We start from the raw sequence: 55794 nt of genomic DNA on the forward strand, positions 1-55794 counted from the left end.
CTTTATCAAAAGGACGTGATGCAGTTGCAGGATCATCATTTCTTGTAGAAAGTGCCTGTAAAGCATTAAAACCACCAATTCCTGCAATTGTGATGGTAGCTTCTGAGCCACCGGCCACCATTACATCAGCATATCCTAAGCGAATGTAATTTAAGGCATCAATAATTGCGTTTGATGAAGATGCACATGCTGATACTGTTGCAAAGTTTGGACCTCTAAATCCATATTTAATAGAAATTTGTCCAGGTGCAATATCAGCAATCATTTTTGGAATAAAGAAAGGGTTAAATCTTGGTGTGCCGTCACCTGAAGCAAAGTTTAAAACTTCAATTTGAAAAGTTTCTAATCCGCCAATTCCTGCACCCCAAATAACTCCAACTCTGTCTTTATCAATTTTTTCTAAATCTAATTGTGAATCGAGAATGGCTTCATCAGTAGCTACCATAGCATACTGTGTGAATTTATCCATTTTACGAGCTTCTTTTCTGTCAATAAAATCAGTGACATTAAAGTTTTTTAATTCACAAGCAAAACGAGTCTTGAACTTAGTGGCATCAAAATATGTAATTGGAGCAGCCCCGCTAACACCGTTAACAAGGCCATTCCAATATTGTTCAATATTATTACCTATTGGCGTTAATGCACCAAGTCCAGTTACTACAACTCGTTTAATTTCCATATATAGATTACTTTTTTGCGTCCTCTATATAGCTAATTGCTTGACCAACAGTACCAATGTTTTCTGCTTGGTCATCTGGAATTTGAATATCAAATTCTTTTTCGAATTCCATAATCAATTCAACAGTATCAAGTGAATCAGCTCCTAAATCATTAGTAAAGCTAGCTTCTATTGTTACTTCATTTTCGTCAACGCCTAATTTATCTACGATAATGGCTTTTACTCTTGATGCAATGTCTGACATAATTTTTTATTATTTTAAATTTAATTACTGCGCAAAAATATAAAACTTTATTGAAATGAAAATCTTTTACGTAATAAAAGATACTTCATCAGTCTTAAAGTTATTAAAAATTTTTCTGTTTAACCAGTAAAAGTTGTTAATTATTTGTTTTATTTGTTGAATAAGAGAACTAAAAATTGACACAAATGAAACGTATTGTAATATTTGCTTCGGGTTCCGGAACTAATGCTGAAAATATTATAAGGTATTTTAAAAATAGCAATTTAATCTCTGTTGTTCAAGTGTATTCTAACAAGAAGGATGCCAAAGTATTGGAAAGAGCAAAACAACTAGAAGTGAGTTGTTTAAGTTTTGATAGAGATGAGTTTTATAACTCAGATAACATATTAAATTTACTTATATCGACTACTGATTATATTATTTTGGCAGGGTTTTTATGGAAAATTCCTACAAGTATTATTGAAGCATTCCCAAATAAAATTATCAATATTCATCCGGCATTATTACCTAAATATGGTGGAAAAGGAATGTATGGAATGCATGTGCATAATGCGGTTGTAAAAAATAATGAAAAAGAATCAGGTATTACCATTCATTATGTAAATGATAATTATGATGAAGGTGCTATTATTTTTCAAAAGAGTTTTGAAGTGTTAGTATGTGATACCGCTGAAGATGTTGCTAAAAAAATTCATATCTTAGAACAAGAAAATTTTCCAAAAGTTATTGAAAAAGTTATTTTAGAAAATGAGTAAAAAAAAGTTTTATGTAATTTGGAAAGGTCACAAAACAGGCGTTTTTACATCTTGGAATGTGTGTAAAAAGCATATAACAGATTTTAAAGGAGCGCAATACAAAGCCTTTGCTTCAAAAGAGAGTGCAGATATTGCTTTTAAAGGGAATTATGAAGATTATGTTGGTAAAGACACTAAAAAAGTTCAGCTTTCTTCCGAAGAATTAAAACTTATTGGGAAACCAAATCTAGAATCTCTTTCAGTAGATGCCGCTTGTAGTGGGAATCCTGGTGAAATGGAATATAAAGGAGTAGATACTAAAACAAAAAAGCAACTATTTATTCAAGGGCCTTTTGAACAAGGAACCAATAATATAGGTGAGTTTTTAGCTTTAGTTCACGGATTGGGATATTTAAAAATAATAAACAGTAAAATTCCTATATATTCTGATTCTAAAATTGCAATAAGTTGGGTAAAAAAAGGTCAGTGTAGAACAAATTTACCTATTAGTAAGGAAAACAAAGTATTATTTGATTTGGTAAAAAGAGCTGAAATCTGGCTCAAAAACAACACGTATTCAACTGCTATTTTAAAATGGGAAACCAAAGCTTGGGGTGAAATTCCTGCAGATTTTGGAAGAAAATAGGTTAATGTATCAAAAATCTACTCTAAATCTAAATCATTAAAAAGAGTTTCAATTAAAGATTTTAATTCTTCTGGTGGATTTCCATGGTCAAAAGTTTGGGATTCATATATTTGGTTACCAATAGTGATGCTTAAAGTAGCATGTAATGCTGCATCAACATTTCTGTCACTTGTTGGGGGATTAAAATTTTCTATTTCGGAAAGGTTTATTTGTTCAACAATAGTTGTAATTTCTTCCCAAAATTTTGAAGTCGTTTTTGTCTCTATAGTGTTCTCAATGTCTTTATAATACAATTTAGAAGAAGTAACTTCATATTTAATTGAACTACCACGTGTGGCGGCATTATAATTAACAATCATAGTTTCTAAATTTGTTTGAGCTTTACAACTATGAAAAATAACAATAAAAAATAAATATTTTAGGATTTTCATCTCATTTAAATTTTGTAATTTAAAGATATAAAAAAAAGGAGCTTTTAAGCTCCCTTTTTTTATCCTTTTCATGTAGTTGTTTTATTGTACAAAGCTTACTCTAGATCCTCCAGAAGCAAAAATTGTTCTCATTCTATCGTTTTGGCCATTACTAAACATATACATACAGTTATCATCTGTATAATCCATATAATTCATAGTCATATCATTTGATTTACAGTTAACTGTAGGGTATGAAGGGCATCCGTAATTTGCGCCATCTGAACTTGGTGTGTCAGCAACAAAATCATCTTGACGACATCTACCATCACCCCAAATGTGGCGTAAGTTTAACCAGTGTCCAACTTCGTGAGTTGCAGTTCTTCCGTGTCCATATTGACCACCAGCTGTATTTTCACCTAAAAAGTCTGAACCAATAACAACACCATCAGTTGCTAATGCTCCACCAGGAAATTGTGCATAACCTAAAATTCCACCACCAATTTCACAAACCCAAAGGTTTAAATTGTGCGCAGGGTCAGTAGCGTCTATTCCACCTTCGCTTGCTAGTTTCATGGCATCGTTTGTTCCCCATTCAGATTTACTTGAAGCTTTTCTGTTTACTGCAGCTAACGTAAAAGTAATTTCAGTGTCAGCAACTAAACTAGCAAATTCTAAAGGAACATTACCAGTATTTGAGTTGTTGTTATTAAAGTCATCATTTAAAATAGCAATTTGAGAAACGATATGTGCTTGTGATACAGGATGGGCAGGATCTTCTAGAATATTTACAACTACAGGAATAGTAATAGTACCTGTATAAGGAGTAGGTATAGGAGTAGGTGTATTACCACCACCATTACCACCGCCTGGGTTTTTTGGTTTTCCTTTAAAATAAATATAAGTACGTGTATGTTTTTCAATATCAAACATACGATTTTCCAATCCTGGATTTTCTTTTAATAGTCTGTTTAATACTTTCATACTTTGACATTTGTTGTTTTTTGCATCACTTGAATGTTTTTCTAAATCACTATCAGTGTACACATAAAAATCACTCATGTCAATTGTTGCAACTTCTTGATTTGGTACAACTTCGTCAGAATTTGGCTGGCAGGCAACTACAGCTAATGCTAATATTGCCAAGGAAAAGATTAGTTTTTTCATCTTAAATTTAGATTATTTTGATTAATAATTTTCTATTTTGGGATGAATATATTAAAGTTACGCTAAAAAATAATAATAGTAAAATAATATCTAAAAAAAATAATTATCAGAAACGATAATATACTGTGGTTTATTGAACATTTAACAAAGCATTGATTTTGCTTTAACTAAGGCGTCATATAAAAGGTCTATTTCTTCAAAAGTATTGTAAAAAGAAAAAGATGCTCTTATGGTTCCAGGTATTTTATAAAAATCCATAATTGGTTGTGCACAGTGATGACCGGTTCTAACAGCAATCCCTAATTTATCAATAATTGTACCTATATCATACGGGTGAATTTCACCAATATTAAATGAAATTACAGCTGTTTTATGTTGAGAAGTTCCATAAATTTTCAGACCTTCAATTTGAAGTAATTTTTTGGTAGCATATTGAAGTAATTCATTTTCATAAGAAGCAATGTTATCAAAACCTAGCTCATTCATATAGTCTATTGCAACTCCAAAAGCTATAACGCCTGCAATATTTGGTGTGCCGGCTTCAAATTTATGAGGCAAATCGGCATACGTAGTTTTTTCAAAAGTAACTTTTTTTATCATTTCACCTCCGCCTTGATAAGGAGGTAATTTATTTAGCCATTCCTCTTTTCCGTATAAAATACCAACACCAGTTGGTCCACAAATTTTATGAGCTGAAGCTACATAAAAATCAACATCCAATGCTTGTAAATCAGGTTTAATATGTGGGCAACTTTGAGCTCCATCAATTAAAACTGCTGCGCCAATATTGTGTGCTTTATCTATAATTTCTTTAATAGGATTTATGGTTCCTAACGCGTTTGAAACATGATTTACAAACACCAATTTTGTTTTTATTGAAAGTAATTTGTCATACTCACTCATTACCAATTCGCCTTCCAAATTCATAGGAATTACCTTTAAAATAGCTCCTGTACGTTCGCATAACATTTGCCAAGGCACTATATTTGAATGATGTTCTAAAGCGGAAACAATAATTTCATCTCCTTCATTTAATAAAGAAGTAAAACCAGTAGCAACTATATTTATACTATGTGTTGTGCCTGCAGTTAATATAATTTCATAGCTTTTTTTAGCATTAAAATGATGTTGCAATTTAATCCGAGCTTCTTCATAGGCATTTGTAGCTAATTGACTTAAAGTATGAACGCCTCTATGAATATTAGCATTAAAAGTGGAGTAATAATTCACAATACTATCAATAACAACTTGTGGTTTTTGGTTGGTTGCTGCATTGTCTAAATAAACGAGTGGTTTTCCATTTACTTTTTGATTTAATATTGGAAAATCAGCTCTTACTTTTTTAATATCTATCATTTTCTTTTTTTAGAATGATTCTAAATACAAAATTACAAAATAGCTTTTATTTTAAAGGATGTAAAATTTAAAATCTTAACGTAAATTTTAAAATATAGCTGTATTATTAGCTAGTTAAACAGTTTTTTCAAAAACAACTTCGTTTAAAGGAAATGCTAAAGTTCTTTTTAAGGATGCGACAAACTACATAACTTACGTACTTCAGCCAAGACCAAAGCTTTTTGCTTCTCCGAAAAACTTAGGTGATTAAGTGACTCAGGCATTTTGGAAAGCTCTTTTACCAAAATAATATCTTTTTCTATGAGTTGAATTTTTTCCTTTTTGGTCAAAGATGTTAGGGTAGTTATGGGATATAAGCCATATTTATCAATATTATTTTTTATTCCGTTATTTTTAGGGTAATCCCAGCTTAGCAAAGTTAAGTCAACACACTTTGCATAATCTATTGCATCTTTTGTGAAACGTGTATTTGTAACCAGCCAACCTTGTTTTAAATGGGTTGTTTTACCTGAATTGTTCCATACTTTTTGAACATCAATAAATCTGGAGTTAATATATAGTGGAATTTTTACATTATTTACATTAGTAGGGTTTTGATGAAATTTACATTCTATGGTATAAGTATTTCCATCTTTTTCAGCCAAAACATCTATCTCATGAGTAATACATTCTCCGTGTAAAATTTCTCCAATTTTAGTTTTATAACCTTTTTGCCTTAAAAGCGCACTAATCAATCTTTCAAAAGGAAAACCAGTAGGACCTAATTCGAAAATTGCTCTTTTTAAACTGTATTTTGAAGCACAAATTCGATTGTATTTTTTTAGGATGCGAAAGGCTTTTTTATAAATTAAGTTTGAAGAAATTCCGTCATAGAGTTCAGGCTTTACAGCATCTACAATTTTTTCAATTTCTTCTTCTGAAGCGCCACTATTTTTAAGAGATCTAGAGAGTTTTTGTATTGAGAAAGGTTCTAAATCTCCAGAAATCTTTTTAACAACTATTATTTTATCGTCCATATTTTTCATAATTACCGAATCAAATTTATGCTAAATATTTTAAGTTGACTCTATTTAAAATCTTAATATTTCGGTCATTAACCCAAAACGAATGGTGTCAATTTGATGATTAAAGTAAATATTATAATAATCCATGCCATGATAAAATTGGACAAACAATCCAATGTCTTCCAAAAATTTTGGATGATAATAAAATGTTAGACCAGCATTTAATCTATTTAAATCAAAAGTGTTCCAGTTGTTTACTGAGTCAAACATCCAAGTTGTTTCCAATTTTAATGAGACACTTGGTCTGCTTTCAGCCTCCAAATTGTTTCTCGGAAGCTTAAAAGCTGAAAATGTATTGTGCCAACGCAATGCGCTATATATACCTTGCATTTCATCCAGCATCCAACTTTTTGGATGAACTTCAAAGGAACTTTTAAAATTTTTTACAGTATTCAAATTTTTACTGTTTGAGGAATTAATTAATCCAAATTCGAGATAATTAGTAGCGAAGTTTCCTGATAGTAAATTAATATTTCCGTTTTCATCATAAAAATCTCCATTTTGACCATTAGAGTGGTGTGCGATTCTACCAAAAAAGGTAATATAATTTTTTGATTTTTTGTCACCAACTAAATAATAGAATGAAATTTGAGGAATATAGCTTGGGGTATATATAGGATAAGAATCTTGGTTATACATTCTAATCATTATCTGAGGTGTTAGCACGCCCATTAATCTTGAATCTTTTCTTTTTCTTATAATAAAACTCGGACTAATATTGGCTTCAAAAATTAAAGGGTCTAAATTCCCAATATCAATAGGAAATGTAACATAACTGTCGCTTTGGTTAGAAAGGGCTATTTTAGTTAGGTCTAAATAAGCTAGGCTATCTTTTTTTTCTTGTGCGTTAGAAACAAGGATAAACAACGTAAGTAGAATCGATAAGTAAATAAATTTTTTCATTTTGCTTATTTTAAACAAAACTATTTACTACATGTAAATAAGCTTTATAGTTTTTTCAAGATTAGAATTCACCTCAAAGCTTGCTTTAGAAAATTTTGGCTTATTTGAGAGACCGATGGATTCATAATTTGAAAAACCAACACCTTCACTTGGTATAGGCAATAGGAATTTCTTGTCTATTTTGCCATTTTTATTTTCATCATGTAAAATATTTACGGCATAGTTTCCTTGGGATAAATTTGTAAAAATAAAATATGCCGAGCCTTCCTTGTTGATTTGTGATATTCCCTTTTTAAAATATTTTTCATATTTCTCATCGGGAATGGAACCGTCTTTGTTGTATAATGCAATTATAACTTCTCCTTTAGAATTTCTACACCCTTCCGCTTTTACTGTTAATGAATAGGTTTCTTCGGGTGATGATTTATTGAAGGATAACAATGTAAATAATGCTATTAATATTGCTATTTTTTTGATTATTTTATTCATTAACTTGTTTTTTTATAACTCCAAACAGCCAAACCATTCATAATAATTGCATACCCCAATGTTTTTAAAAACTGGGGTAAAATATCATTAAAATCAGCACCTTTTAACATCACCATTCGCATCACTTCTACAAAATATTTTATGGGATTAAATTCTGTTAAATTTTGAGCCCATTTTGGCATACTTTCTATAGGGGTAAAAAGACCACTCATTAAAATAAAGATTACCACAAAAAACCAAGCAATAAACATGGCTTGCTGCTGTGTGTCTGTAAAATTAGATATAAACAATCCCATACCTAAAATAACCAAAAGGTAAAAGGCTGTATAAAAATAAACTAAACCAAGATTCCCAATTATAGGTGTATTAAAAATAACTTTAGAAATAATAAGTCCAATGGTTAATAATCCAAATCCAATAATCCAGAAAGGAAATAGTTTGCCAATTATAAATTCATGCTTTCTAATAGGAGTTACATTCATTTGCTCTAAAGTCCCAATTTCTTTTTCACGAACAATATTCATTCCTGATAAGAATAAAGTTATCATTGTTACTAATAAAACCAAAATACCAGGAACCATAAATGTTTTATAATTCAAAGTCTCATTATACCAAAATGATGTAATACTTGAGATGTTTTTTGGCTGATTTATTAAATCTGATGGTTGTATTAATGTTGCCTGTGCATTCTTATTAAAACCTTGTACAATTTGATTGATATAAACGTTTTCTACTCCAGCGGCAGCACCATCAATGGCATTTATAATAACTGATAAATCTGTTTTTTTATCTTTTAAAAGGTCGCGTTCAAAGTAGTGGGGAATTTCTAAAATAACATCAACTTCTCCTTTTAACATTGCTGAACTCGCTATTTTTTCAGAAGGAAAATTAGAAACAACATTAAAATAAGTGGAGGCTTCAAATTTATCAATCAATGCTCTGGAAAAGGAAGTATTGTCATTATCAATATAGGAGAATTTTATATTTTTTATTTCAAATGTTGCGGCATTAGATAAAATAACCAATTGTAATAATGGTAAAATAAAAATAATAGGAAGCATTCCTTTATTTCTAAAAATTTGTTTGAATTCTTTTTGAATGATGTATCCTATGGTTTTCATTATTCTAATCGGATTTTATATTTTTTAATACTCAACACAATAAAAAATAGTGTCATACCAGCTAGAATTAATGTTTCCTTCCATATAAAAGTTAACCCAACGCCTTTCAACATGATTCCTTTTAAAATAATGATAAACCATTTTGCTGGAATAATGTTACTAATTACTTGTAAAGGCAAAGGCATACTGGAAATTGGAAAAATGAATCCAGATAATAATATAGTTGGCAACATTAATCCCATTAAAGAAATCATCATAGCAGTTTGTTGGGTAGCAGATACTGTTGAAATTAAGATTCCTAAGGATAACGATGTTATTATGAATAAAATACTTTCAATTCCTAATAAAAATAAACTGCCTTGAACGGGCATTTTAAAGATAAAAATACTAAGTAAAACAATAACTATGGCGTTAATTACAGATAAGAAAATATAGGGTACAACTTTACCTACAATTACCTGAAAAGGTTTTAAAGGTGATACTAAAAGGATTTCCATTGTGCCTAATTCTTTTTCGCGAGTAATAGAAATAGAAGTCATCATTGCTGAAACTAACATTAAAATAATGGTCATTACACCCGGAACAAACATAAAAACACTTTTTAATTCAGGATTGTAAACCATTCTAGTCTTTGGAATAATTTGATAAGGAATTTTTATGTTTTTATTAATTTCTTGTTGGTATTTTTGAAGAATAGAATTTGTATAGTTACTAATGGTATTTGCGGTATTGGGGTCAGTTGCATCTGTAATTATTTGAATAGTTGCATTATTTTCTTTTGTTAGATTTTTACTAAAATCTTTTTCAAAAATCAATACAGCTTTTACTTTTCCTTTTTTGAAAACAGCTTCAATTTCGGCTTCATTCTGTATTAGTTGTTTAATACTAAAATACTTTGAAGATGCTATTTTATTGATAATTTCTTGCGTAGTTACATCTTTAGAGTGATCAAGAATAGCAATATCTACATTGTTAATTTCATTAGTTATTGCAAACCCAAAAAGCATAATTTGAGCTATTGGCATTCCAAAAAGAATGAATAATGAACGCCTATCTCTAAAGATATGGTAAAACTCTTTTTTTATAAAACCTACAAATCGCTTCATCCTCTTGCTAATTTTAGAAACACATCATTCATTGTATCAGCTTTAAATTGTTCTTTCAATTTAGTTGGAGTATCTAAAGCTTCAATTTTACCGTCAACCATTATTGAAACTCGGTCGCAATATTCTGCTTCATCCATATAATGTGTTGTTACAAAAACAGTGGTGCCATTGTTGGCGGTTTTATAGATCATTTCCCAAAATTGCCGTCTTGTAATTGGATCAACACCACCTGTTGGTTCATCTAAAAAAATAATTTTAGGATTGTGTAATAAAGCTACTGAGAATGAAATTTTTTGTTTCCAACCCAAAGGTAATGAGCCTACTAATTCATTTACAATATCTTGTAAGCCAAGTTCTTCAACTAATAAGCATCTTTTTTCTTCAATTTGTTTACGTGATAAACCATAAATTCCACCAAAAAAAGTAATATTTTCTTTCACCGTTAAATCGTCATATAAAGCAAATTTTTGACTCATATAACCTATATTTTTTTTAATATCTTCAGGGTTTGTAAAAACATCAAAATCAGCAACTTGTGCACTTCCTGAGGTTGGTGTTGAAATGCCAATTAACATTTTCATGGCGGTAGTTTTTCCAGCTCCATTTGCACCTAAAAAACCAAATATTTCTCCTTTTTTCACTTCAAATGATATGGAGTTTACAGCAGTAAAATCACCAAATTTCTTGGTGAGATTTTCAACTTTTATGACGTTTTTATTGTTCATTTTGCTAATTCCATGAAGGTATCTTCAATAGTTGTTTCAGTAGGTTGAATTATAATATTTACAGCATCCATTTCTTCTAAAAACCGATGTAGTTCATTTGGGTTGAAATCATCTCTTTTATCTGTATAATGTACAAATTCACCAAATGGATACACGCTATAATGATGCTCATAAGATTTTAAGCATTCAATAAGTTTGTACATATTATCGGTTTTTACATTGTATATTTTTTTGGGATAATGTTTTACAATTTCTTGAGGTGTATCAATTTCTAAAATTTTACCATCTTGAATTAGCGCAATTCTATCACACAAAGCGGCTTCATCCATATAAGGTGTTGAAACTAAAATGGTAATTCCTTTTTTCTGCAGTCTTTTAAGCATTTCCCAAAATTCCTTTCTTGAAACTGGGTCAACTCCAGTAGTTGGTTCATCTAAAAATAACACTTTAGGTTTATGGATTAATGCGCAACACAAAGCTAGTTTTTGCTTCATACCTCCTGATAATTTTCCGGCTCTACGCGTTTTAAAAGGTTCAATTTGAACGTAAATATCTTTTATTAAATCGTAATTTTTTTCAATAGTTGTTCCAAAAATAGTGGCAAAAAATTCTAAGTTTTCTTCAACTGTTAAATCTTGATACAAAGAAAATTTACCAGGCATATAACCAACATGGTTTCTAATGCTTTTATAATCTTTAATAACATCGTAATTAGCCACAATAGCCTCACCTTTGTCTGCAAACAATAACGTAGTTAAAATTCTAAAGATGGTTGTTTTCCCGGCTCCATCAGGGCCAATTAACCCAAATAATTCACCTTCTTTTACATCAAAAGAAATGTTATTAACGGCGGTTACGTCTTTAAAGGTTTTACTGATATTATGTACTGAAATACTCATTTTTTGATGCTACTTAATTTATTTTATTCAAAATAGTTTGAATAGTCTAACAGATGTTTATTCAATGAATTATAACTCTCTTTACACGTATTTAAGTCTGAAGATTCTAATCCTTTAAAAAGTGATTTCATTGGCATTAAAAAATTGTGTAATTGGTTATGAGACTCACCTTGCATAGAACATTTAGTGATTATTGTTCCAAATTCTTTTTCTAAATTTTGTTGGAGTAAATGATAACTTTCTAAACTTTCTTTCTCAGTAAAGGAATTCATTAAAGAAATCATATTTTTTATTCCTTGGGTAGTTTCAGTATTTGCAGACCATAAATTACCATTGTTTAATTGCAAAACGTCGTCACTTTCGTGTTGTGTTTTTTCTGTTGGAGGAGTCTTAGATTCTTCTTCTTTTTTATCTTTTATTTCACCACAAGAAACAGTAAATATTAGAAGTGTAATTACGAAAATTGACTGAGTTATTTTTTTCATTTTGTTTGATTTTTATAGTTAAAAGTTAGAAGAAATATGACAATCCAAATACTTACTCTAAAGGTCATAGCTTTCATACTTTCAGCGGCAACAATTTCGCTAAAAAAGTATAAGTAGATAAGAATACTACTATGCAAAACTAAAATTGTAGGTATTAATGATTTTGATAATTTATTCTTTTTCCAAATTAAGTAGGACGCTACAATTGAAATAAAACCCAATATCACATTATAAAATACCAACCAGTTGAGTACATTGTATTCTTTTGTATCAATTCCTAAAAGCACTTTTGAACCTGCAAAAACAGACATAGCACCTATTAACAGCGCAAGTATTGAAGCTATTTTATATATGTTCTTCATTTCAGAATTTTTAAATTGTTGCTATTGAGCGTTGTTAATCCACATTTCAGCAGGCATTCCTATTTTAAGGCTTCCATCATTTTTTACATCAATTTTTACAGCGTATACTAGGTTTACACGTTCTTCTTTAGTTTGAATAATTTTAGGAGTAAATTCAGCTTCAGAAGCAATCCATGAAATAGTTCCTGTATAGTTTTTCATTGTTTCATTCGCGTCAATTTTTACGGTAACTTCTTGTCCAATTTTTATACTTGAAAGTTGTGTTTCACTCACATAAACACGTAATTGCATGGTACTTAAATCAGCTATTTTATACAAAGGTTTTCCAAACGAAGTAATTTCATTAGGCTCGGTATATTTCACTAAAACAGTTCCGTTTATAGGGTTTGTAATGATGCTTTTTTGAAGTTGATCTTCAACTTGTTTTAATTGTACGTCAATACTTTTTAATTCATTAACAACCGGAGAATTTTGAATTTCTACACTTCTAATTTGCTGATTTATAACATCAGTTTGTCCGTTAATATCATCCAATTGTTTTTGAGTTGCCGCATTTTCGTTTAATAGATTTTCAATTCTTTTTTTAGAAATCTCAGCAGTTTTTAATTGTGCTTTTAACACACTTATTTGCGATAAAACACCTTTTGATTTTGAAAATATGACACTTTTAGAAACAATTAATTGTTCTTTTTTTAAGGCCAACTGTATAGTGTCAATGTATCCTACATTTTCTCCTTTTTTCAATTTTTTTCCTTCTTCAACAATGAAATGTATTAATTTCCCGTTGCTTTCAGCAGAAATTGTAGTTTCTGTAGCTTCAAAATTTCCATATCCGTCAGCTTTATTATTATTGTTATTGCATGAGATTATTGTGCTTGCAACTACAAATATTCCTGTTAGTATTTTTATGATTTTCATTTCTTTATAATTAGTGGTTTTGAGCCTTTATTCGTTTTTCTATTTTCTCAACTCTAAATTAATTTCCTTTTACTGTTTTATAGTTTGTTTTTACTAAAAGCAATTGTATTTTATGTGTGCTTAAATTACTTTCGGCTTCATATAAATTAGTTAATTCTGTAACATAAGCAGATGAGGTAATAATTCCGTTTTTTAATTGTGAACTAGCCGATTTTAATATCTTTTTTCTTAGTTCTATAATCGTTTTGTCAGATTCAATAAAACTTGATATTTTCTTTATTTCAGCTAATTGTTGGTTTAATTCAATAGTGGTGTTAAGCGTAAAAATTTCTTGTTGATTATCTACAAATTCCTTATTAATTTGTAATGATTTTCGTTCTTTTTTAGTTGCATTCCAATCAAAAATATTCCAGTTTAGTTTTAAACCAGTCATATAATAAGTTTGAAATGAATTATCTAACATATTTAAACCTGGATTTCCATAACCACCAGTTGCAAAACCAACTAGTTTTGGTGAATTTTTCTTTGCAATAAGAAGTTCAGAAGCTTCAATTTGTTTTTTTTGAAGTTGAAACAAATCCAATTCTGGTCGTTTAAGTTCGGTTTCTAAATTGCTAGAAATTATTGGACTCTCTAAATGTATTTCGGTTGAAATGTGTTTTCCTATTAATTCAGAAAGTGTTTCAATTGAACTCAATTTTTTTAGTTCAAGTTCATTAATTTGTTGTGTTATTTTTAGCAATTCAGCTTCTAACACACTATCAGATGTTGGTAATAACATTCCAAATTTAACTCCTGCTTGTACTTCTTTTAAAGTTGTTTCTAATTGATTTTTTTTAGCAAATAATAAAGTGCTGTTTTCTTGTAGCAATAAAAATGAAAAATAGAATTGATTTACTTGTTCTTTTAGTTGATATAAATTGACTTCAACTTGCTTTTGTCGTGTTTTTAAATCCGCTTTTTTCACTTCAGATGAAGCATTTATCAAACCACCATCATAAATTAATTGATTCACTGAAACTGTTGCTTTGTACTGATCTTTGTTTGGAGGTTCAATAGTTGAACCTGGAATTACTATTGGAATTGAAGTAACATCGGATTGATACGTTGCCTGTGCAGAAAAATCTAACTGAGGTAGTTTTTTAGTATTAATAACAGCTAAATCAAGTTCATTTTGTTTAGTTAATAACTGCTGTTGTTTAGCTAAAGGATAGTTTTTATTTACCAAAGTGTAGCATTGCTCTAAACTTAGTGTCTCTTGTGCTGAAACTGTTATGGAAAATAAAAACAGTAAGATTATAATTTGTTGTTTCATCAGTTAATTTTTATGGCGTTAATAATAAAATCAGCAACGGCAGTTTTGCGTTCTTCAATTAATTGGTTGTATTCTTTATCTCCAATATTTATGAAACCTTTTAATAAAGGAGCGCCTACAAATGGAAAAATGTTTAAAGCCATAATGTTAATAAACAATTGCTCAGCTTTTATGTTTCTTATAGTTCCATCTGCAACTTTATCATTCACCTGCTTTTTAAATTTTGATATGTTTGGGAAGTTTTTTTCTTTTACTAAATTTTGAACAAAATCTTGATTTCTATTCAGTTCTTGAAGTATAAAATTGGGTAAATAAGGATGTTTAATTACAAACGAAATATAATTATGGCTAAAATTTTTAATTTTTTCAAAAATTGAAGTCTCAGAATTTATTACTTCATTTAATTGAGGAGCAAGCATGGAGAAGGCTTTCTTAAAAACAGCTTCAAAAAGCAACTGCTTACTTCTAAAATAATAATGAAGCAATGCCTTGTTTATGCCAGCTTCATCAGCAATTTCTTGCATACGAGCACCTACCATGCCTTTTTGCTGAAATATATTTTTTGCAGCATCTAAAATGTTAGATTCAGTAGTTGTATCTTTTGTTTTATTCATTTTTAACTAAATAGTTTAACCAAATGGTTAACAAATGTATATTCTTTTTTTGAACTGACAAAATAAATGTTATTTTTACCACCTATAATAAATGAAATATCATGAAAAAATTATTGAAATACAGTCTGTTACTACTAGTTTTAGCTATAATTTACGTTGTTTATACAAATTACCCAAGGTTAAATATTATTTCAGGATATTCAGCAAAAAACATGAGTTCTTCAGTTTTTTTAGCTGAGAGAACATTGGAAATTACAGATATGCAGGATAATAATTTTTCACCTATAAATATTGCTGAAGACAAAGTTAATATTGAAGAGAAATATGCAACAGCTTCAGTATATGGTTTTATGAAAAGGAGAGCCATTTATAAAGAAGGTTTAGGAAGTATTTTAGTATTAGATGATTTTAATGAGGATACTAAATTTTTAATTCCAAACAGAATAAAATCAACTAGCAACTTGCCATACCCTTATGGAGATGCAGCACAAAAAGACACTATTTTTAATAACGTTGATTATATTAAATTACAAAATGCAATTTCAAATGCGTTTGATGTGAACGATGAATCCATTAAAAAAACCAGAGCAGTTGTAGTACTTTATAAAGATCAAATTATAGCTGAAAAATATGCGGAAAGTTTTGATGAAAATTCAAAATTTTTAGGCTGGTCAATGACAAAAAGTATTACCAGTGCAGTTGTAGGAATTCTAGAAAAACAAGGTAGAATTGATGTAAATCAAACAAATTTATTTCCAGAATGGGAGAATGATGAACGTTCAAAAATTACCTTAAATAACTTATTGCAAATGAATAGTGGTTTGGAATGGAATGAAGATTACAATACAATGTCAGATGTTACTAAAATGTTGTTTTTAGCAAAAGATATGACACGAACTCAAATGGATAAGCCGTTAACTGGAGAGCCAAATAATAGTTGGAACTATTCTTCAGGAACTTCAAATTTAGTGTCTGGGTATGTTAGAAATCAGTTTAAAACACATCAGGAATATTTAGATTTTTGGTATGCAGAGTTAATTGATAAAATTGGAATGAGTTCTATGCTAATAGAAACAGATTTAAGTGGTAATTACGTAGGTTCTTCTTATGGTTGGGCAACACCACGAGATTGGGCAAAGTTTGGTTTATTGTATTTACACAAAGGAAATTGGAATGGAGAACAAATTATTAGTGAATCTTGGGTAAATTATACGGCAACACCAACCAATGATTCCAATGGAGAATACGGAGCTCATTTTTGGTTAAATGCTGGTGGTGTTTACCCGAATGCTCCAAAAGATTTGTTTTCTTGCAATGGATATCAAGGTCAGCGCATTTTTATAATTCCTTCAAAAGATATGGTAATTGTTAGAATGGGTTTGACGGAAGATTCAAATTTTGATTTTGATGTTTTTTTAAAGGAGGTATTGGAAACCGTTGAGTTTAAATAATATTTTACTTAAAAATCACAAAACTTCATCTAATTGAGTTGATTTGAATACCTGAGAGCACCAGATGCTTATAATTTTAAATTATCTGATAGACTTGCCCAATCATCATTAAATTGGATTTTTGATAAAGGTATAGATCCATTTAGAATTATAGGAAAAGGATACGGAGAAACTCAATTAGTGAATAAATGTTCTAATGGTATACGATGTTCAGATTTAGAACATCAATTAAACAGAAGAACTGAATTTGTGATTATAAATCCAGAAGTTTTATAAATATTAAAATAACCTTTCAAAAGCCGCTATTAGCGGCTTTTTTTTGTTTTAAAACTTAGTGATTAAATGTTTTTTAAAAAAAAATCACTAATTTTCATCTTTTAAAAAACTATTTAATTTGAAATCGTTATTATCAATTTTTTATATTTCATTAATAGGATTGCTATTTAATGAAAAGTTGGTAGCTCAAGACTTTCAAATGGTTAATGTAATTGGAATTGTATCAGGTTACGATACAAATAATGCTTTATATAAAGCAAATTCCGGCACAATACGATCACTTAGATATATTAGAGCCCAAAGAATTGATGGGCCTCAAGACGGTAGATTTACACTTAAAGGAGATAATATTAGGTACACAGCAAAATCTACTGTTTCTGGAATTCCAGGGAACCGTAGTAGAATACGTTTTACATTTTTACAATCAGATAGAATAACTCCAATACCATTAAGTAATTTTAGGTTTATAATTAATGATATTGATGGACCTAATAATGAAGCTTTAGCTACAAATTGCGATGCTAATTTAAGATTTTTAGGTACTGCAAACCCAACAAACTTAAATGTGGTTAATTTACCGCCAAATATTCTTGCAATTGGTGTTACTGAAGAAAATGATGGACCTACGAGTAGGGTAATGTTTGAATTTAATAGTGTTGCAGTAATTGAGCTTGATAATTATGCGAATGATGGTTATTTGAAAGATTTTGACATGAATAATGATTATCCAATTTCGAAACCAGTATATATAAAATGCAAATCAGTTAGTGGTAATATTTATACACCTAAGGATTCAATAAATATAAATATATCAAGTGAATTTAAAAGTGAAAAGGAATTATTGATGGTTAAAACACTGCCAATTTATTTTGATAAGGATAAATATAATATTAGAAATGATGCTGTTTTAGAATTAACTAAAGTAGTTAACATACTAAATAAATATCCTAAGTTAATTATTGAAGTAAGAGCACATACAGATTCCAGAGCAGACGATAGTTATAATTTAATATTATCTGACCAAAGGGCAATTTCATCAGTTCAGTGGATACTTAATAAAGGAATTGATCAATCTAGAATTTCAGGTAAAGGATTTGGAGAGACTCAATTAGTAAATAAATGCTCTAATGGTATTATATGTTTAGAAGAGGAGCATCAATTAAATAGAAGAACAGAATTTGTGATAATCAACTCTGAAATATTGAATGAAGAGCAGTAAACAAACAAAAAACGCCGCATATAGCGGCATTTTTTGTTTATGAACAGTAATTTTTACAACTCAAACCCTAAATCAACGCCTAAATTTTTAGCAATTAACTTGGTAATTCTTGTTTTTAACTGTGGTATTTTAATTTTTTCAACTACATCATTTGCAAAGGCATATAATAATAAAGCTTTTGCTTCTTTCTTTGGAATACCTCTAGATTGCATGTAAAATAAAGCACTTTCATCTAATTGACCAATGGTACAACCGTGTGAACATTTTACATCATCAGCAAAAATTTCTAATTGTGGTTTTGCGTTTATTGTTGCGCCATCATCAATTAAAATACTATTATTTTGTTGAAAAGCATTTGTTTTTTGAGCAGCTTGTTGCACAATTACTTTTCCATTAAATACACCAACAGATTTATCAGCATAAATACCTTTATACAATTCATGACTTTCACAATTTGGAAATTTATGATTTACTAAGGTATGGTTATCAACGTGTTGTTTGTCACTTAAAATAGAAATTCCATTTAAGTTAGAATTAATATGTTCTCCTTCTTGATAAAATTCTAAGTTGTTTCTGATTATTTTTCCTCCAAAAGAAAATGTACTAACTGAAGCTACACTTTGTTGTTTTTGTGACACAAAAGTACTGTCAATTAAAGAAGAATCATCAGTGTCATTTTGAATTTTATAGTAATCTATAATGGCTCTTTTGTGAACAAAAATTTCAGTTACAGAATTTGTAAGTGTTGTGTTTTTTGATAAATTTTGATGACGTTCAATAATTTGCACATGTGAATTTTCTCCAACAACCACTAAATTCCTTGGTTGAAGCATCACTTCTTTTTCACTACCAGTAGAAAAATTAATTATTTGAATTGGTTTTGGTACTATGGTGTTTTTTGGAATATTTATAAAAGCACCTTCAACTGCAAATGCAGTATTTAACTCAGCTAAACTATTGTTTCCTTTAGCAATGGTGTTGAAATAATTATCAACTATCATTTTATATTTTGGTCTTGTAAGAGCAGAAGATAACACACAAACATCACATTCATCGTGTGTAGTTGTTGATAAAAAGGAACTAAAAACACCATCAATAAAAATTAATTTATACGATTCAATTTCATTGATTAAATATTCTTCAATATTTTTAAATCCGACAGATTTCTCTCCTGAAGGGAAAAGACTAAAATCGTGTTTTAGTAAAGGTTTTAAGCTTGTATATTTCCATTCTTCATCTTTTTTTGAAGGAAATCCTTCATTTTCAAAATTTTGAATTGCTTTTAAACGAAGTGTATGTACGTTAGAATCTAAATCTAAACCACCTTTGTTTTCAAAAGCTAAAAATGAAGAGACTAATTTTTCTTTTAAATCCATAATTTTTTTTATTTCAGCCAATCGTATCCTTTTTCTTCTAATTCTAAGGCTAATTCTTTCCCTCCAGATTTCACAATTTTTCCATTGTGTAAAACGTGCACAAAATCAGGTACAATATACTCTAGCAAGCGTTGATAATGAGTAATTACCAAAACAGCGTTATCTTTATTTTTTAGTTTGTTAACACCATTTGCAACAACTTTTAATGCGTCAATATCTAAACCAGAATCTGTTTCGTCAAGTATCGCTAGTTTAGGTTCCAACATGGCCATTTGAAAAATTTCATTACGTTTCTTTTCACCTCCTGAAAATCCTTCATTTAATGAACGCGATAAAAACTTTCTATCTATTTCTAACAAGTCAGCTTTTTCTCGAATTAGTTTCAACATTTCTTTAGCTGGTAATTCTTCTAATCCTCGCCCTTTTCTAGTCTCGTTTATTGCAGTCTTAATAAAATTGGTAACCGTAACTCCAGGAATTTCAACTGGATATTGAAAAGATAAGAAAACACCTTTATGTGCTCTTTCTTCAGGAGCAAAATCAGATAAATCTTCACCATTTAAAATTACAGAACCTTCAGTAACTTCATATTCTTCTTTTCCTGCGATAACGGCTGAAAGTGTACTTTTTCCAGAACCATTAGGCCCCATAATAGCATGAACTTCTCCTGCTTTTATTTCAAGATTTATACCTTTTAAAATCTCTTTATCGTTGATACTTGCGTGTAAATTTTTTACTTGTAACATCTTAATTTTTTATATAAAATCTAATATTATTTTGTCCTCTATTTTTAATTTATCAGCATTTAAATGAATGCCTCCTATATAATTCATTCCTAAATAATCTGCTGATTTTTGAAATGGAATGTAAAAAGTTTTATCAATACTATCGCTATGTGAATTTGAAATCACAGACATGTTTTTACCTTTTAATTTTCTTCCTGTTTCTTTTTCAACTCTAATTAAATCGGAAAAACGATCAAAAAAAACTTTCATAATTCCACTCATATTATACCAATATACAGGTGTTGCAAAAATGAGTGTGTCGTATTTTTCAATAATTGAGATTATAAGTGGTAAAAAATCATCATCTAAATTTTTACTTTCGTAGTCGTAATATGAAAAAGTATAATTGTTTAAATCAATTACCTCAATATTATATTTTTCTGAAATAGCAGCAATGGATTTTGCTGTGTTTCCTGAACTTCGAGACGAACCTAGAATAATTACTTTTTTATTTTCCATTTTATCCAACGCTTCCTTCTAAACTAATTTCTAATAATTTTTGCGCTTCAACGGCAAATTCCATTGGTAATTTGTTGAGTACTTCTTTCCCAAAACCATTCACAATTAATGCGATTGCTTTTTCAGTATTAATACCACGCTGATTGCAATAAAATAGTTGGTCTTCACCAATTTTACTAGTTGTTGCTTCGTGTTCTATTTGAGCCGTTTTATTTTTACATTCAATATATGGAAATGTATGCGCTCCACATTGATCTCCCATTAATAAAGAATCACATTGTGAAAAGTTTCTTGCATTTTTTGCTCTTGGACTAATTTGCACTAAACCTCTATATGAATTTTGCGATTTTCCAGCTGAAATACCTTTAGAAATAATAGTACTTTTGGTATTATTACCTAAGTGAATCATTTTTGTACCAGTATCAGCTTGTTGGAAATTATTTGTAACAGCGATTGAATAAAATTCTCCAACCGAGTTATCTCCTTTTAAAATACAGCTAGGATATTTCCAAGTAATAGCACTTCCAGTTTCAACTTGTGTCCAAGAAATTTTAGCATTCTTCTCACATAAACCACGTTTAGTTACAAAATTGTAAACACCACCTTTTCCTTCTTTATCTCCTGGGTACCAATTTTGTACAGTGGAATATTTAATTTCAGCATCATCCAAAGCAATTAACTCCACAACCGCAGCGTGTAATTGATTTTCATCACGAGCTGGCGCTGTACAACCCTCCAAATAACTCACATAACTTCCTTTGTCAGCCACTACTAATGTGCGCTCAAATTGTCCAGTTCCACCTTCGTTAATTCTGAAATAAGTTGATAACTCCATTGGGCAAGTAACACCTTTTGGAATATAACAAAATGAACCATCAGAAAATACAGCGGAATTTAAAGCCGCATAAAAATTATCGGTTGTAGGAACGATAGTTCCTAAATATTTTTTTATCAATTCAGGATGTTCTTGAATAGCTTCTGAAATAGGCATAAAAATGATACCTTTTTCATTCAATGTTTTTTTGAATGTAGTAGCTACAGAAACTGAATCTATAACAATATCAACCGCAACATTAGATAAACGCTTTTGTTCACCTATTGAAATTCCAAGCTTTTCAAAAGTTTTTAATAATTCAGGATCAACCTGATCTAAACTATCTAATTTTGGCTTCTGTATTGGTGCTGAATAGTAACTAATATCTTGAAATTTTGGTTTTTCATAATTTACATTAGCCCATTCTGGTTCTTCCATTTCTTTCCAGATTTTGAAAGCTTCTAAACGCCATTCAGTCATCCATTCAGGTTCGTTTTTCTTTTTGGAAATTGCAATTACAACATCTTCATTTAAACCAACAGGAAATTTATCAGCTTCAATATCAGTATAAAAACCGTATTCGTACTCCTTAGTTTCGAGTTCTTTTTTTAAATCGTCTTCAGTAAATTTGCTCATTTTAAATTTTTAAAGTGAAAATGATTCTCCACACCCACAAGTACGTTGTGCATTAGGATTGTTAAAAACAAAACCAGTTCCATTTAAACCTCCAGAATATTCTAGAGTGGTACCAATTAAGTATAAAAAACTTTTTTTGTCAACAATAATTTTAACGCCATTGTCTTCAAAAACCTTATCTTCTTCTTGCTTTTTCTTGTCGAATGTTAATTCATAAGAAAGACCTGAACAACCACCACTTTTAACGCCAACTCGAACAAAATCTTCAGTTGGATTAAAGCCATCATCACCCATAAGATCCAATACTTTCTTTTTTGCTATGTCTGAAACCTTTATCATATCTCTTAAGTAGATTAATTCTAAATAAGTGCAAATATAGGCACAAATTATGGTTTTTAAAACCTTTTTTGTATGAATAAAATTAATAGTGTTATAGTTGTTACCTATAAACTTTTATCTTTGCAAAATGATAGAAGACAAAAATCAAGCTCGTACAAGTTTAACAGAATTAGGTGAATTTGGGTTGATAAAACATTTAACACAAAATTTTAAAATTCAACATAAATCTACCATTAAAGGAGTGGGAGATGATGCTGCTGTGTTAGCGATAATGGATAAGAATATTTTAGTGACTACTGATTTGTTAATTGAAGGTGTGCATTTTGATTTGAGTTATATGCCTTTAAAACATTTGGGTTATAAAGCCGTGATGGTAAATTTATCGGATGTATATGCAATGAATGGTGTCGCAACCCAAATAACGGTTTCAATAGCGGTTTCAAACCGTTTTTCTTTAGAAGCTATAGAAGAATTATATGAAGGAATTCATTTAGCATGTAAAAGTTATAATATTGATTTAATTGGTGGAGATACCACTTCTTCAACAACAGGTTTGTTAATTAGTATTACTGCTATTGGTGAAGTTAATAAAGATGAGGTTGTTTATAGAAACACAGCAAAACCTACTGATTTATTAGTTGTTTCAGGAGATTTAGGCGCGTCATATCTGGGTTTACAGGTTTTAGAAAGGGAAAAACAAGTTTTTCAGGTAAATCCTAATTCTCAACCTGATTTAACAAATTATAGTTATTTAATTGAACGACAATTAAAACCTGAAGCAAGAAAAGATATTGTAAAATTATTGAAAGATTTAGAAGTTAAACCAACATCAATGATTGATATTTCTGACGGACTTTCTTCTGAGATATTGCACATTTGTACGCAATCTAAAGTAGGATGTAATTTGTATGAAGACAAAATACCATTGGATCCTCAGGTAATTTCAACTTGTGAAGAATTTGATTTAAACAGCACAACTATTGCGTTAAGTGGAGGTGAAGATTATGAATTGTTATTTACCATTTCTCAAGACGATTTTCTAAAGATAAAAGCCAATCCACATTTATCAATTATTGGTCACATTACTGAAGAAAGCGAAGGTGTAAATTTAGTAACTAGAGCAAATCAATATATAAAATTAACGGCTCAAGGCTGGAATGCTTTACAAAAGGAATAAGAGGTTATAAATAGAATTACAGAAACGCCTATATTTTTGAAGTTTAGGCGTTTTATAGTTTATAAAATGAGTTTTTTTCGGCATAATAATTGTTGACCTAATAAAAACTACATTTTTGTATGAAACGTATTCTGTTAATTATTTTTTTAATTCCTACGTTGTTATTTTCCCAAGGGAAACTTAAAAAAGCAAAAGAAAGCTTATCAGAAAGCAGCACAACAAGTACAAGCAATTCAACAACTAGAAATGATAGAGGAACAAGAACTTCTAGAAATAATCGTCTAAATTCTTCAAATAATAATGGGTTTTTCCAGGATTTTTTTGTTGAGCTTGGTTTTTATGCCTTTTACGGCACAGTTATAGGTCAATCAGAATATAGAAGTTTAACACCACACCCATATTATAAAAATACTTTTGGTGAATATTTAAAAGAAGATTCTATAAGCTCAAAAAATAGTATCTTTAAAATAAGTGCAATTCGTCATTTTAATATAAGGATTAATGGATTGGAAATAAACGCGAATTATAGGATTTTACCAATTTTCGGACTTGAAGCGTCTTATATTCATTTTTCAGAAAGAACTATTGTTGGAAGCGATTTTTTAGAGATTTCTTCACTTATGGCCAATTATTATAGAATACGAGAAAAAAATATTTCACTTTGGTGGGGTTTAGGGGCTTCATATGTTGGTAATGGAATTCAAAAAGTGGGTTTTGCATATAATATTGGAACTGAAATTTATCCATTTAAACCAATAAGTTTACACGCTTCTTGGAAACAAAGTTTTATAAATAGTACAAGTATTGATGTTTTTAAAACTCAAATAAAATACCACATAAAAAACACAGCTATTTTTACGGGATATCACGATTTTAAATTAGGAAGTGAAAAAAATGGAGGTTTTATACTAGGTATGGAATATACATTTTAACTTAACACAATTTCACAAACATAGTTAAGGCGTTAATTAATTCATCTTTATTTTCAACATGACTCATGTGTCCATCAGGGAATTCAATAACTTTTACGTTTGTATTTTTAGTTTGGTTTATTAAACTTAAATAATCTAAAGCTGGATCTTGTTTTCCAATAATCATTTGAATAGGAAAATTAGCATTTTTATAAATTGAAGTATGGTCTTTTCTAATTTTCATTCCTTCTAATGAAGCAATAATTCCTTGAGTTGAAATTTGCAAAGCTTCATTAGTAATTTGTTTAATTTCTGAAGTGAAAATAGTCCTGTTTTTTTCTGAAAAAAGCATTGGAATAGCAATTCGTACAAATGTTTTATGATTTTGCTTTACCGCTAGAATAGCTCGGTCTCTATTTATTTTTTTTTCTTCAGAATCAGGTAAAGCGGTTGAATTCATTAAACACAATCCTTTTATGTTTTGAGGAAATAATTTTGAATAAGCAAGTGCAATATAACCACCCATACTATGCCCAATAATTATATATTTTCGTAAGTGAAGATGATTTAAAACGGCCTTCACCATTTCAGCCTGATCTTCCATAGTGTGAATATAACCGTGATTTTCGGTTTTTCCATGTCCTAATAAATCAATACAAATAACTTTGTTTCTTTTTGAAAGAACTTTAGTAATTTCATTCCACATGGTATTATTTTCTAAAAAACCATGCAGTAAAACAATAGCACTTCCTTTACCCGAAATTGTAAAATGAACAGAAGTGTTTTTATAAAGAAAATTCATAATTAAAAATTATGTGAGTTGTAATTATTTGCTAATTTTTTAATCCTTTAATCGCTGAAAAAGCTTTGTCAACATTTTCTTCTTCAACCAAAATTGTGAATTCATTTGTTGTAGATACTACTTCATAAAGGGAAATTCCTTCCCAAGCTAAACGTTTAAAAAACTGATAATATAAACCTGCAATTTTTGTGTTTTCATTAGGTAAACCAATAGTTATTGCAGATAAATGGTCTTGAGAAGTAATACAAGTTTCATTTTTATAACTATCCTCAATTTGTTGTTTTAAAGAAGTGGTAATTAAAACATTACTTTCATGAACACCACGAGTGAACGTATAGAAAATATGTGGATCTTCCTTCAATACTTCTAACATTTTTAAATGACTGTGAATTAGACTGCTAGAATTTTTAAAAGTATAATCTGAAAGATTAGAACGAACCGTAATATCTCCTAAATTTTCCAAAACCTTATTTAGTTTAATTTTGTTCGCCATTTCTTTTGGCGGACTATACCTTCGAAGCGCCATCATAATAGCTCCAGCTTTTACAGGTTTGCGAAGCATTTTAGAAATGGGATCTCTTAATTCTTCTGATAAAGCGCTGTAATTTAAAATATTACGAGTTAAAGCGTCTTCTAAAAACGGTTGAGAAACTAATATTTCTTCAACACAGGTAGCAATTGTTTTCATCTGTTTGTTTTTTATTTGTCAAATTGTTAAATAGTTAACAGTTTGTGCAAAATTAGTGTATAATTTTCAAATAAGAACCAAATAATTAAAATCATTCTATTTTTGCATCCTAAAATATGAAAAAATGAAAGTTTTAAAATTTGGAGGAACGTCAGTTGGTTCAATTGAAAATATAAAATGTGTCAAAGATATTATTGCTGACGGGAATAAAAAAATTGTTGTTCTTTCGGCAATGTCTGGTACTACAAACGCTTTGGTTAATATATCTGATTTAATTAAAAACAACAATATTGATGAAGCATTACTAGATGTAGAAACTTTGTATAAAAACTATAAGTTGGTTTTAGAGGAATTAATTGAAGAGCCTAATTTAAAAAAAGATGTAGAAAATTATATAAATACAGTTTTTGATTTTTTAAAAGATTGTACTTCAAAAAAACACTCAGAATTACTGTATAATAAAATAGTTTCTCAGGGGGAGTTGTTATCAACTTATTTTTTTACGAAATATTTGCATCAGGAAGGTGTAAATGCACAGTTATTACCAGCGTTAGATTTTATGCGAATTGATAAGATGAACGAGCCTGACGATTTTTATATTCAGCAAAATTTAAAACGAATTATTAGTGAAGCATTACCAGCAGATATTTATATAACTCAGGGTTTTATATGTTTAAATGCATTTGGAAAAACGGCAAATTTACAACGTGGCGGGAGCGATTATACGGCTACAATAATTGGAGCAGCAGTAAAAGCAGAAGAAGTTCAAATTTGGACAGATATTGATGGAATGCATAATAACGACCCAAGGTTTGTAGAAAACACACAAGCCATTTCAAATTTATCGTTTGATGAAGCTGCAGAACTTGCTTATTTTGGAGCTAAAATTTTACATCCACAAACAGTAATGCCAGCACGCGAAGCTAATATTCCTGTTCGTTTAAAAAACACGATGGATCCAAAATCGTATGGTACGTTAATTTCAAAAGATTTTAAAGGAGAAGGAATTAAAGCGATAGCAGCAAAAGATGGTATTACAGCTATTAAAATTAAATCGGCTCGAATGTTGTTGGCGCATGGTTTTTTAAAAAAAGTATTTGAAATTTTTGAAAAACATGAAACATCTATTGATATGATTACTACTTCTGAAGTGGCAGTTTCATTAACTATTGATGATGATAAAAACCTAAAGGCAATTATTGAAGAATTAGAAAAATTTTCTACAGTTGAGGTTGATAATCAGCAAAGTATTATTTGTTTGGTTGGCCATTCAGTAGTAAGACATCATGAAACACATAGGCTGTTTCAAGTATTACAAGATATTTCAGTACGTATGATTTCTTATGGAGGAAGCAATAATAATATTTCACTATTAGTAAATACAAATGATAAAATTACAGCCCTTAAACAATTAAATTCTTACGTTTTTGAATTTACAACCGCATAAATTTCTATGAATAATAATTATTTGGTTAACGAAAAAACTCGAAGCATTTGCTTCGAGTTTTTTATAGATTGAATATTATAAAAATTAAGAATTCATTAAATCTTCAATTTCTTCAACTTCAATAGGAATATTTTTCATTAAGTTTATAGGTTCTCCTGTTTTTTGAACAACAACATCATCTTCAAGTCTAATTCCCATATTTTCTTCTGGGATATAAATTCCAGGTTCAACAGTGAAAACCATATTTGCTTTCATTGGTAATTTAAGTTGTCCATAATCATGTGTGTCTAATCCCATATGGTGAGAAGTTCCGTGCATAAAATATTTTTTATATGCTGGCCAATTAGGATCTTCATTTTGAACATCAACTTTGTCTATTAATCCTAAACCTAATAATTCAGAAGACATAATTTTACCAACTTCTTTTTGGTACTCAGCCCATAAAACACCAGGAGCTAGCATTTTTGTAGCTTCATTTTTCACTCTTAAAACAGCATTGTAAATAGCTTTTTGTCTGTCAGAAAATCGTCCGTTTACAGGAATTGTTCGTGTCATATCACTAGAATAGTTAGCGTATTCAGCACCAACATCCATTAACAACATATCACCATCTTTACATTCTTTATTGTTTTCTATATAATGTAAAACACAGGCACTATAACCTGAAGCAATTATTGGAGTATAGGCAAATCCATCAGAGCGATTTCTTAAAAACTCGTGCATAAATTCAGCTTCAATTTCAAATTCCATAATCCCGGGTTTTACAAACGGCAAAATTCGTCTAAACCCTTTATTTGTAATATCACAAGCAGTTTGTAAGATTTCAATTTCTTCAGGTTCTTTTACACCTCTAATCTGTTGTAATATTTGATTACTTTTTTCCCATTTATGTGCAGGGAAATCGGCTTTACATTTTTTAATAAAACGGTCTTCTCGCGTTTCAATTGCTACAGCTTGGCGGTAGTGTTCGTTTGTATTGAAATATACAGATTCAGCTTCAGTCATTAAATCATAAAAGACTTTATCAAATTCTGAAAGCCAATAAATAGTTTTTAGACCAGAAACATCTTTAGCTTCTTCTTTAGAATATTTTGCGCCATACCAAATTTCAATATGCTTATTTGTTTCTGTTAAGAATAAAATTTCACGGTGGTTTGGATCTATAGCATCAGGGAAAAGTAACAAAATACTTTCTTCTTGGTCAGCACCACTTAAATATAATAAATCACTACTTTGTTCAAAAGGTAGTGTGCTATCAGCTCCAGTTGTAAAAATATCATTGGAGTTAAATATTGCAATTGATTTTGATTTCATTTGAGCCGTAAACTTTGCTCTATTTTTAATAAAAAGTTGACTGTTAATTGGAAGGTATTTCATTTGTTTAAGTTTTTATGTTATTGAAATTTTTCATTGAAAAACTTCTAAAATATTAAGTTAAGAATCGCAATCCTCGTTTACTAAATTCATTATTATTAAATTTAGTTTAAAATTAAAGAACAAAGTTATAAATTTGTTGAAAACCAAACCTTAAAAACTCAATATTATTTATGCAAAAATTAATAGTATTTCTACTCTTTGTGTCATTTTCAACGTTAATGTTCTCACAAAACAAACCAGCTTACAAATTATACAATGAAAATGGAGGTAAAGTTTCCTATAAAAGTATGATTAAAAAGATGAAGAAAGCAGAGGTGATTTTATTTGGAGAACATCATAACAATCCAATTGTACATTGGTTACAATATGAAACCACGGTAGATTTAAGTAAACAGAGAAAACTAATATTGGGTGCTGAAATGTTGGAAGCTGATAATCAGACTCAATTAAATGAATATTTAGCTAGTGAAATTGATCAAAAAGCATTTGATACTGTTGCAAGATTATGGAAAAATCATTCTACAGACTATAAACCATTAGTAGATTTTGCAAAAGAAAACAAGTTGAGATTTATTGCTGCAAATATTCCGAGGAGATTTGCAAGTATTGTTTTTAAAGGTGGTTTTGAAGCTTTAGATACACTTTCTATTGAGGAAAAATCATGGATTGCACCATTACCAATTAAATATGACGCTACTTTACCAGGTTATGTTAAAATGAAAGAAATGATGGGAGGTCATGGAGGAGATAATTTACCAAAAGCTCAAGCAATAAAAGACGCCACTATGGCTTATTTTATTCTTAAAAATATGGAGAATAAAAAGTTGTTTATCCATTATAACGGTTCATATCATTCTGATGATTATGAGGGAATTAGCTGGTATTTAAAGCAAGGAGAACCTAACATAAATATTGTGACAGTTAGTGTTGTAGAGCAAGAAAATTTAAAAAAGTTGGATAAAGAAAATAAGTCTAAAGCCAATTTTATTATTGTAGTTCCTCCAACAATGACAAAAACGTATTAAGCTTTAATTATCTATTTTTTGTTTTAAATACGGTTATAGTTTGTATAATTTTTACTAATTTCGAAATTACTAATAACTAAAAAAAAATACCATTGCCTAACTTATTTCATGAAAACGAATTCGTTTTTAATGTTCTATTTGAAGCAGTTTCAGAAGGTGTAATAGTTGTTGATGAAAATCAAACAATTGTTGCAACTAATGTTGCTGCAGAACAAATGTTTGGATACTCTAAAGACGAGTTAATATCACAGCATTTAAATATACTAATTCCACCAAATTATCACACTGCACATTCTGCATATGGAGGGCATTATGAAACTTTTTATAAACAGTCTTCGGCAAGGCAAATGGGTCAGAATAGAGAGTTGTTTGGAGTTCGTAAAAATGCGAATAAATTTCCTGTTGAGGTTGGCTTAAACCCATTTAAAATAGAAAAAAAGAAATTTGTGATGTCTATAATTATAGATATTACAAATAGAAAAAAATCTGAGGCTAAAATTAATGAGTTAAATAATTTGTTAAAAGATAAAATATCTACAAGAACCATTGAACTTAATAATACAGTTTCTGACCTAAAAAAAGAAATAGAAAAGCGGGTAAAAGCAGAATCAAATTTAAAGATAGCTCTGAAAAAGGAAAAAGAACTCAACGAGCTAAAAACCAAATTTTTATCTTTAGTGTCTCACGAATTTAAAACACCATTAAGTGGCGTTTTAAATGCAGCTGTATTAATAGGGAAGTACACAAAATCTGAAATGCAAGATAAAAGAGATAAGCACTTGCTTACCATTAAAAATAAAGTGTATTATTTAAATGGAATTTTAAATGATTTTTTATCTATAGAGCGACTAGAATCTGGTAAAGTGAAATATAAACTTAGTAACTTTAAGTTAAGTAAAGTGGTAAATGAGGTCGTTTATAATGCGAATATGATGTTGAAAAGTGGGCAGCGAATTAATTACCCTTTAAATATTGATAATTTAAATATTTATCAAGATGAAAAAATAGTAGAACTAGTATTATCAAATTTATTACATAATGCTATTAAGTATTCACCAGAAAATACCATTATAGATTTTAAAATTAAGTTTAAATCAAATGAATTTATTTTTGAAATTAAAGATGAAGGAATTGGAATACCATATGAAGATCAAAAACATATATTTGAACGTTACTTTAGAGCAGAAAATGCCTTAACAAATGAAGGAACAGGTATTGGATTAAACATTGTAAAAGGTCATTTAGAAAGTCTAGGAGGTACTATAGAATTTAAAAGTGTTAGAAATCAAGGAACCACATTTATTGTTAAATTACCATTAATTAAAGAAAAATGAAAACAATATTAATTATTGAAGACGATATAGTTTTAAGAGAAACAACTGCCGAAATATTGGAACTTGAAAATTATAAGGTAATTACTGCTTCTAACGGTAAAAGAGGTGCTGAACAAGCAAAAATAATGCTTCCAGATTTAATATTATGTGATATTATGATGCCGGAAATGGATGGTTATGATTTGCTAAAAATTCTTTCTAAAGATGAACAAACAAAACGAATTCCATTTATTTTTATGTCAGCTAAAACTGAAATAAAAGATGTTCGGAAAGGAATGGATTTGGGTGCCGATGATTATCTTACAAAGCCTGTAAGTGAAGAATTGTTATTAAGCGCAATTGAAAGCAGACTGGCAAAATTTGAGTTATTGAAAGAAGATGAAACTCTAAAAGAGATTCCAATAAAACAAGGAGAATCATTCAAAGAAATAGAGAATATTGATGATCTTAAAAATTACTTTTGTGATTTTGGTTTGTCAAAAATTTACAAAAAGGGTGAAGTCATTTATAAAGAAGGAGAATATTCTAACCATATTTATTTAGTTTATAAAGGAAGTGTTAAAAGTTATAAAATTGACGAGTTAGGAAAGGAGTTAATTCTTAATATTCATAAAGGAGATGATTTTATAGGTTTATCTGCAATTATTGATAATTCGCATTATTATGAGTCTATATCAGCAATGGAAACTTCAGAAATTTTACAAGTGTCTAAATCTGTTCTATTAGAAATATTAGAAAACAACTATAAACTTTCATTAGAAATATTTCAATTAATAAATGAAAATTTAACAGAAGTTAAAGAACAATTATTACAAATGGCCTATGGATCTATGCGTAGAAAGACAGCCAAAACCATTTTAAAATTTGCTAAATTGATGAACCATAAACCATCAGATAGTATTAATATATCTCGTCGTGATTTGGCTGGTGTTGCAGGTATTGCAACAGAAAGTTTAATTAGAACGCTAACTGATTTTAAGAAGCATGGGATTCTTGAAATTGAAGGTAGAAATATAAAAATTCTTGACATCGAAAAATTAGAAGCTATAAATTAAATTATTGTGATTTTCAGTATAAGCAACAGTTGGTTTTAAAAAAAATCGCTGACTTATGTCATTTATTCTTAAAACGTCTTTGTTTAAGTTTGTATGAAGAATAATGGCAATGAAAAATATATTAATCTTAACAGATTTTTCTGAGAATTCTTGGAATTCAATAACTTATGTACTTGCACTGTCTCAAAATAGAAGCTGCAATTTTTACTTATTGAATGGAGTAAATTCCTATGAAAATGAATTTGAAGATCAATCAAGTAATCAGTTACTTCTTGTAAAAAATAAAAACGAAAAAGACTCAAAAAAAGAATTTGCTAAATTAAAAGATAAGATTAACAACTGTCCATTAAAAGGGAATCATAATTTTTTTCCAATTATAGCAGATACTAATATTATAGATGCTGCTAGGGCTCAAATTATTGAAAAAAAAATAAACTTAGTTGTAATTGGAACTAATGGAATGTTATCTAATGGTAGACAAAATAATATAAGCCCAATTGCTGAAGACATTATCACAAAATTAAAATCTTCTATTTTAGTGGTGCCATTTGAAGCTCGTTTTAAAGGTATGAAAGAAATTGTTTTTCCAACTGATTATACAAATTTCAGCGAGGGAAAATTACTACAAAACCTTTCTAAGTTAATAAGTTACTATCAATCTTCAACTCGTTTTGTTTATATGGCAAAAAATAGTGGAGAATTAGATAAAGAACAACATTGGAATAAGGAAGCTTTACACGATTATTTTTTAGATATTCCTCATAGTTTTCACAGTGAAATTAATGAAAATTTCGAATTGTCAATTGAAAATTTTATTCAAAAAAACAATACGGATTTAATAGTAATGGCAGCAAAAAATTTAAATTTGTTTGAACAAATACTATTTAGACCTAAAATTAAAGACATTAAGTATTATTTTAAAACACCATTTTTAGTACTTCATCAGTTTAATTATTGAAGTTGATTTTTAAAAATCAGTTAAAATCCCACCTTATTTAAGAAAAATTTATGAAGCTATTAATAGCTTAACAGATTATATTATAATAAATTTGAGTTAATTGAATATTTATATAAAAAATATTTAATGCAACTAAACTCAAACTTTTTATAATGAAAAAACTAGCCTATTTTTTTAGTTTTTTATTCCTTTCAATAGGAATAAATGCGCAAAATTCAATAGTTAAAAATGTTCCTTTTACCAATATTGGACCTTCAATTATGAGTGGTCGTATTGTTGATGTAGATGTCAACCCGAATAATCCAGTAGAATTTTATGCAGCATATGCTTCTGGCGGTTTATGGTATACTAACAATAATGGGACTTCTTTTACTTCAGTAGCAGACAATGCGCCTACTCAAAATATGGGTGATATTGCTGTAGATTGGAATAATGGAACAATTTGGGTTGGAACAGGTGAGAGTAATTCTTCTCGATCTTCATATGCCGGAATTGGAATTTTAAAAAGTACCGATAAAGGGAAGTCTTGGCAAAATGTTGGTTTGAATGATTCTCAACATATTGGACGTATTATCATCAATAAAAAAAATCCAGATGAGGTTATTGTTGGAGTAATTGGCCATTTATACACACCAAATATTGAACGTGGTATTTTTAAAACAACAGATGGTGGTAAAACTTGGAATAATGTATTATTTATTAATGAAAATACGGGAGTAATTGATATTAGTGCGTCACCAATAAATTCAAATGTATTATATGCAGCCTCTTGGGAACGCGATAGGAAAGCGTGGAATTTTGATGGAGATGGTGAAAATTCAGCAATTTATAAAAGTGTTAATGCTGGATCTACTTGGACTAAAATTACTTCAGAAAAAAGTGGTTTTCCAATAGGAAGTGGTATAGGAAGAATTGGTTTAGCTACATTTAATGATGAGATTATTTATGCGCTATTAGATAATCAGTTTATGCGTCCAGAAAAAGAAAAGAAAAAAGAAATAGGCTTAACAAAAGATGATTTTAAAAATATAAGTGAAACAGGCTTTTTACAATTAAATGATGAAAAACTAAACACGTTTCTAAAAAATAATGGTTTTGATAAAAAATATACGGCTGAAAACGTAAAACAGTCAGTAAAAAAAGGAAAAATAAAACCTATTGATTTAGTAATTTATTTAGAGGATGCAAATTTTGTATTGCTAAACTCTGAAGTAATAGGTGCTGAGGTTTATAAATCCGTAAATGGTGGTAAAACTTGGAATAAAACTCATGAAGATTATTTAGATGGAGTTTATAGTTCGTATGGTTATTATTTTGGAGTAATAGCTGTAAATGAATCAAACGAAAATAAAATATACATTGGCGGTGTTCCATTGTTAACATCTGATGATAGCGGTAAAACATTTACTTCAATGAATAGAGAAAATGTACACGCAGATCATCAGGCATTATGGGTGAATTCTAAATTAGAGGGGCACATTATAAATGGGAATGATGGTGGACTTAATATTACCTATGATGATGGTGAAAATTGGATTAAAAACAATTCACCTTCGATTGGTCAGTTTTATGCGATAAATGTAGATAATCAAAAACCATATAATGTTTTTGGCGGTTTACAAGATAATGGCGTTTGGTATGGTCCAAGCAATTATAAAGCCTCAAAAAATTGGGAAAGTAGTGGAGATTACCCATATAAAATGATTGGCGGTGGAGATGGAATGCAAGTTCAAATAGATAGTAGAGATAATAATATAGTATATTCTGGCTCTCAATTTGGGTATTATTATCGTGTAAATTTAAAAACAAATGAACGTATTGATATTCATCCTACACACGAATTAGGAGACTCGCCATATCGCTATAACTGGCAAACACCAATATTATTATCGCCTCATAATCAAGATATTTTATACATGGGAGCAAATAAACTGTTACGCTCTATGGATAAAGGTGAAACTTTTGAAGTGATTTCTGACGATTTAACAACAGGTGGTATTAAAGGAAATGTACCTTTTGGTACTTTATCGGCAGTTTCTGAAAGCCCTTTTCGGTTTGGATTAATTTATACGGGAAGTGATGACGGTTATGTAAATATAACTAAAAATGGTGGAGGAAGTTGGGCTAGAATTTCAGATAACTTACCTCAAAAATTATGGGTTTCTAGAATTGTGGCTTCACAACACGAAAGAGAGCGGGTTTATGTAACCTTAAATGGATATAGAAATGATGATTTTAAACCATATATCTATGTAAGTGAAAACAATGGAGAAACTTGGGAAAACATTCAAGCTAATCTTCCAAATTCACCAATAAATGTTATAATTGAAGACCCAGCAGATGAAAATATTTTATATGTCGGTAATGATTCTGAACTGTTTATAAGCTTTAATAAAGGCGAAAATTGGCAAGTGTTTTCTCATGGTCTCCCAAAAGTTGCAGTTCATGATTTAGTGATTCAAAAAGAAGCGAAAGATTTGGTTGTAGGAACTCATGGGCGTTCTATTTATAAAACTAATATTGCTGCGCTACAACGATTTAATACTATTAAAAATGATAAGGTAGCATTGTTTGAAATTCCTTCTATACATTTTTCTTCACGATGGGGAAGTTCTTGGAATAAATGGCTAAAACCAAAAGAACCTAGCGTTACAATTTCTTATTATGTTTTAAATTCTGGAAAATATACAGTTGATATTTTGGCTGAAGACAAAACAAAATTAAAGAGTTTTACTATTAATGCTTTTGAAGGGTATAATTGTTTTGAATATGATGTTTCAGTAAGTGAAAAAATTGTAGACACCTATTTTTCTAAAAACGAAATTTCAGTTAAAGAAGCAAAAAATAACAAATACTATTTACCAAAAGGGGAATATCTAATAAAAATCTCCGGAGCTAAAGAAAGCGCAGAACAAAAATTTACAGTTAAGTAAAACATTGAAATATTAGAAAAACGCCCAATTTTGAATTGGGCGTTTTTTACGTTTTAATACTCCAATTCTTCTAATTTTTTAAAAGGTGATAAATTTAATTGCTCAACAGTTTTTTGATAGTTAATCCAATCAGTATTATAAAACTTATTAATTTTTGAAATAACGGCACTTACTTTTTCGTCAGCATTTTTAACGAGCGTTAATTCAGTTTCTCCAGGTTTTTGAAGTAGAGAACCAACATATCTTCTAGCGGTATATAAATAAGAAACAGTGCTAGGAAATTCAGTATCAGTAATACCTTGTCGTTTATCTTCTTTTCCTAACATATCATCTAATAAGTCATTTATACTTTTTAATACAACATCATGAGATTTTAATAATTCTTCTTTGTTTTTTAATTCAGATTGATTTTTTATGCGTTTTTTATAATCTTCAATAATTTCTTTAGATTCTAACAAACGCTGAGTTGCTTCACCTGCAATTCCACTTTTATTTTCAAGTTGCTTTAATAAATCATATTTACTTTTTAAAACTTCAAAAGGCATTTCAACTCTAGGGTCGTAAGCAACTTTAATGTTTTCGCTAACGGTTTCATTTCCAAAATGGATTTTTAGGGTATAAGTTCCAGGCAATACGGTTAAACCTCTAGGCTCGTTTGCATCCTTTTTAACAATTCTTCTTGAAGGACCTCTTTTCCCTTTCTCATTCATTCCCCAATAAGTTCTGTGAATTCCATTTTCTTTTGGAGCTAAATTTTTAAGACTTCTTATCAATTCATTTTTATCATTATAAAATTCGAAGAAAATTGAATCAAATTTTACTGTAGGTTTTTTAGATTTTACTTCAGCAATTGCGACTTCTTTTTTAGATTTATTTTTCTTCTTTGTTGAAGGTTCTTCAGCTTTTTTAGTTTCAATTTCAGGTCTATTAATACTATAAGTTATCATTGCACCTCTTTTTCTATTTTCACCATTAAAAATTGAATTAGCTCCAAAACGTGTCCCAGTTGGTTGTTGGGTTTGAGTTATAAATGCTGAAGGTGGCGTATATAAATGAAGTGTTTTATCTACTATTTGTTTACCTTCTTTGGCAATTGCTCTTAATGGTCTAATATCATCTAATACGTAAGCCGCTCTACCAAAAGTACCTATTATTAAATCGTGTTCCCGTGGGTGAATTGCTAAATCCATAGTAGAAACTGTTGGAAAACCATTTGTCCATTTGGTCCAAGTAGTACCTTCGTCAATACTAATATGCAAGCCGTATTCAGTACCTAAAAACAGTAAGTTTGCCACTTCCAAATCTTGAATTATTGAAAGTGTATAACCGAAATTTTCAGTTTTATTTTGAAGTAAACTCTCCCAAGTTTTTCCAAAATCACGAGTTCTAAATAAATAAGGTTTAAAATCAAATTGACGATAATTATTAACCACAGCATAGGCTTCACCTTTATTAAACTTAGAAGCTTTTATTTGTGCTACCCAACTTCCTTGTGGCATTCCTTTAATATTTTGTGATACATTATTCCAAGTTTTCCCTCCATCTTGAGTTAATTGAATGTTTCCATCATCAGTACCAACCCAAAGCAAATTTTCATCAAATTTACTAGGTTCAATAACTAAAATAGTACAATGATTTTCAGCTCCTGTAGCGTCCATAGTAATACCACCACTTTCATGTTGTTTTTGCTTTTCTTTGTTATTTGTTGTTAAATCAGGTGAAATTATGTCCCAAGTATATCCTTTATTAGTTGATTTGTGTACAAACTGACTTCCAAAATAAATAGTTTCATTATCTGTAGGGTTTATAGAAATTGCAGAATTCCAATTGAACCTTAGTTTCACATCAGGGTTTGGGTGTGTGGGTCTTATACCTTTTGCATAACCAGTTTCCCTATCGTATCTAGCAACATTTCCTTCTTGAGACATTCCATAACCATATCTGGAGTTTTTAGGATCTGGAATTACATCGAAACCATCACCAAACATTAATTCTTGCCAATAAGAATTTCTGATACCTTGATCTTTTAGTACATATGAAGGACCACTCCAAGATCCATTGTCTTGCATTCCTCCATAAATATTATAAGGAAACTCCATATCTACATTTATATGATAAAATTGTGCCAACGGCAAATTTTCAACAAAACGCCAAGTTTTACCACGATCACGAGTAATATTTAAACCACCATCGTTACCGTCAATCATAAAATTAGAATCTGTTGGGTGAATCCACCAAGCATGATGATCTGGATGAACACCAACTGAAGTTCCATATGCAGGCATTAATTGTTTGAATGATTTCCCACCATCTTGACTAACATTTATATAAGTAAAAACAGAATAAACTCTATTTTCATTAATAGGGTCTACAAATATATCTGAGTAATAAAAAGGTCTGTTACCAATTCCATCTGGACCTCTACCACTTGATTTGTCATTCACCATTTTCCATTTTACGCCACCATCTTCAGATTTATATAATCCATTTTTTTTAGCTTCAACAAGTGCATATATAAATTTAGGATTGCTTTGAGAAATAGCTATTCCAATTCTTCCTAAATTTCCTTCTGGTAATCCATCTTTATCCGTTAGTTTTTTCCAATTTTCACCACCATCATAAGTAATATACATTCCAGATCCTTCACCTCCTGAATTAAATGTCCATGGTTTTCTTTGATGTTCCCACATTGCAGCAATTAATTTATTTGGGTTTGAAGGATCAACAACTAAATCAGCACAGCCAGTTTTATTATTTACAAACAAAGATTTTGTCCAAGTTTTTCCACCATCAGTAGTTTTAAAAACGCCTCGTTCAGGATGTTCACCCCAAGGTGAGCCTATAGCGCCAACATATACAGTATTAGGATTGTCTTTATCAATAATAATTTTGTGAATATTTCTTGTTTTTTCTAATCCAACAAGCTTCCAAGTTTGCCCTGCGTCTAAACTTTTATACAATCCATAACCACCAGTTAAACTATTTCTAGGGTTTCCTTCACCTGTTCCTGCCCAAATAACATCAGGATTACTCTGTTGAATTGCAACAGATCCAATAGATGCAACTGCTTGATCATCAAAAATTGGTTTCCAATCAATTCCACCACTTTCAGATTTCCATAATCCGCCAGAAGCAGTCCCTATATATATTATATCGGGTTCATTTGTTACCACATCAATAGCTGTAACTCTACCGCTCATCCCAGCAGGACCAATTGATCGAGGATTTAGGTTTTTTAATTTTTCTAAGTCTAATTGCTGAGAAATTACAATTGTTGAAATAAATAGTGCGAGTAAGGTAAGTTTCTTCATTATTTATGAATTAGTTGAAATAATTTTAAATGTAGAGAATAGAAATGTAAGATATGTTAAAATTTTGATAAAATAGGGAAGTTTAAATTGCTTAATTGTTACATAAATAAAAAAAAACAGCCATCGGTTGATGGCTGTTTTTTTTTTAAAGTATTTTAAATCTTTTATTAACTAATACATTTAGCTCTATTATATTCAAAATTCATACGAGCAATATCTAATAATTGTACCTCTTGAGGACAAACCATAGCACAAGCACCTGTATTTGAACAATTCCCAAAACCTTCCTCATCATGAGCATTTATCATCCATAACGCACGTTCAGTACGTTCAATTTGACCTTGAGGTAATTTAGCTAAGTGACCTATTTTGGCCGATACAAATAACGCTGCAGATGAGTTTTTACAAGTTGCAATACAAGCACCACAACCAATACAAGCTGCACTATCAAAAGCGCTTTCAGCGATGTCATGATGGATAGGGATTGTATTTGCTTCAGGAGCCATACCTGTAAAAGATGAAATATAACCTCCTGCTTGAATAATGCGATCCATGGAGCCTCTGTCAACTTTTAAATCTCTAATAACTGGAAATGAATTAGCTCTAAAAGGTTCAATGGTAATTGTATCCCCATCGCTAAAAGAGCGTAAGTGCGTTTGGCAAGTTGTGTAATGTTCTTCTGGTCCGTGTGCTTTTCCATTGATAACTAGCGAACATTGGCCACATATTCCTTCTCTACAATCGTGATCAAATTCAACAGCCGGTTCTCCTTTTGAAGCAAGTTCTTCATTAAGAACATCTAACATTTCTAAAAAAGATGTGTCCGAACTTAAATCTGATAATTTATAGGTTACTAATTTTCCTTTTGTTTTGGCGCTTTCTTGTCGCCATATTTTAAGTGTCAGTTTCATAATCTTTATTATTTATATGAGCGAACTGTTGGTTTAACTTCCGTAAATTCTAATGGTTCTTTATGTAATTTCCAGCTTTCTCCATTTTGCCATTCCCAAGCAGAAGAGTACATATAATTTTCATCATCTCGCATTGCTTCGCCATCTTCAGTTTGGTAATCTTCTCGGAAATGGGCTCCACAACTTTCTTTTCTATCTAAAGCATCAACAGTCATTAATTCAGCTATTTCTAAATAATCTGCTAAACGACCTGCTTTTTCTAATTCAGAATTAGGTCCATTTTCATTTCCTGGTACTGCAGCATTTTCCCAAAATTCTTTACGTAATTTTTTAATTTCTTCAATAGCCCAAATCATCCCTTTTTCGTTTCGAGACATGGCTACTTCTTTAAACATAATTTTACCTAAACGTCTATGAATTTGGTCAACAGGCATTGTGCCTTTAATAGCTAATAATTTCGTTACTTGATCTTTTACTGCTTTTTCAGCTTCTTCAAATTCAGGAGTATCTGTTGAAATTTTACCCGTTTTAATATCATCAGCTAAATAATTTGAAATTGTATTAGGTAAAATAAAATTACCATCAACTGATGCTTGTAAAAGAGAATTTGCTCCTAAACGATTTGCACCGTGATCAGCAAAATTAGCTTCACCAACAGCAAATAAACCAGGGATTGTTGTTTGTAATTCATAATCAACCCATAAACCTCCCATAGAAAAATGGGCAGCAGGTGATATTTTCATTGGTTCTTTATAGGCGTTAATCGCTGTAATTTTTTCATACATGGTAAAAAGGTTACCATAACGTTCTTTAATGGTGTCTTCACCTAATTTTTCTATAGCTGTTTTGAAGTCAAGATATACGGCATTTTTTAATGGTCCAACTCCATGACCAGCATCTATTCTTTCTTTAGCTGCTCTTGAAGCAACATCTCGAGGAACTAAGTTTCCGAAAGCTGGATAACGTCGTTCTAAGTAATAATCTCTTTCGTCATTTGGAATATCTCCAGGAGCACGATTTTCATCTTTATTTTTTGGTACCCAAATACGACCATCATTTCTAAGCGATTCAGACATCAAAGTTAATTTTGATTGATGTTCACCAGATTGTGGTAATGCTGTTGGGTGAATTTGAGTCCAAGATGGATTCGCAAAATAAGCACCTTTTTTATGAGCGCGCCAATTTGCTGAACCATTTGAATTCATTGCTAGCGTAGATAAATAAAATATTTTACCAAAACCACCAGTTCCAAAAACCAAGGCATGAGCCGAATGACGTTCAATTTCACCGGTATTTAAATTACGAGCAATAATACCTCGGGCTTTGCCATCAACTATTACAATATCAAGAATTTCATGACGATTGTATTGTGTTAATTTACCAACTTTAATCTGCTTCATCATAGCTTGATAAGTTGCCAAAAGAAGTTGTTGACCAGTTTGACCACGAGCATAGAAAGTTCTTGATACTAAAACTCCACCAAAAGAACGATTGCTTAAATATCCACCATATTCACGCCCAAAAGGAACTCCTTGAGCGACCATATGATCAATTAAATTTGCTGAAACTTCAGCCATTCTATAAACGTTAGCCTCACGAGATCGGAAATCACCACCTTTAATAGTGTCGTAAAACATTCGATACACGTTATCACCATCATTTTTATAGTTTTTTGCTGCGTTTACACCACCTTGTGCAGCAACTGAATGTGAGCGTCGTGCTGAATCTTGAAAAAAGAAAACTTTTACGTTGTATCCTAATTCAGCTAATGATGCAGCTGCACCTCCACCAGATAATCCACCACCAACAACAATTACATCTAATTTTTTGCGGTTTGCAGGATTAACAATTCGGGTTTTAGCAAGGTAGTTTTGCCATTTATCTTTTAAAGGTCCTTCTGGAATTTTTGCGTTAAGAGCCATAATTCTATGTTATTTTAAGTAAAGAATGATAGGAATGATGGCATATAATATTGCCATAACTAAACTGAAGCATAGTGCTATATACTTAATAATGCTCATCACTTTTTTAGGGTATATTCCTAAAGAACGATGTGCACTTTCTATCCCATGTATTAAATGGAAGCACATTGCAATTATTCCTATTTCATATATAAGTACAAACCACCAAACTTTAAAAGTAGCTAATACTAATTCGTATAAATCATGTTCTGTTCCAAGCACTTTATATTTTAGCCAAAACTGGGCCATATGTAAAACAATAAAGACACCTAAAATTGTTCCTAAAACACCCATGTTTCTCGAATACCAAGTGCTTGTAGAATTATCAGTTACTTGATATTTTTCTCCTCTAGATTTTCTGTTTTGAATTGTAATTAATAAGGCGTCAACTACATGAATAATCATTGCAGCATATAACACCCATGCTACAATTGTTACTGGCCAAAAGCTAACTAAGAAGTGAGAATATGCATTATACATATCATGTACGTTTTCTACGCCTCCCCAAAATTCTATTGGAAAAAATGAGTTTGGAATTATTAGAATTAGATTTCCTATAAGGTGAATTACAAGGAAAAAGATAATAAATAGCCCGGTTATAGCCATTAAGTTTTTACGCCCAACCGATGTTTTGAATAGTCCTTTTTTAACTGCCATAAGGCTAATTTTTTAGAGTTTATGTGCAAAAGTATAAGAGGATAAAGCTTTAGGTAATGATATTTGTCAGATTTCACTTAAAGATGTGTTATTTATAATGAATCTAAATTAAGGGAATAAACAACAAGAGGTTTTAAAAACACAACTTCAAATGTATATATTTGGACTTTAAAAAAATCAATTAAAAAATGAGCGAAATTTTATCATCATCAATTGCAAGGAAAGTAGCTATGGCGCTGTCAGCACTTTTCCTTATCATTTTCTTACTTATTCATTTAGCGGTTAATTTAACATCATTATTTAGTGCAGACGTTTTTAACCAAGCCTCGCACTTTATGGGAACTAATCCTTTAATACAGTTTGCAATGCAACCTATATTAATTTTTGGAGTTGTGTTTCATTTTGTAATGGGGTTTGTTTTAGAACTAAAGAACAAAAAGTCAAGAAATGTAAAGTATGTTAATTATAACGGAGCTGCTAATGCTTCTTGGATGTCAAGAAATATGGCTATTAGCGGAGGTGTAATTTTAATTTTTATTGTAATTCATTTTCTAGATTTCTGGATTCCAGAATTAAACACAAAGTATGTTTTAGGAGATATGTCTGGAATGCACGGTGGTGAATTTAGATATTTTGAAGAATTACAACACAAATTTATGAGTCCAGTGAAAGTTGGAGTTTATGTAATTGCATTTATATTATTAGCATTGCATTTAGCACACGGTTTTCAATCTGCATTTCAATCAATGGGTTTTAATAACAAATACACAAAATTTGTAAAAAACTTAGGAACTATTTATTCAATAGTAATTCCATTAGGATTTATAATTATAGCACTGTATCACTATTTTATTCAAATTAACCATTAATCTTAGAAAATATGACGACTTTAAATTCAAGAATACCAGAAGGTCCAATAAAAGATAAATGGACATTATATAAAGATCACATTGACTTAGTAAACCCTGCAAACAAGCGTAATATTGATATTATAGTTGTTGGAACAGGTTTAGCAGGAGGTTCAGCCGCTGCTACTTTAGCTGAGTTAGGATATAACGTAAAAGCATTTGCTTACCAAGATTCTCCACGTAGAGCGCATTCAATTGCAGCACAGGGAGGTATTAACGCAGCAAAAAATTATATGGGCGATGGAGATTCAAACTATCGTTTATTTTATGACACTGTAAAAGGTGGAGATTACCGTTCACGTGAAGCAAACGTTCATCGTTTGGCTGAAGTTTCGGGAGCAATTATTGACCAATGCGTTGCACAAGGTGTTCCTTTTGCACGTGATTATGGTGGATTGTTAGACAACCGTTCATTTGGTGGTGTATTAGTTTCTAGAACTTTTTACGCAAAAGGACAAACAGGACAACAATTATTATTAGGATGTTATTCAGCAATGAACCGTCAAATTGCTCGTGGAAAGATTGAAATGTTCAATCGTCACGAAATGTTAGACGTTGTAAAAATTGATGGAAAAGCAAGAGGTATTATTGCACGTGATTTAATTACTGGTGAAATTGAGCGTCATTCAGCTCACGCGGTAGTTATTGCAACTGGTGGTTATGGAAATGTTTATTTCTTATCAACCAATGCTATGGGTTCTAATGCAACTGCAGCTTGGAAAATTCATAAAAAAGGAGCGTATTTCGCAAATCCTTGTTTTACACAAATTCACCCAACGTGTATTCCACGTTCAGGAGATTACCAATCTAAATTAACGTTAATGTCTGAATCATTACGTAATGATGGTAGAATTTGGGTTCCTAAGAAAATAGAAGATGCGAAAGCAATTCAACAAGGCAACTTAAAACCAACTGCTATTGTTGAAGAAGATAGAGATTATTTCTTAGAAAGAAGATATCCTGCTTATGGGAATTTAGTTCCTAGAGATGTTGCTTCAAGAGCAGCTAAAGAGCGTTGTGACGCAGGTCACGGAGTTAATGCAACGGGAGAAGCTGTTTATTTAGATTTTGCTGCTGCCATTAATCGTTATGGTAGTACAAAAGCTAAAATTTCTGGAAATCAAAATCCTTCAAAAGAAGAAATTATAACATTAGGTGAAGCTGTTATTGAAGAAAAATACGGAAACTTATTCCAAATGTATGAGAAAATTATAGATGAAAATCCATACAAAACACCTATGATGATTTATCCTGCAACCCACTATACAATGGGTGGTGTTTGGGTTGATTATAACTTAATGACAACCGTTCCTGGTTTATACTGTATTGGTGAAGCAAACTTCTCTGATCACGGAGCAAACAGATTGGGAGCTTCTGCTTTAATGCAAGGTTTGGCCGATGGATATTTTGTACTGCCTTATACTATTGGTGATTATTTAGCCGATGATATTAGAACTGGAAAAATACCAACAGATTCTCCAGAATTTGATGAAGTTGAAAAATCTGTAAAAGATCAATTAGATTTCTTCATCAATAATGAAGGAACACATTCAGTAGATTATTTCCATAAAAAACTTGGTTTAGTGATGTGGAATAAAGTTGGAATGGCTCGTAATGAAAAAGGACTAAAAGAAGCGATTAAAGAAATTCAAGATATACGTAAAGATTTCTGGAAAAACGTTAAAGTTCCTGGTGATTTGAATGAAATGAATCCTGAATTAGAAAAAGCAGGTAGAGTAGCAGATTTCTTGGAATTAGGAGAATTATTTGCGAAAGATGCTTTAGAGCGTGAAGAATCTTGTGGAGGTCATTTCCGTGAAGAGCATATTACAGAAGATGGTGAAGCTAAACGTGATGACAAAAATTTTGCTTACGTTGCGGCTTGGGAATACACAGGAAAACCTAGTGAAGCAATTTTGCATAAAGAAGAATTAGAATTTAAAGATATCGAATTAAAAACTCGTTCATACAAATAAGAAAGACATTATGAATTTAACGTTAAAAATTTGGAGACAAAAAGGACCTCAAGATAAGGGGCAAATGGTCGAATATAAAGTTACCGATATTTCAGAACACATGTCGTTCTTAGAAATGATGGATGTTTTAAATGAAAGTTTGGTAGCTAAAGATGAAGTGCCAATTGCATTTGATCATGATTGTAGAGAAGGTATTTGTGGAATGTGTTCATTACACATAAACGGAGAACCTCACGGTCCAGATCGTGGAATTACAACGTGTCAGTTACATATGCGTACTTTTAAAGACGGTGATACTATTTATATTGAACCTTGGAGAGCAAAAGCTTTTCCGGTAATTAAAGATTTAGTAGTAGACCGTATGGCTTTTGAACGTATTCAACAAGCAGGTGGTTACATTTCAGTAAATACTTCTGGAAATACGCAAGATGCAAATGCAATTCCTATTTCTAAATACAATGCAGATTTATCTATGGATGCTGCTGCTTGTATTGGTTGTGGAGCCTGTGTTGCTAGTTGTAAAAACTCTAGCGCCATGTTATTTGTTGCAGCAAAAGTTTCGCAATTTGCTTTGTTGCCACAAGGTAAAGTAGAAGCAAAAGACCGTGTACTTAATATGGTTGCACAAATGGATTTAGAAGGATTTGGTAACTGTACCAATACTGGAGCTTGTGAAGTTGAATGTCCAAAAAGTATTTCATTAGAAAATATTGCACGTATGAACCGTGAGTATTTAAAAGCAAGTATTATATAGTTATATATTAAGTGGTAAATTCAATAAAAAAACCTGTTTCAGAAATGAGACAGGTTTTTTGTTTACAAAAGATATTTAATAAAGCGAAGATTTAGTATTTTTAGAAACGATTTCATTACCACAGTATATTTTTAATTTAACTCAGAAATTAATGCTTAATTTTAATAAAGTTTTTCAATCAAAATTACCAGAAATACCAACTTCAATATTTGCTATTATGAGCGGTTTGGCAACACAACATAATGCTCTTAATTTATCACAAGGTTTTCCTGATTTTGAAAGTGATGCAAAGCTTATTAAACTAGTAAATAGTGCAATGATGAATGGAAAAAATCAATATGCGCCAATGCCTGGTATTATTAGTTTAAGAGAGCAAATAGCTCAGAAAACAGAAAGTTTATATAAAGTATCCTACAATCCAGAAACCGAAATTACTATTACAGCAGGCGCAACACAAGCGATTTTCACAGTAATTGCTGCTACAGTTTCAAAAGGTGATGAGGTTATTATTTTTAAACCTGCATATGATTGTTATGAACCAACTATTGAACTTTTTGGAGGAAAAACAGTTGCAATTCAATTAGATCCAGAAGATTTTAAAATTAATTGGGAAGAAGTAAAAGGTTTAATTACGGATAAAACGAAGATGATTATCATTAATACACCACACAATCCTTCAGGAAGAATTTTGTCTAAAAAAGATATGTTGCAATTAGAAACTTTACTACGAAACACCAACATTTTATTGTTAAGTGATGAGGTGTATGAACATATTATTTTTGATGGTGAACAACATCAATCTGCAGCGTTGTTTCCAGCATTAGCTGAAAGATCTTTTATAATAGCTTCCTTCGGAAAAACTTTTCATAACACAGGCTGGAAAATGGGGTATTGTATTGCTCCAGCACAGTTAACAAAAGAATTTAGGAAAGTACACCAGTTTAATGTGTTTAGTGCAAATCATCCTATTCAAGTTGCATTAGCTGAATATTTAAAAACACCTAGTAATTATTTAGAGTTAGGAAATTTTTATCAGCAAAAAAGAGATTTGTTTTTAGATTTAATAAAAGATTCACGTTTTGAGTTTTCGCCTTCTAAAGGAACCTATTTTCAATTACTTAATTTTAAAAATATAACTCAAGAAAGTGATTACGATTTTGCAGTAAGATTAACAAAAGAACAAAAAATAGCATCAATACCAATTTCGGTATTTAATAATGAAAATTATGATACTAAAGTATTGCGTTTTTGCTTTGCTAAAACTGAAGAAACATTAAAAAGAGCAGCCGAAATATTAAACAAAATCTAGTTTCATTAGCCAATCGGTTTGTTTGTCATTTCCAATATAGTAAAAATGAGTATCAAACTTTTTGAAATTATAACGCTCATAAAACCGAATTGCAGCTAAATTTTTTTCCCAAACGCCGAGCCATAGAAAAGAAACTTGTTTAGTTTTTACAATTCTAATTATTTCTAATAAAATATGTTTTCCTAATTGTTTATTTTGGAATTTTTTTAAAACATAAATACGTTCAAGTTCTATAGTTTTTTTATTAAATTTTTCTGTTTGAGCTTCGTTTTCATTTAATTTAAAATAACCAACAAGTTCATTTTTGAAATAAGTAAAATAAAAAGTAGAATTAGAATTTAAAAGCTCAGATTTTATTTTCTCTTGACTAAATGCAAAATCAATATAGCTATTAAAATCTAGTGGATTATTATCTTTTTCAAAAGCATTAATAAAAGTTGATTTTGATATTTCTACAAGTTTTACTAAATTTTCAAGGGTACATTTTTTAAAAGATAAATCCATTTTCCATAAATTTTATTTCTTATGTTGGTTTGATATTTGAAAAATTAAATTACAAATTAAATTTTAAATCATTCACTGAAATAGTGTAATTTTATCACATGCAATCACAACTTAAAATAGTATTGGTTCAGGCCAATTTAGTTTGGCATAACGCTGAACAAAACAGAATTCAATTTGCGAAAAAAATAAATGCAATTAAGGGAAATGTTGATTTAATAGTCTTACCCGAAATGTTTACAACAGGTTTCAGTTTGCTTCCTAAAACAATTGCTGAATCTATGAAAGGTGAAACTGTTGAATGGATGCAAAAAATTGCTTCAGAAAATAACACTGCAATTGCGGGAAGTATTATTATTTTAGAAGAAGGAAATTATTATAACCGCTTTTTATTTGTGCATCCTTCAGGAGAAATTAATACATACGACAAACGACATTTATTTACCTTGGCAGGAGAAGATAAAGTGTACACTTCTGGAAAAGAAAAAACAATAGTGAATTATAAAGGGTGGAAAATTTGTTTGCTTGTTTGTTATGATTTACGTTTTCCGGTTTGGGCAAGAAATGTTGAAGATTATGATGTATTGTTATATGTTGCAAACTGGCCAAAACCAAGAATTGCTGCTTGGGATGCTTTGTTAAAAGCACGTGCTATAGAAAATTTGAGTTATACAATAGGAGTAAATAGAGTAGGTGTTGACGAAAACAAACATGAATACAGCGGTCATTCGGTAGCTTATGATGGTTTAGGTAAAAAATTAACTCATATTAAAACAAATATTGAAGATAAAGCAATTGTCACTTTAAACAAAAAGCACATAGCTGAGGTTAGAAATAAGTTCAATTTTTTGAACGATAAAGATACTTTTGAGATTAATTAAGAATAGACGTTTTGCTGAACTTAATTCTTATCTATATAAGATGTTGAATTAAGTTCAACAAAACGTTTGTTGCTAATTTACAGAATGATAGGATTCAACCATTTAAATTCATACTTAGTATTAGGAACAACAATACGCTCAGTAATACGATACATTCTATCTGGTAATTTCATTAAATAATCTCTTGCTTTTTCAGCTTCTGAAGTTAAGCCTGTAATTTTATCAATTTCCCAAATGGTATTTAGTTTTTTAATAATATCAACATAATCGAAGCCTGTATATACACCTGCTCTTTGAGCCACTATTGAAAATTGATCAAATAAACTGCCTTTTTCTTCTCCAGAATGTCTTAAATGCATCGCTGGCATCACAATTTTATGTTTCATCATATATTGAAAAGCCAACATCATTTCACTTGGATCATATTTAAAAATTTGTTTCACAAATTCAGTATATGCTAAATGATGACGCATTTCATCTCCAGCAATAATTTTAGACATTTTAGCCAATAATTTATGACCGTTTTTTCGTGCAATTTTAGCAACATTATTATGTGAAATATAGGTTGCTAATTCTTGAAAACTGGTATAAACAAAGTTTTTATAAGGATCGCGAGCAGTTCCAATATCCATTCCGTCAGCAATTAAATGTTGCGTGGTAATTTCAACTTCACGCATGTTTACTCTGCCAGATAGGTACAAATACTTGTTTAGCACATCACCGTGTCTATTTTCTTCACCAGTCCAAGCACGTATCCATTTTGCCCAACCATTATCTTTTTCTTCGTTTCTAGGTTTTGAAATACCATCAATATCCAACAGCCAAGATTCATAGGTTGGAAGCGCTTCTTCAGTAATAGTGTCACCTACTAAAACAGTCCAAAAGTCATTATCTAAATCTTTAGATAATTCTCTTATTTCTTTTACTTCTTCTATAAAATTTTCGCTTTGTGAATTTGGAAGAAAATCGGTTGGTTGCCAAATTTTTTCTGGAGCAATTAAATATTCATCGACAAAAGTATCTATATTTTTTTCAAGGGTTAGCATTACCTCTAACCGGATATTGTTTAATGACATGTTTTTGATTTAGTTTAGTAGTTTGCTAAATTATGGAATTTTTAATAGAAGTTTCAACTTTTTCGAAAAGTTGAGCAAATTCCAAGGAGTCAGCTTTTATAGCTTCATGGAATTCAAAAGTGATTTTTACACCTATTTCTAACGGAAACATTCCTTTTCTATTAAGCTTCCAACAATTATTAATAGTTACAGGAATAACATAAGCAGACGGTATAAATTTGGTAAGCATTTTTAACCCATTTTCAGAAAAACGTTTGGGAGCACCATCTTTACTTCTGGTTCCTTCCGGAAAAATAACTGCTGCATACTTATTTTTTTCAATATATTTTCCAAATTCTTTAATGGCGGTTAAAGACTGTCTAGGATCTTTTCTATCAATTAAAACAGAACCTCCATGTGTTAAATTATATGAAACCGCTGGGATTCCTTTTCCTAATTCAATTTTAGAAACAAATTTTGGGTGATGCTTCTTTAAATAACATGAAAGCGGACAAATATCATGCATGCTTTGATGATTGGAAACAATTATTAAAGGAACATTTTTAGGAATAAGATGTTTACTTATAAATTTAATTCGGGTGCCAAATAAATATAAGAGATATGTAAACGAGCAGTTCATAATATCTACAGCTATTTTATGACCTTTATACTTGAAAATATTATAACCTAGCCATTGTAAACCATGGAAAATTAATAAAAGGATACCATAAAAAAGGTAAAAGATAGAAGATAATATATATGATAAAACTGTTTTCATATTTATGAAAAGAAAATCCCAAGCTAAAAAGCTTAGGATTCTTATTTTTTAATTATTAAACCATAAACTCCAAGGAATCATTCCTAGAATTATCAGTAACGCAATTCCATAAAAAATGGTGATTGTTTTAAATTTCCCTGCATCAGTTGTTTTCTTTTTGTGTTTAGAGAATCCAATTGTAATTAATGTAATAGCAATAATAATCATTACAGGATGCTCTATTAAAGAGTTTCTTAACTCCTTATTTTTCATAACTTCTCCCATTCCCATAGCTCGCATACTTGTATAAAAAGTAGAAGTATAAAAAGCAATAAACCCAATAATTAATTGAATATGTGAAGCAATTAAAGCAAATAACGAGATTCGTAAATCTTTAGCATTAAATTCTTTTTTAGAGCTTAAACCAATTATAGCATTTACAACCGCTATAATTAGAATTAATAGTACAATGTAAGCCCAATAAGAATGAATCATTTTTGTCATAATAGTTAGTTTTAAGTAGATAGCAAATGTAATAAAATAAAATTGGTTTTATTTTGAAAAAAAATGTTTAAAATTTATAATCATTCGCCATGATTTAATATTATTTCATTAGAAATAACAAAATACATGATAAGTAGAAGTGAAAATAATAACAAAAAATTATTTTTCATTAGTGTTTTAAACTATATAAATCGCTGATAATTATCATATTTCACTAATAAAAAAGAGTAATTAGTGCTCTATAAGCTGTTTTTTTTTCTCATTTTTTAAGATAATTAGAAAAAATGTGTATTTTGCGCTTCTAATAATCAATACTATAAGGATATTATGAAAAAATTATTAAGTGTGTTTTTTGCGCTTTTTGTGGGTACAGTTATGGTGGCACAAACCACAGTTTCTGGAACTATCACAGAAGCAACAACAGAGCAGCCAATTCCTGGTGCGAATATACAAGTTGTTGGAAGATCTTTGGGTACCACAACTGATTTTGACGGAAACTTTTCTTTGGTGGTAGATCACGACCTTCCATTTAAAATAGAAGTTTCTCTTATTGGATTTTCAGTTACAACAGTTGAAATTACTCAAAATAATCAGATTGTAAATATAGAACTTGCTGAAGCCGCTACAGCTTTAGATGAAGTAGTTGTATCTGCTTCTAGAACACCAGAACGTGTTTTAGAATCGCCTGTTACAATTGAAAGAATGGACATTAGAGCTATTAAAAACACTTCATCTCCAACTTTTTACGATGGTTTAGAAAATTTAAAAGGAGTTGATGTTAATACAAATAGTTTAACATTTAAATCAATTAACACAAGGGGTTTTGCAACATTTGCCAATACACGTTTTATGCAATTGGTTGATGGTATGGATAACTCTTCACCAGCACTTAACTTTAATTTAGGGAACCTTTTAGGAATGTCTGAATTGGATGTTAACTCTGTTGAATTACTTCCTGGAGCTTCTTCTGCATTATATGGTGCAAATGCTTTTAATGGTGTTTTATTTATGACAAGTAAAAATCCGTTTACTTCTGAAGGTGTTAGTGTATATTTAAAAACAGGATTGACTTCACAAATAGCTGCAGGAGATAATAATTTTACGGATGTTGGAATTAGAATGGCACATAAATTTAGTGATAAATTTGCTGCCAAAGCATCATTTTCATTCTTAAAAGGAACTGAATGGTATGCAACAGATTATAATCAATATATTGATACAGAAGCAGGAGAAGCTGATACGGTTATTTCAAGTTTAGGTAATCAAACAAGTTTTGACCAAGCAAATATATATGGTGACGAAGTAAAGACTCCAATTAATTTTGAACAATTTGCTTTAGGAGCTGGTTTTCCTGCACCACTTGCGGCATCACTTGGTACACAAACAATTTCAAGAACAGGTTATAGAGAAAGTGATTTAACAGATTATGTAGCTCAAAGTGCTAAAGTTGATATTTCTTTAAATTATAGACCATTTGCAAATGATTTAGAAGTGAGCTATAATGCAAAATTTGGTAACGGTAATACTATTTATCAAGGATCTAATAGATATTCAATCAAAAATTTCTTTATGCAACAGCATAAATTAGAAGTCTCAGGTGATAATTTCTTTGTTAGAGGATATATGACTGATGAAGATGCAGGTGATTCTTACGATATGAGATTTACAGGTATAAATATGAATAAAATAGATGCTCCACAATGGTTTGGAGCTTATACTCAAGCATTTTTAGGAGCAATAGCCCAAGGAGCTTCACAAGACGCTGCTCATTCAGGAGCTAGACAGTTTGCTGATACAAATGTTACGTTACAACCTGGAACACCTGAATTTAAAGCAGCTTTTGATGCTGTTACTTCTGATCCAAGCTTACTTTCAGGCTCTAAATTTCAGGATAAATCAAAAATTTATCATGGAGATGCTAATTATAATTTAAGAGACATTACCGATATTGCTGATATTCAAGTGGGTGGTTCTTGGAGGCAATATTCATTAAATTCTAGTGGAACTATTTATACGGATTTTGATGGATCAATAGATTATAATGAGTATGGTGTGTATACACAAATTCAAAAGAAATTTATTGATGATAGATTAAAGTTCACAGGGTCTTTACGTTATGATAAAGCAAAGAATTTTGATGGTAATTACTCTCCAAGAGTTTCAGTTTCTTATTCTTTAGGAAAAGGAAAAACACGTAATTTAAGAGCGTCATTTCAAACAGGATTTAGAAATCCATCAACACAAGACCAATACATTGGTTTAGATTCTGGAGCAGGAATATTAGTTGGTTCTGCACCTGATAATTTGGATAGATATACATCAAACCCTTTGAGTGTTAGTGCTACGGGGCAAATGATAGTAAATAATTTAACTGCAGGATCCATTGGATCTACTGTAACGTTAACAGGTAGGGATGCTTATGAAAATGCTTTTTCAGCTAGTTCGATTGCTAATGGAACTTTTCAAAAAGCAAATTTTGATTATGTAAAACCTGAAAAAGTGACCGCTTATGAAATAGGTTATAGAGCTGGTTTCGGTAATTTAGCATTAGACATGAGCGCATATTATAACAAATACGAAGATTTTATTGGAAATAAAAATGTTGCTGTTCCTTATTATGGAAATCCAAACTTGTCTGATATAGTAGATTTAGCTCCAATTGGTGGTGGGCCAACACCATTAGCATTAGTAGCTTTAAGCCAAGGAGATTATATGGGTTTTCAGGTATATACAAACTCGGCAGCTGATATTTCATCTTATGGAGGTAGTATTGGAGTAACATCTAAAATATTTGGAAATTACAATGTTGGACTTAATTATACTTTGGCTAGATTTGATTTTGACCAAGCTACTGACCCAGATTATGAAGCTGGATTTAATACTCCTGAGCATAAAGTTAAATTTTCATTTGGAAATACAGAACTTATTGAAAACTTAGGTTTCAATGTGAATTTAAGATGGAATGATGAATATTTATGGGAATCTACTTTTGCTGATGCAATAATTGAAGCACGTACAGTTTTAGATGCTCAAATTAGTTATTCAGTACTATCTTTTAAATCAACATTTAAAATTGGTGCAGCAAATTTAGGAGGTAAAGAATATTTTACAGCTCCAGGGAATGCTCAAATTGGTTCACAGTACTATGTTTCTTGGACAATTAATCCATAATAAACAATAATAGTTTATAAAGTAAAACGCCCTAAAAGTTTAGGGCGTTTCTTTTTTTAAAAAAAAGCATAATATTTTTTAAAAATAAAATCAAAAAACTATCTTTGCACCTTTAAAATTGAGGAGAACCTTAAAAGGTTAAATATCTAAAAAATAAATAGTTAAAGTAATGGCAAAAGTTACAGGTAAAGTTGCACAAATTATTGGTCCAGTTATTGACGTTGAGTTTGAATCTGGCGCTGAACTTCCAAAATTATATGATTCATTAGAAATCACAAAAAAGGATGGTTCATTGTTAGTATTAGAAGTTCAATCTCATATTGGTGAAGATACTGTTAGAACCATCTCTATGGATTCAACTGATGGTTTAAGTAGAGGAACAGAAGTTGTTGCTACTGGTAATGCAATTCAAATGCCAATAGGAAAGGATATTTATGGGCGTTTATTTAACGTAATTGGAGATGCTATTGATGGATTGGGAAATTTACCTAAAGAAGGTAAAGATGGTTTGCCTATTCACAGACAGGCACCAAAATTTGAAGATTTATCAACCTCAACAGAAGTTTTATTTACAGGTATTAAAGTAATCGATTTAATTGAGCCATATGCAAAAGGTGGTAAAATTGGTTTGTTTGGTGGAGCTGGAGTAGGTAAAACAGTATTGTTAATGGAATTGATTAACAATATAGCAAAAGGTCACGGTGGTTTATCAGTATTTGCTGGTGTAGGTGAAAGAACACGTGAAGGAAATGACCTTTTAAGAGAAATGTTAGAATCAGGTATTATTAAATATGGTGATGACTTTATGCATTCTATGGAAGAAGGAGGATGGGATTTAT

Annotated in this window: 50 protein-coding genes and 3 pseudogenes; 20 read left to right on the top strand and 33 right to left on the bottom strand. The window is 30.3% G+C overall.

The window, feature by feature from the left end; translation table 11 throughout:
- Together Q0352_RS08000 and Q0352_RS08005 are read right to left on the bottom strand one after the other, a co-directional pair.
- A partial coding sequence (locus Q0352_RS08000; RefSeq protein WP_299526340.1) for a beta-ketoacyl synthase N-terminal-like domain-containing protein occupies positions 1-679 on the bottom strand: 679 nt, incomplete at its 3' end.
- A 7-nt stretch (positions 680-686) separates the two neighbouring features.
- Positions 687-923 carry an acyl carrier protein gene (locus Q0352_RS08005; RefSeq protein ID WP_134248150.1) on the bottom strand — a complete coding sequence of 79 codons (237 nt, stop codon included), beginning with the start codon at positions 921-923 and terminating at the stop codon, positions 687-689.
- Between the two features lie 185 nt (positions 924-1108).
- Between Q0352_RS08005 and Q0352_RS08010 the strand changes: the two genes are divergently transcribed.
- Positions 1109-1678, top strand: a complete 570-nt coding sequence (locus tag Q0352_RS08010; protein WP_299526345.1) for a phosphoribosylglycinamide formyltransferase — start codon at positions 1109-1111, stop codon at positions 1676-1678.
- Positions 1671-2303, top strand: a complete 633-nt coding sequence (locus tag Q0352_RS08015) for a ribonuclease H family protein (RefSeq protein ID WP_299526348.1) — start codon at positions 1671-1673, stop codon at positions 2301-2303. Before Q0352_RS08010 ends, Q0352_RS08015 begins: the two co-directional genes overlap by 8 nt.
- Before the next feature lie 17 nt (positions 2304-2320).
- Here the strand turns inward: Q0352_RS08015 and Q0352_RS08020 are convergent, their stop codons facing one another.
- From Q0352_RS08020 to Q0352_RS08090, 15 genes are all read right to left on the bottom strand, one after another.
- Positions 2321-2734 (bottom strand): hypothetical protein, encoded by a 414-nt coding sequence (locus Q0352_RS08020; RefSeq protein WP_299526351.1) that lies wholly within the window; start codon positions 2732-2734, stop codon positions 2321-2323.
- A gap of 81 nt (positions 2735-2815) precedes the next feature.
- The gene (locus tag Q0352_RS08025) at positions 2816-3880 is read right to left on the bottom strand and encodes a zinc metalloprotease (protein ID WP_299526354.1); all 1065 of its coding nucleotides are present in this window, start codon (positions 3878-3880) and stop codon (positions 2816-2818) included.
- Positions 3881-4021: 141 nt separating this feature from the next.
- Entirely contained in the window at positions 4022-5236 is a 1215-nt protein-coding gene (locus tag Q0352_RS08030) for an aminotransferase class V-fold PLP-dependent enzyme (RefSeq protein WP_299526357.1), read from the bottom strand.
- A 167-nt stretch (positions 5237-5403) separates the two neighbouring features.
- Complete coding sequence (locus Q0352_RS08035; protein ID WP_299526360.1) at positions 5404-6252, bottom strand: restriction endonuclease; 849 nt, start codon at positions 6250-6252, stop codon at positions 5404-5406.
- 54 nt (positions 6253-6306) lie between these two features.
- Complete coding sequence (locus tag Q0352_RS08040; protein ID WP_299526363.1) at positions 6307-7203, bottom strand: hypothetical protein; 897 nt, start codon at positions 7201-7203, stop codon at positions 6307-6309.
- Between the two features lie 27 nt (positions 7204-7230).
- Complete coding sequence (locus Q0352_RS08045) at positions 7231-7692, bottom strand: DUF2141 domain-containing protein (RefSeq protein WP_299526367.1); 462 nt, start codon at positions 7690-7692, stop codon at positions 7231-7233.
- A complete protein-coding gene (locus tag Q0352_RS08050) occupies positions 7692-8813 on the bottom strand; it encodes an ABC transporter permease (RefSeq protein ID WP_299526370.1) in 1122 nt (373 codons plus the stop codon). The genes Q0352_RS08045 and Q0352_RS08050 overlap by 1 nt, the downstream gene beginning before the upstream one ends.
- Complete coding sequence (locus Q0352_RS08055; protein WP_299526373.1) at positions 8813-9919, bottom strand: ABC transporter permease; 1107 nt, start codon at positions 9917-9919, stop codon at positions 8813-8815. Before Q0352_RS08055 ends, Q0352_RS08050 begins: the two co-directional genes overlap by 1 nt.
- On the bottom strand, positions 9916-10644 hold the full coding sequence (locus Q0352_RS08060; RefSeq protein ID WP_299526376.1) for an ABC transporter ATP-binding protein: 729 nt from the start codon (positions 10642-10644) through the stop codon (positions 9916-9918). Before Q0352_RS08060 ends, Q0352_RS08055 begins: the two co-directional genes overlap by 4 nt.
- Positions 10641-11543, bottom strand: coding sequence for an ABC transporter ATP-binding protein (locus Q0352_RS08065; RefSeq protein ID WP_299526379.1), 903 nt, complete (start codon positions 11541-11543; stop codon positions 10641-10643). The genes Q0352_RS08060 and Q0352_RS08065 overlap by 4 nt, the downstream gene beginning before the upstream one ends.
- A 23-nt stretch (positions 11544-11566) precedes the next feature.
- Complete coding sequence (locus tag Q0352_RS08070) at positions 11567-12028, bottom strand: hypothetical protein (protein ID WP_299526382.1); 462 nt, start codon at positions 12026-12028, stop codon at positions 11567-11569.
- The gene (locus tag Q0352_RS08075) at positions 12025-12390 is read right to left on the bottom strand and encodes a hypothetical protein (RefSeq protein ID WP_299526385.1); all 366 of its coding nucleotides are present in this window, start codon (positions 12388-12390) and stop codon (positions 12025-12027) included. The genes Q0352_RS08070 and Q0352_RS08075 overlap by 4 nt, the downstream gene beginning before the upstream one ends.
- Before the next feature lie 21 nt (positions 12391-12411).
- The gene (locus Q0352_RS08080; RefSeq protein ID WP_299526388.1) at positions 12412-13308 is read right to left on the bottom strand and encodes an HlyD family efflux transporter periplasmic adaptor subunit; all 897 of its coding nucleotides are present in this window, start codon (positions 13306-13308) and stop codon (positions 12412-12414) included.
- 58 nt (positions 13309-13366) lie between these two features.
- Positions 13367-14623, bottom strand: coding sequence for a TolC family protein (locus tag Q0352_RS08085; protein ID WP_299526391.1), 1257 nt, complete (start codon positions 14621-14623; stop codon positions 13367-13369).
- Complete coding sequence (locus Q0352_RS08090) at positions 14623-15237, bottom strand: TetR/AcrR family transcriptional regulator (protein ID WP_299526394.1); 615 nt, start codon at positions 15235-15237, stop codon at positions 14623-14625. Before Q0352_RS08090 ends, Q0352_RS08085 begins: the two co-directional genes overlap by 1 nt.
- Positions 15238-15338: 101 nt before the next feature.
- On the opposite strand from Q0352_RS08090, the gene Q0352_RS08095 reads away from it, so the two are divergent.
- The 3 genes and pseudogenes from Q0352_RS08095 to Q0352_RS08105 form a co-directional block, all read left to right on the top strand.
- Positions 15339-16688 (top strand): serine hydrolase, encoded by a 1350-nt coding sequence (locus Q0352_RS08095; RefSeq protein WP_299526397.1) that lies wholly within the window; start codon positions 15339-15341, stop codon positions 16686-16688.
- Between the two features lie 63 nt (positions 16689-16751).
- A pseudogene (locus tag Q0352_RS08100) lies at positions 16752-16964 on the top strand (OmpA family protein); the annotation flags it as partial.
- Between the two features lie 847 nt (positions 16965-17811).
- Positions 17812-18183: pseudogene (locus Q0352_RS08105) on the top strand (OmpA family protein); the annotation flags it as partial.
- Between the two features lie 53 nt (positions 18184-18236).
- On the opposite strand, the gene sufD reads toward Q0352_RS08105, so the two are convergent.
- From sufD to Q0352_RS08130, 5 genes are read right to left on the bottom strand one after another with little or no spacing between them, the layout of a single operon-like run.
- Complete coding sequence (gene sufD, locus Q0352_RS08110; RefSeq protein WP_299526400.1) at positions 18237-19559, bottom strand: Fe-S cluster assembly protein SufD; 1323 nt, start codon at positions 19557-19559, stop codon at positions 18237-18239.
- 8 nt (positions 19560-19567) lie between these two features.
- The gene (gene sufC, locus Q0352_RS08115) at positions 19568-20305 is read right to left on the bottom strand and encodes a Fe-S cluster assembly ATPase SufC (protein WP_299526403.1); all 738 of its coding nucleotides are present in this window, start codon (positions 20303-20305) and stop codon (positions 19568-19570) included.
- A gap of 9 nt (positions 20306-20314) precedes the next feature.
- Positions 20315-20803: a flavodoxin family protein gene (locus tag Q0352_RS08120; protein ID WP_299526405.1), complete on the bottom strand. Its 489-nt coding sequence runs from the start codon at positions 20801-20803 to the stop codon at positions 20315-20317.
- Between the two features lies 1 nt (position 20804).
- Entirely contained in the window at positions 20805-22253 is a 1449-nt protein-coding gene (gene sufB, locus Q0352_RS08125; RefSeq protein ID WP_299526409.1) for a Fe-S cluster assembly protein SufB, read from the bottom strand.
- Positions 22254-22262: 9 nt separating this feature from the next.
- Positions 22263-22592 carry an iron-sulfur cluster assembly accessory protein gene (locus Q0352_RS08130; protein WP_299526412.1) on the bottom strand — a complete coding sequence of 110 codons (330 nt, stop codon included), beginning with the start codon at positions 22590-22592 and terminating at the stop codon, positions 22263-22265.
- A 127-nt stretch (positions 22593-22719) separates the two neighbouring features.
- Between Q0352_RS08130 and thiL the strand changes: the two genes are divergently transcribed.
- Entirely contained in the window at positions 22720-23769 is a 1050-nt protein-coding gene (gene thiL / locus Q0352_RS08135) for a thiamine-phosphate kinase (RefSeq protein ID WP_299526415.1), read from the top strand.
- 119 nt (positions 23770-23888) lie between these two features.
- Positions 23889-24701: a hypothetical protein gene (locus Q0352_RS08140; RefSeq protein ID WP_299526418.1), complete on the top strand. Its 813-nt coding sequence runs from the start codon at positions 23889-23891 to the stop codon at positions 24699-24701.
- A gap of 1 nt (position 24702) precedes the next feature.
- Here the strand turns inward: Q0352_RS08140 and Q0352_RS08145 are convergent, their stop codons facing one another.
- Positions 24703-25482 carry an alpha/beta fold hydrolase gene (locus tag Q0352_RS08145; protein ID WP_299526421.1) on the bottom strand — a complete coding sequence of 260 codons (780 nt, stop codon included), beginning with the start codon at positions 25480-25482 and terminating at the stop codon, positions 24703-24705.
- Between the two features lie 31 nt (positions 25483-25513).
- Positions 25514-26170 carry a hypothetical protein gene (locus Q0352_RS08150; RefSeq protein WP_299526424.1) on the bottom strand — a complete coding sequence of 219 codons (657 nt, stop codon included), beginning with the start codon at positions 26168-26170 and terminating at the stop codon, positions 25514-25516.
- Positions 26171-26294: 124 nt separating this feature from the next.
- Between Q0352_RS08150 and Q0352_RS08155 the strand changes: the two genes are divergently transcribed.
- On the top strand, positions 26295-27617 hold the full coding sequence (locus Q0352_RS08155; RefSeq protein ID WP_299526427.1) for an aspartate kinase: 1323 nt from the start codon (positions 26295-26297) through the stop codon (positions 27615-27617).
- A gap of 84 nt (positions 27618-27701) precedes the next feature.
- On the opposite strand, the gene Q0352_RS08160 is transcribed toward Q0352_RS08155, so the two are convergent.
- Entirely contained in the window at positions 27702-28994 is a 1293-nt protein-coding gene (locus Q0352_RS08160; protein ID WP_299526430.1) for an aminopeptidase P family protein, read from the bottom strand.
- 170 nt (positions 28995-29164) lie between these two features.
- Between Q0352_RS08160 and Q0352_RS08165 the strand changes: the two genes are divergently transcribed.
- From Q0352_RS08165 to Q0352_RS08185, 5 genes are all read left to right on the top strand, one after another.
- Entirely contained in the window at positions 29165-30019 is an 855-nt protein-coding gene (locus Q0352_RS08165) for a ChaN family lipoprotein (RefSeq protein WP_299526433.1), read from the top strand.
- A 92-nt stretch (positions 30020-30111) separates the two neighbouring features.
- Positions 30112-31353, top strand: coding sequence for a PAS domain-containing sensor histidine kinase (locus tag Q0352_RS08170; protein WP_299526436.1), 1242 nt, complete (start codon positions 30112-30114; stop codon positions 31351-31353).
- On the top strand, positions 31350-32408 hold the full coding sequence (locus tag Q0352_RS08175; RefSeq protein WP_299526439.1) for a response regulator: 1059 nt from the start codon (positions 31350-31352) through the stop codon (positions 32406-32408). The genes Q0352_RS08170 and Q0352_RS08175 overlap by 4 nt, the downstream gene beginning before the upstream one ends.
- A 109-nt stretch (positions 32409-32517) precedes the next feature.
- A complete protein-coding gene (locus Q0352_RS08180) occupies positions 32518-33366 on the top strand; it encodes a universal stress protein (protein WP_299526442.1) in 849 nt (282 codons plus the stop codon).
- 152 nt (positions 33367-33518) lie between these two features.
- Positions 33519-36299: a glycosyl hydrolase gene (locus Q0352_RS08185; RefSeq protein ID WP_299526446.1), complete on the top strand. Its 2781-nt coding sequence runs from the start codon at positions 33519-33521 to the stop codon at positions 36297-36299.
- 53 nt (positions 36300-36352) lie between these two features.
- Here Q0352_RS08185 and Q0352_RS08190 read toward each other — a convergent pair whose 3' ends face one another.
- The 4 genes from Q0352_RS08190 to Q0352_RS08205 form a co-directional block, all read right to left on the bottom strand.
- Positions 36353-39610: a sialidase family protein gene (locus Q0352_RS08190; RefSeq protein WP_299526449.1), complete on the bottom strand. Its 3258-nt coding sequence runs from the start codon at positions 39608-39610 to the stop codon at positions 36353-36355.
- 167 nt (positions 39611-39777) lie between these two features.
- Positions 39778-40521 carry a succinate dehydrogenase/fumarate reductase iron-sulfur subunit gene (locus tag Q0352_RS08195; protein WP_299526452.1) on the bottom strand — a complete coding sequence of 248 codons (744 nt, stop codon included), beginning with the start codon at positions 40519-40521 and terminating at the stop codon, positions 39778-39780.
- A gap of 8 nt (positions 40522-40529) precedes the next feature.
- A complete protein-coding gene (locus tag Q0352_RS08200; RefSeq protein WP_299526455.1) occupies positions 40530-42443 on the bottom strand; it encodes a fumarate reductase/succinate dehydrogenase flavoprotein subunit in 1914 nt (637 codons plus the stop codon).
- Positions 42444-42452: 9 nt separating this feature from the next.
- Positions 42453-43139, bottom strand: coding sequence for a succinate dehydrogenase cytochrome b subunit (locus Q0352_RS08205; protein WP_299526458.1), 687 nt, complete (start codon positions 43137-43139; stop codon positions 42453-42455).
- A gap of 188 nt (positions 43140-43327) precedes the next feature.
- On the opposite strand from Q0352_RS08205, the gene Q0352_RS08210 reads away from it, so the two are divergent.
- The 4 genes from Q0352_RS08210 to Q0352_RS08225 all read left to right on the top strand — a co-directional run bounded on the left by Q0352_RS08210 (position 43328) and on the right by Q0352_RS08225 (position 48086).
- Positions 43328-44008 (top strand): succinate dehydrogenase cytochrome b subunit, encoded by a 681-nt coding sequence (locus Q0352_RS08210; RefSeq protein ID WP_299526461.1) that lies wholly within the window; start codon positions 43328-43330, stop codon positions 44006-44008.
- Positions 44009-44019: 11 nt separating this feature from the next.
- The gene (locus Q0352_RS08215) at positions 44020-46023 is read left to right on the top strand and encodes a fumarate reductase/succinate dehydrogenase flavoprotein subunit (RefSeq protein WP_299526464.1); all 2004 of its coding nucleotides are present in this window, start codon (positions 44020-44022) and stop codon (positions 46021-46023) included.
- A 10-nt stretch (positions 46024-46033) separates the two neighbouring features.
- Positions 46034-46777, top strand: coding sequence for a succinate dehydrogenase/fumarate reductase iron-sulfur subunit (locus tag Q0352_RS08220; protein ID WP_299526467.1), 744 nt, complete (start codon positions 46034-46036; stop codon positions 46775-46777).
- A gap of 151 nt (positions 46778-46928) precedes the next feature.
- Complete coding sequence (locus Q0352_RS08225; protein WP_299526470.1) at positions 46929-48086, top strand: methionine aminotransferase; 1158 nt, start codon at positions 46929-46931, stop codon at positions 48084-48086.
- On the opposite strand, the gene Q0352_RS08230 is transcribed toward Q0352_RS08225, so the two are convergent.
- On the bottom strand, positions 48072-48590 hold the full coding sequence (locus Q0352_RS08230) for a GNAT family N-acetyltransferase (RefSeq protein WP_299526473.1): 519 nt from the start codon (positions 48588-48590) through the stop codon (positions 48072-48074). The genes Q0352_RS08225 and Q0352_RS08230 overlap by 15 nt on opposite strands.
- Before the next feature lie 98 nt (positions 48591-48688).
- Here Q0352_RS08230 and Q0352_RS08235 point away from each other — a divergent pair, with 98 nt between their 5' ends.
- Complete coding sequence (locus Q0352_RS08235) at positions 48689-49468, top strand: amidohydrolase (protein WP_299526477.1); 780 nt, start codon at positions 48689-48691, stop codon at positions 49466-49468.
- 77 nt (positions 49469-49545) lie between these two features.
- Here the strand turns inward: Q0352_RS08235 and Q0352_RS08240 are convergent, their stop codons facing one another.
- From Q0352_RS08240 to Q0352_RS08250, 3 genes are read right to left on the bottom strand one after another with little or no spacing between them, the layout of a single operon-like run.
- Complete coding sequence (locus tag Q0352_RS08240) at positions 49546-50544, bottom strand: acyl-ACP desaturase (RefSeq protein WP_299526481.1); 999 nt, start codon at positions 50542-50544, stop codon at positions 49546-49548.
- 25 nt (positions 50545-50569) lie between these two features.
- Positions 50570-51301 (bottom strand): 1-acyl-sn-glycerol-3-phosphate acyltransferase, encoded by a 732-nt coding sequence (locus Q0352_RS08245; protein ID WP_299526483.1) that lies wholly within the window; start codon positions 51299-51301, stop codon positions 50570-50572.
- 48 nt (positions 51302-51349) lie between these two features.
- Positions 51350-51784, bottom strand: coding sequence for a hypothetical protein (locus Q0352_RS08250; protein WP_299526486.1), 435 nt, complete (start codon positions 51782-51784; stop codon positions 51350-51352).
- A 327-nt stretch (positions 51785-52111) separates the two neighbouring features.
- Between Q0352_RS08250 and Q0352_RS08255 the strand changes: the two genes are divergently transcribed.
- Complete coding sequence (locus Q0352_RS08255) at positions 52112-54955, top strand: TonB-dependent receptor (protein WP_299526489.1); 2844 nt, start codon at positions 52112-52114, stop codon at positions 54953-54955.
- A gap of 169 nt (positions 54956-55124) precedes the next feature.
- Positions 55125-55794, top strand: a pseudogene (locus Q0352_RS08260) (F0F1 ATP synthase subunit beta); the annotation flags it as partial.

The sequence above is a fragment of the uncultured Lutibacter sp. genome (assembly GCF_937891065.1).
Lineage (GTDB): Bacteria > Bacteroidota > Bacteroidia > Flavobacteriales > Flavobacteriaceae > Lutibacter.

Excerpts from the sequence above, each read along its gene's own strand:
- Q0352_RS08010 (WP_299526345.1), top strand. The coding sequence starts at position 1,109 with ATGAAACGTATTGTAATATTTGCTTCGGGTTCCGGAACTAATGCTGAA.
- Q0352_RS08190 (WP_299526449.1), bottom strand. The coding sequence starts at position 39,610 with ATGAAGAAACTTACCTTACTCGCACTATTTATTTCAACAATTGTAATT.
- Q0352_RS08155 (WP_299526427.1), top strand. The coding sequence starts at position 26,295 with ATGAAAGTTTTAAAATTTGGAGGAACGTCAGTTGGTTCAATTGAAAAT.
- Q0352_RS08030 (WP_299526357.1), bottom strand. The coding sequence starts at position 5,236 with ATGATAGATATTAAAAAAGTAAGAGCTGATTTTCCAATATTAAATCAA.
- Q0352_RS08065 (WP_299526379.1), bottom strand. The coding sequence starts at position 11,543 with ATGAGTATTTCAGTACATAATATCAGTAAAACCTTTAAAGACGTAACC.
- Q0352_RS08230 (WP_299526473.1), bottom strand. The coding sequence starts at position 48,590 with ATGGATTTATCTTTTAAAAAATGTACCCTTGAAAATTTAGTAAAACTT.
- Q0352_RS08045 (WP_299526367.1), bottom strand. The coding sequence starts at position 7,692 with ATGAATAAAATAATCAAAAAAATAGCAATATTAATAGCATTATTTACA.
- Q0352_RS08015 (WP_299526348.1), top strand. The coding sequence starts at position 1,671 with ATGAGTAAAAAAAAGTTTTATGTAATTTGGAAAGGTCACAAAACAGGC.
- sufD (WP_299526400.1), bottom strand. The coding sequence starts at position 19,559 with ATGGATTTAAAAGAAAAATTAGTCTCTTCATTTTTAGCTTTTGAAAAC.
- Q0352_RS08005 (WP_134248150.1), bottom strand. The coding sequence starts at position 923 with ATGTCAGACATTGCATCAAGAGTAAAAGCCATTATCGTAGATAAATTA.
- Q0352_RS08240 (WP_299526481.1), bottom strand. The coding sequence starts at position 50,544 with ATGTCATTAAACAATATCCGGTTAGAGGTAATGCTAACCCTTGAAAAA.
- Q0352_RS08185 (WP_299526446.1), top strand. The coding sequence starts at position 33,519 with ATGAAAAAACTAGCCTATTTTTTTAGTTTTTTATTCCTTTCAATAGGA.
- Q0352_RS08215 (WP_299526464.1), top strand. The coding sequence starts at position 44,020 with ATGACGACTTTAAATTCAAGAATACCAGAAGGTCCAATAAAAGATAAA.
- Q0352_RS08210 (WP_299526461.1), top strand. The coding sequence starts at position 43,328 with ATGAGCGAAATTTTATCATCATCAATTGCAAGGAAAGTAGCTATGGCG.
- Q0352_RS08040 (WP_299526363.1), bottom strand. The coding sequence starts at position 7,203 with ATGAAAAAATTTATTTACTTATCGATTCTACTTACGTTGTTTATCCTT.
- Q0352_RS08235 (WP_299526477.1), top strand. The coding sequence starts at position 48,689 with ATGCAATCACAACTTAAAATAGTATTGGTTCAGGCCAATTTAGTTTGG.
- Q0352_RS08090 (WP_299526394.1), bottom strand. The coding sequence starts at position 15,237 with ATGAATAAAACAAAAGATACAACTACTGAATCTAACATTTTAGATGCT.
- Q0352_RS08025 (WP_299526354.1), bottom strand. The coding sequence starts at position 3,880 with ATGAAAAAACTAATCTTTTCCTTGGCAATATTAGCATTAGCTGTAGTT.
- sufC (WP_299526403.1), bottom strand. The coding sequence starts at position 20,305 with ATGTTACAAGTAAAAAATTTACACGCAAGTATCAACGATAAAGAGATT.
- Q0352_RS08055 (WP_299526373.1), bottom strand. The coding sequence starts at position 9,919 with ATGAAGCGATTTGTAGGTTTTATAAAAAAAGAGTTTTACCATATCTTT.
- sufB (WP_299526409.1), bottom strand. The coding sequence starts at position 22,253 with ATGAGCAAATTTACTGAAGACGATTTAAAAAAAGAACTCGAAACTAAG.
- Q0352_RS08225 (WP_299526470.1), top strand. The coding sequence starts at position 46,929 with ATGCTTAATTTTAATAAAGTTTTTCAATCAAAATTACCAGAAATACCA.
- Q0352_RS08195 (WP_299526452.1), bottom strand. The coding sequence starts at position 40,521 with ATGAAACTGACACTTAAAATATGGCGACAAGAAAGCGCCAAAACAAAA.
- Q0352_RS08220 (WP_299526467.1), top strand. The coding sequence starts at position 46,034 with ATGAATTTAACGTTAAAAATTTGGAGACAAAAAGGACCTCAAGATAAG.
- Q0352_RS08050 (WP_299526370.1), bottom strand. The coding sequence starts at position 8,813 with ATGAAAACCATAGGATACATCATTCAAAAAGAATTCAAACAAATTTTT.
- Q0352_RS08080 (WP_299526388.1), bottom strand. The coding sequence starts at position 13,308 with ATGAAAATCATAAAAATACTAACAGGAATATTTGTAGTTGCAAGCACA.
- Q0352_RS08095 (WP_299526397.1), top strand. The coding sequence starts at position 15,339 with ATGAAAAAATTATTGAAATACAGTCTGTTACTACTAGTTTTAGCTATA.
- Q0352_RS08130 (WP_299526412.1), bottom strand. The coding sequence starts at position 22,592 with ATGATAAAGGTTTCAGACATAGCAAAAAAGAAAGTATTGGATCTTATG.
- Q0352_RS08205 (WP_299526458.1), bottom strand. The coding sequence starts at position 43,139 with ATGGCAGTTAAAAAAGGACTATTCAAAACATCGGTTGGGCGTAAAAAC.
- Q0352_RS08160 (WP_299526430.1), bottom strand. The coding sequence starts at position 28,994 with ATGAAATACCTTCCAATTAACAGTCAACTTTTTATTAAAAATAGAGCA.
- Q0352_RS08180 (WP_299526442.1), top strand. The coding sequence starts at position 32,518 with ATGAAAAATATATTAATCTTAACAGATTTTTCTGAGAATTCTTGGAAT.
- Q0352_RS08175 (WP_299526439.1), top strand. The coding sequence starts at position 31,350 with ATGAAAACAATATTAATTATTGAAGACGATATAGTTTTAAGAGAAACA.
- Q0352_RS08060 (WP_299526376.1), bottom strand. The coding sequence starts at position 10,644 with ATGAACAATAAAAACGTCATAAAAGTTGAAAATCTCACCAAGAAATTT.
- Q0352_RS08255 (WP_299526489.1), top strand. The coding sequence starts at position 52,112 with ATGAAAAAATTATTAAGTGTGTTTTTTGCGCTTTTTGTGGGTACAGTT.
- thiL (WP_299526415.1), top strand. The coding sequence starts at position 22,720 with ATGATAGAAGACAAAAATCAAGCTCGTACAAGTTTAACAGAATTAGGT.
- Q0352_RS08140 (WP_299526418.1), top strand. The coding sequence starts at position 23,889 with ATGAAACGTATTCTGTTAATTATTTTTTTAATTCCTACGTTGTTATTT.
- Q0352_RS08165 (WP_299526433.1), top strand. The coding sequence starts at position 29,165 with ATGCAAAAATTAATAGTATTTCTACTCTTTGTGTCATTTTCAACGTTA.
- Q0352_RS08245 (WP_299526483.1), bottom strand. The coding sequence starts at position 51,301 with ATGAAAACAGTTTTATCATATATATTATCTTCTATCTTTTACCTTTTT.
- Q0352_RS08250 (WP_299526486.1), bottom strand. The coding sequence starts at position 51,784 with ATGACAAAAATGATTCATTCTTATTGGGCTTACATTGTACTATTAATT.
- Q0352_RS08035 (WP_299526360.1), bottom strand. The coding sequence starts at position 6,252 with ATGGACGATAAAATAATAGTTGTTAAAAAGATTTCTGGAGATTTAGAA.
- Q0352_RS08145 (WP_299526421.1), bottom strand. The coding sequence starts at position 25,482 with ATGAATTTTCTTTATAAAAACACTTCTGTTCATTTTACAATTTCGGGT.
- Q0352_RS08150 (WP_299526424.1), bottom strand. The coding sequence starts at position 26,170 with ATGAAAACAATTGCTACCTGTGTTGAAGAAATATTAGTTTCTCAACCG.
- Q0352_RS08085 (WP_299526391.1), bottom strand. The coding sequence starts at position 14,623 with ATGAAACAACAAATTATAATCTTACTGTTTTTATTTTCCATAACAGTT.
- Q0352_RS08020 (WP_299526351.1), bottom strand. The coding sequence starts at position 2,734 with ATGAAAATCCTAAAATATTTATTTTTTATTGTTATTTTTCATAGTTGT.
- Q0352_RS08200 (WP_299526455.1), bottom strand. The coding sequence starts at position 42,443 with ATGGCTCTTAACGCAAAAATTCCAGAAGGACCTTTAAAAGATAAATGG.
- Q0352_RS08070 (WP_299526382.1), bottom strand. The coding sequence starts at position 12,028 with ATGAAAAAAATAACTCAGTCAATTTTCGTAATTACACTTCTAATATTT.
- Q0352_RS08120 (WP_299526405.1), bottom strand. The coding sequence starts at position 20,803 with ATGGAAAATAAAAAAGTAATTATTCTAGGTTCGTCTCGAAGTTCAGGA.
- Q0352_RS08075 (WP_299526385.1), bottom strand. The coding sequence starts at position 12,390 with ATGAAGAACATATATAAAATAGCTTCAATACTTGCGCTGTTAATAGGT.